This window comes from Pseudomonas sp. B10, assembly GCF_900156235.1.
Lineage (GTDB): Bacteria > Pseudomonadota > Gammaproteobacteria > Pseudomonadales > Pseudomonadaceae > Aquipseudomonas > Aquipseudomonas siliginis.
This window is the reverse complement of sequence record NZ_LT707063.1, coordinates 5,591,774-5,649,444: the sequence shown is the minus strand read 5'-3', so window position 1 is coordinate 5,649,444 and position 57,671 is coordinate 5,591,774. Positions and strand designations below refer to the sequence as shown.

Annotated in this window: 42 protein-coding genes and 5 tRNA genes (1 of these 47 cut by a window edge); 16 read left to right on the top strand and 31 right to left on the bottom strand. The window is 60.9% G+C overall.

Annotated features, from left to right (window positions below; all coding sequences use genetic code 11):
- From asd to leuC, 5 genes are all read right to left on the bottom strand, one after another.
- Positions 1-1,009: the 5' portion of an aspartate-semialdehyde dehydrogenase gene (asd, locus tag BXA01_RS25540; RefSeq protein ID WP_016773934.1), read on the bottom strand. Its footprint begins 104 nt before the window's first position; the window shows 1,009 of its 1,113 coding nt (coding positions 1-1,009); the start codon lies at positions 1,007-1,009; the stop codon falls past the left edge of the window.
- A gap of 66 nt (positions 1,010-1,075) precedes the next feature.
- A complete protein-coding gene (gene leuB, locus BXA01_RS25535; RefSeq protein WP_016773933.1) occupies positions 1,076-2,158 on the bottom strand; it encodes a 3-isopropylmalate dehydrogenase in 1,083 nt (360 codons plus the stop codon).
- Between the two features lie 55 nt (positions 2,159-2,213).
- Positions 2,214-2,981, bottom strand: a complete 768-nt coding sequence (locus BXA01_RS25530) for a class I SAM-dependent methyltransferase (protein ID WP_076567128.1) — start codon at positions 2,979-2,981, stop codon at positions 2,214-2,216.
- A gap of 132 nt (positions 2,982-3,113) precedes the next feature.
- Complete coding sequence (leuD, locus tag BXA01_RS25525) at positions 3,114-3,758, bottom strand: 3-isopropylmalate dehydratase small subunit (RefSeq protein WP_024012386.1); 645 nt, start codon at positions 3,756-3,758, stop codon at positions 3,114-3,116.
- A gap of 2 nt (positions 3,759-3,760) precedes the next feature.
- Complete coding sequence (gene leuC, locus BXA01_RS25520; protein WP_076567099.1) at positions 3,761-5,191, bottom strand: 3-isopropylmalate dehydratase large subunit; 1,431 nt, start codon at positions 5,189-5,191, stop codon at positions 3,761-3,763.
- Positions 5,192-5,330: 139 nt separating this feature from the next.
- Here leuC and BXA01_RS25515 point away from each other — a divergent pair, with 139 nt between their 5' ends.
- The 3 genes from BXA01_RS25515 to BXA01_RS25505 all read left to right on the top strand — a co-directional run bounded on the left by BXA01_RS25515 (position 5,331) and on the right by BXA01_RS25505 (position 11,349).
- The gene (locus tag BXA01_RS25515; protein WP_024012384.1) at positions 5,331-6,221 is read left to right on the top strand and encodes a LysR family transcriptional regulator; all 891 of its coding nucleotides are present in this window, start codon (positions 5,331-5,333) and stop codon (positions 6,219-6,221) included.
- A gap of 63 nt (positions 6,222-6,284) precedes the next feature.
- A complete protein-coding gene (locus BXA01_RS25510; RefSeq protein WP_024012383.1) occupies positions 6,285-9,563 on the top strand; it encodes a PAS domain S-box protein in 3,279 nt (1,092 codons plus the stop codon).
- A gap of 94 nt (positions 9,564-9,657) precedes the next feature.
- Positions 9,658-11,349: a molecular chaperone HscC gene (locus BXA01_RS25505; RefSeq protein WP_076567097.1), complete on the top strand. Its 1,692-nt coding sequence runs from the start codon at positions 9,658-9,660 to the stop codon at positions 11,347-11,349.
- Here BXA01_RS25505 and BXA01_RS25500 read toward each other — a convergent pair.
- The 13 genes from BXA01_RS25500 to uvrB form a co-directional block, all read right to left on the bottom strand.
- Positions 11,346-14,036, bottom strand: coding sequence for a DUF805 domain-containing protein (locus BXA01_RS25500; protein WP_076567094.1), 2,691 nt, complete (start codon positions 14,034-14,036; stop codon positions 11,346-11,348). The genes BXA01_RS25505 and BXA01_RS25500 overlap by 4 nt on opposite strands.
- Complete coding sequence (locus tag BXA01_RS25495; protein ID WP_076567092.1) at positions 14,033-14,728, bottom strand: DUF1266 domain-containing protein; 696 nt, start codon at positions 14,726-14,728, stop codon at positions 14,033-14,035. Before BXA01_RS25495 ends, BXA01_RS25500 begins: the two co-directional genes overlap by 4 nt.
- A 188-nt stretch (positions 14,729-14,916) precedes the next feature.
- Entirely contained in the window at positions 14,917-15,363 is a 447-nt protein-coding gene (locus tag BXA01_RS25490) for an Hsp20 family protein (RefSeq protein WP_076567090.1), read from the bottom strand.
- 119 nt (positions 15,364-15,482) lie between these two features.
- On the bottom strand, positions 15,483-16,442 hold the full coding sequence (locus tag BXA01_RS25485; RefSeq protein ID WP_016773924.1) for a tRNA dihydrouridine synthase: 960 nt from the start codon (positions 16,440-16,442) through the stop codon (positions 15,483-15,485).
- 175 nt (positions 16,443-16,617) lie between these two features.
- Positions 16,618-17,061 (bottom strand): acyl-CoA thioesterase, encoded by a 444-nt coding sequence (locus tag BXA01_RS25480; RefSeq protein ID WP_076567088.1) that lies wholly within the window; start codon positions 17,059-17,061, stop codon positions 16,618-16,620.
- A gap of 46 nt (positions 17,062-17,107) precedes the next feature.
- A complete protein-coding gene (locus BXA01_RS25475) occupies positions 17,108-17,941 on the bottom strand; it encodes an alpha/beta fold hydrolase (RefSeq protein ID WP_016773922.1) in 834 nt (277 codons plus the stop codon).
- 30 nt (positions 17,942-17,971) lie between these two features.
- Positions 17,972-18,511, bottom strand: a complete 540-nt coding sequence (locus tag BXA01_RS25470) for a TetR/AcrR family transcriptional regulator (RefSeq protein ID WP_016773921.1) — start codon at positions 18,509-18,511, stop codon at positions 17,972-17,974.
- 181 nt (positions 18,512-18,692) lie between these two features.
- Positions 18,693-18,768: transfer RNA gene (locus tag BXA01_RS25465), tRNA-Glu, on the bottom strand.
- A gap of 80 nt (positions 18,769-18,848) precedes the next feature.
- Positions 18,849-18,924, bottom strand: a tRNA-Ala gene (locus BXA01_RS25460).
- Between the two features lie 53 nt (positions 18,925-18,977).
- Positions 18,978-19,053, bottom strand: a tRNA-Glu gene (locus BXA01_RS25455).
- Positions 19,054-19,132: 79 nt separating this feature from the next.
- Positions 19,133-19,208: transfer RNA gene (locus tag BXA01_RS25450), tRNA-Ala, on the bottom strand.
- A gap of 188 nt (positions 19,209-19,396) precedes the next feature.
- The gene (gltX, locus tag BXA01_RS25445) at positions 19,397-20,878 is read right to left on the bottom strand and encodes a glutamate--tRNA ligase (RefSeq protein WP_076567085.1); all 1,482 of its coding nucleotides are present in this window, start codon (positions 20,876-20,878) and stop codon (positions 19,397-19,399) included.
- 276 nt (positions 20,879-21,154) lie between these two features.
- Positions 21,155-23,170 carry an excinuclease ABC subunit UvrB gene (uvrB, locus tag BXA01_RS25440; RefSeq protein ID WP_016773919.1) on the bottom strand — a complete coding sequence of 672 codons (2,016 nt, stop codon included), beginning with the start codon at positions 23,168-23,170 and terminating at the stop codon, positions 21,155-21,157.
- Positions 23,171-23,507: 337 nt separating this feature from the next.
- On the opposite strand from uvrB, the gene BXA01_RS25435 reads away from it, so the two are divergent.
- Together BXA01_RS25435 and BXA01_RS25430 are read left to right on the top strand one after the other, a co-directional pair.
- A complete protein-coding gene (locus BXA01_RS25435; protein ID WP_016773918.1) occupies positions 23,508-24,704 on the top strand; it encodes an amino acid aminotransferase in 1,197 nt (398 codons plus the stop codon).
- 232 nt (positions 24,705-24,936) lie between these two features.
- Complete coding sequence (locus BXA01_RS25430; protein WP_016773917.1) at positions 24,937-25,137, top strand: hypothetical protein; 201 nt, start codon at positions 24,937-24,939, stop codon at positions 25,135-25,137.
- Here the strand turns inward: BXA01_RS25430 and BXA01_RS25425 are convergent.
- Positions 25,134-25,364, bottom strand: a complete 231-nt coding sequence (locus BXA01_RS25425) for a hypothetical protein (RefSeq protein ID WP_024012377.1) — start codon at positions 25,362-25,364, stop codon at positions 25,134-25,136. The two genes, BXA01_RS25430 and BXA01_RS25425, sit on opposite strands and share 4 nt — an antisense overlap.
- Before the next feature lie 219 nt (positions 25,365-25,583).
- On the opposite strand from BXA01_RS25425, the gene BXA01_RS25420 reads away from it, so the two are divergent.
- A tRNA-Asn gene (locus tag BXA01_RS25420) sits at positions 25,584-25,659 on the top strand.
- A 113-nt stretch (positions 25,660-25,772) separates the two neighbouring features.
- Here the strand turns inward: BXA01_RS25420 and BXA01_RS25415 are convergent.
- Positions 25,773-27,296: a nucleobase:cation symporter-2 family protein gene (locus BXA01_RS25415; protein WP_076567082.1), complete on the bottom strand. Its 1,524-nt coding sequence runs from the start codon at positions 27,294-27,296 to the stop codon at positions 25,773-25,775.
- A 252-nt stretch (positions 27,297-27,548) separates the two neighbouring features.
- Between BXA01_RS25415 and BXA01_RS25410 the strand changes: the two genes are divergently transcribed.
- Positions 27,549-27,833: a BrnT family toxin gene (locus BXA01_RS25410; protein ID WP_076567079.1), complete on the top strand. Its 285-nt coding sequence runs from the start codon at positions 27,549-27,551 to the stop codon at positions 27,831-27,833.
- A 3-nt stretch (positions 27,834-27,836) separates the two neighbouring features.
- On the top strand, positions 27,837-28,172 hold the full coding sequence (locus BXA01_RS25405) for a BrnA antitoxin family protein (protein ID WP_076567077.1): 336 nt from the start codon (positions 27,837-27,839) through the stop codon (positions 28,170-28,172).
- Here BXA01_RS25405 and BXA01_RS25400 read toward each other — a convergent pair.
- From BXA01_RS25400 to BXA01_RS25350, 10 genes are all read right to left on the bottom strand, one after another.
- Positions 28,169-29,002 carry an arylamine N-acetyltransferase family protein gene (locus tag BXA01_RS25400; RefSeq protein WP_076567074.1) on the bottom strand — a complete coding sequence of 278 codons (834 nt, stop codon included), beginning with the start codon at positions 29,000-29,002 and terminating at the stop codon, positions 28,169-28,171. The genes BXA01_RS25405 and BXA01_RS25400 overlap by 4 nt on opposite strands.
- A 100-nt stretch (positions 29,003-29,102) precedes the next feature.
- Positions 29,103-29,897 (bottom strand): exodeoxyribonuclease III, encoded by a 795-nt coding sequence (gene xth, locus BXA01_RS25395; RefSeq protein WP_076567072.1) that lies wholly within the window; start codon positions 29,895-29,897, stop codon positions 29,103-29,105.
- Positions 29,898-29,980: 83 nt separating this feature from the next.
- Positions 29,981-31,423 carry a mechanosensitive ion channel family protein gene (locus BXA01_RS25390; RefSeq protein ID WP_076567070.1) on the bottom strand — a complete coding sequence of 481 codons (1,443 nt, stop codon included), beginning with the start codon at positions 31,421-31,423 and terminating at the stop codon, positions 29,981-29,983.
- Between the two features lie 325 nt (positions 31,424-31,748).
- Positions 31,749-32,615 (bottom strand): pirin family protein, encoded by an 867-nt coding sequence (locus BXA01_RS25385; protein ID WP_076567068.1) that lies wholly within the window; start codon positions 32,613-32,615, stop codon positions 31,749-31,751.
- Between the two features lie 158 nt (positions 32,616-32,773).
- The gene (locus BXA01_RS25380; RefSeq protein ID WP_076567065.1) at positions 32,774-35,980 is read right to left on the bottom strand and encodes a transporter substrate-binding domain-containing protein; all 3,207 of its coding nucleotides are present in this window, start codon (positions 35,978-35,980) and stop codon (positions 32,774-32,776) included.
- Between the two features lie 10 nt (positions 35,981-35,990).
- The gene (locus BXA01_RS25375; protein ID WP_076567062.1) at positions 35,991-36,623 is read right to left on the bottom strand and encodes a response regulator transcription factor; all 633 of its coding nucleotides are present in this window, start codon (positions 36,621-36,623) and stop codon (positions 35,991-35,993) included.
- A 125-nt stretch (positions 36,624-36,748) separates the two neighbouring features.
- Positions 36,749-37,183, bottom strand: coding sequence for a chemotaxis protein CheY (locus tag BXA01_RS25370; RefSeq protein WP_076567060.1), 435 nt, complete (start codon positions 37,181-37,183; stop codon positions 36,749-36,751).
- Between the two features lie 230 nt (positions 37,184-37,413).
- Positions 37,414-40,113: a magnesium-translocating P-type ATPase gene (mgtA, locus tag BXA01_RS25365; RefSeq protein WP_076567058.1), complete on the bottom strand. Its 2,700-nt coding sequence runs from the start codon at positions 40,111-40,113 to the stop codon at positions 37,414-37,416.
- Positions 40,114-40,788: 675 nt separating this feature from the next.
- A complete protein-coding gene (locus BXA01_RS25355) occupies positions 40,789-42,126 on the bottom strand; it encodes a lysine N(6)-hydroxylase/L-ornithine N(5)-oxygenase family protein (RefSeq protein WP_076567052.1) in 1,338 nt (445 codons plus the stop codon).
- 133 nt (positions 42,127-42,259) lie between these two features.
- On the bottom strand, positions 42,260-42,742 hold the full coding sequence (locus BXA01_RS25350) for a sigma-70 family RNA polymerase sigma factor (RefSeq protein ID WP_016773904.1): 483 nt from the start codon (positions 42,740-42,742) through the stop codon (positions 42,260-42,262).
- A gap of 280 nt (positions 42,743-43,022) precedes the next feature.
- Between BXA01_RS25350 and BXA01_RS25345 the strand changes: the two genes are divergently transcribed.
- From BXA01_RS25345 to BXA01_RS25335, 3 genes are read left to right on the top strand one after another with little or no spacing between them, the layout of a single operon-like run.
- Positions 43,023-44,186 (top strand): efflux RND transporter periplasmic adaptor subunit, encoded by a 1,164-nt coding sequence (locus BXA01_RS25345; protein ID WP_076567049.1) that lies wholly within the window; start codon positions 43,023-43,025, stop codon positions 44,184-44,186.
- Positions 44,187-46,157, top strand: coding sequence for a MacB family efflux pump subunit (locus BXA01_RS25340; RefSeq protein WP_076567047.1), 1,971 nt, complete (start codon positions 44,187-44,189; stop codon positions 46,155-46,157).
- A 7-nt stretch (positions 46,158-46,164) separates the two neighbouring features.
- On the top strand, positions 46,165-47,559 hold the full coding sequence (locus BXA01_RS25335) for an efflux transporter outer membrane subunit (protein WP_076567044.1): 1,395 nt from the start codon (positions 46,165-46,167) through the stop codon (positions 47,557-47,559).
- A gap of 163 nt (positions 47,560-47,722) precedes the next feature.
- On the opposite strand, the gene pvdP is transcribed toward BXA01_RS25335, so the two are convergent.
- On the bottom strand, positions 47,723-49,348 hold the full coding sequence (gene pvdP, locus BXA01_RS25330; protein ID WP_076567041.1) for a pyoverdine maturation tyrosinase PvdP: 1,626 nt from the start codon (positions 49,346-49,348) through the stop codon (positions 47,723-47,725).
- A 207-nt stretch (positions 49,349-49,555) separates the two neighbouring features.
- On the opposite strand from pvdP, the gene pvdM reads away from it, so the two are divergent.
- From pvdM to BXA01_RS25305, 5 genes are all read left to right on the top strand, one after another.
- Positions 49,556-50,920 carry a pyoverdine-tailoring dipeptidase-like protein PvdM gene (gene pvdM / locus BXA01_RS25325; protein ID WP_076567038.1) on the top strand — a complete coding sequence of 455 codons (1,365 nt, stop codon included), beginning with the start codon at positions 49,556-49,558 and terminating at the stop codon, positions 50,918-50,920.
- Positions 50,917-52,203: a pyoverdine-tailoring periplasmic protein PvdN gene (gene pvdN, locus BXA01_RS25320; protein WP_076567036.1), complete on the top strand. Its 1,287-nt coding sequence runs from the start codon at positions 50,917-50,919 to the stop codon at positions 52,201-52,203. The genes pvdM and pvdN overlap by 4 nt, the downstream gene beginning before the upstream one ends.
- Before the next feature lie 36 nt (positions 52,204-52,239).
- Entirely contained in the window at positions 52,240-53,127 is an 888-nt protein-coding gene (gene pvdO, locus BXA01_RS25315; RefSeq protein WP_076567034.1) for a dihydropyoverdine dehydrogenase, read from the top strand.
- A gap of 109 nt (positions 53,128-53,236) precedes the next feature.
- Complete coding sequence (locus BXA01_RS25310; RefSeq protein ID WP_024012358.1) at positions 53,237-54,886, top strand: cyclic peptide export ABC transporter; 1,650 nt, start codon at positions 53,237-53,239, stop codon at positions 54,884-54,886.
- Between the two features lie 115 nt (positions 54,887-55,001).
- Entirely contained in the window at positions 55,002-57,485 is a 2,484-nt protein-coding gene (locus BXA01_RS25305; RefSeq protein ID WP_172834019.1) for a TonB-dependent siderophore receptor, read from the top strand.
- Positions 57,486-57,671 lie beyond the last annotated feature (186 nt).

Genomic DNA, 57,671 nt, shown 5'->3' with positions numbered 1-57,671 from the left:
TCAGCTTGCGCAGACGACCGACCGGTACATTCAGGGTGCCGGTGACCTTGGTCGGGCTCAGCTCCTGCATGCTGATCTCGCGGTTGTTCGGCACCAGCTTGACCCAAGGGTTGTGCTGGCTGATCAGCCCTTCGATATCGGCGATCGGTACGTCTTTGTTCAGCTTGATGGTCAGCGCCTGGCTGTGGCAGCGCATAGCGCCGATGCGCACGCAGATGCCGTCGACCGGGATCGGGCTCTTGAAACGACCGAGGATCTTGTTGGTCTCGGCCTGGGCCTTCCACTCTTCGCGGCTCTGGCCGTTCGGCAGCTCCTTGTCGATCCATGGGATCAGGCTGCCGGCCAGCGGTACACCGAAGTTTTCGGTCGGGTACGCGTCGCTGCGCATGGCTTCGGCCACGCGACGGTCGATGTCGAGGATCGCGCTGGCCGGATCGGCCAGTTGATCGGCGACAGCGGCGTGGGTCGCGCCCATCTGCTTGATCAGTTCACGCATGTTCTGCGCGCCGGCACCGGAGGCCGCCTGATAGGTCATGGCGCTCATCCACTCGACCAGACCGGCCTCGAACAGACCGCCCAGACCCATCAGCATCAGGCTGACGGTGCAGTTGCCGCCGATGTAGTTCTTGGTGCCCGCGTCCAGTTGCTGGTCGATGACCTTGCGGTTGACCGGGTCGAGAATGATCACCGCGTCATCGTTCATGCGCAGGCTCGACGCCGCGTCGATCCAGTAACCCTGCCAGCCCGCTTCACGCAACTTGGGGAATACTTCGCTGGTGTAGTCGCCGCCCTGGCAGGTCAGGATCACGTCGAGGGTCTTCAGCTCGTCAATGCTGTAAGCGTCCTTGAGCGGAGCAATGTCCTTGCCCACGGACGGGCCTTGGCCACCGACATTGGACGTGGTGAAAAACACCGGCTCGATAAGATCGAAATCCTGCTCTTCCAGCATCCGCTGCATGAGCACGGAACCGACCATCCCGCGCCAACCGATCAGACCTACACGTTTCATCGCAACTACACCTTCTTGAAAAGTGGGCCGCTGCTTTGTATTGAATTTCGCAGCGGGCCCGAGAGATTACAGATTCCGCAGCGCGGCGACTACTGCGTCGCCCATTTCCTGCGTACCGACTTTGGTACAACCGGCCGAGTGGATGTCGCCGGTGCGCAAGCCCTGATCGAGCACGACACTGACGGCTTTTTCGATGGCATCGGCAGCGTCGTGCAGATTGAAGCTGTAACGCAGCATCATCGATACCGACAGGATCGTCGCCAGCGGGTTGGCAATGCCTTTACCGGCAATGTCCGGGGCCGAACCGTGGCACGGCTCGTACATGCCCTTGTTGTTGGAATCCAGCGAAGCCGACGGCAGCATGCCGATCGAACCGGTGAGCATCGACGCTTCATCGGAGAGGATGTCGCCGAACATGTTGTCGGTGACGATCACGTCGAACTGCTTGGGCGCGCGCACCAACTGCATGGCGGCGTTATCGACGTACATGTGGCTCAGCTCGACTTCCGGGTAATCCTTGGCCACCTGCTCGACCACTTCGCGCCACAACTGGCTGGATGCCAGGACGTTGGCCTTGTCCACCGAGCAGAGCTTCTTGCCACGAACCATGGCCATGTCGAAACCGACACGGGCGATGCGGCGGATTTCGCTTTCGCTGTACGGCAGGGTGTCGTAGGACTGACGCTCGCCGTTGTCCAGCGTACGGGTGCCGCGCGGCGCGCCGAAGTAAATGCCGCCGGTCAGCTCACGGACGATGAGGATGTCCAGGCCGGCAACGATTTCCGGCTTCAGGCTCGACGCGTCGGCCAGTTGCGGATAGAGGATCGCCGGGCGCAGGTTGCCGAACAGGCCCAGTTGCGCGCGGATTTTCAGCAGGCCGCGCTCAGGGCGGATGTCACGCTCGATGGTGTCCCATTTCGGGCCACCGACAGCGCCCAGCAGCACAGCGTCGGCAGCGCGGGCGCGATCAAGGGTCTCGTCGGCCAGCGGCACGCCATGCTTGTCGATGGCCGCGCCACCGATCACGTCGTGGCTCAGCTCGAAGCCCAGGCTGTACTTGTCATTGGCCAATTCCAGCACCTTGACCGCTTCGGCCATGATTTCCGGACCAATACCGTCACCCGGGAGAATCAGAATCTGCTTGCTCATGCTTTCCTCGTGTCTTCAAGCGGTGCGCCACTGAACGGCGCGCCGGGAAAAATTCCTATCGCTCGGCCATCAGTACGATGACATCGGTACTGAACGAGCCGTCGGCATCTATCTCAAAATACTCACGCACTTCGTTGCCCATCGACTGCTGCAACTGGCGGATCGCCGCGCGCATCACGTCAGGTGTGCGCATGCGCTCGACCCAACTGCTGTACTCCAGACGCAGGCGCTGACGGGTGGTACTGCGCACGTGCAGACCGGCTTCGCTGACCTGGCGCAGCCACTCGGCGGCGGAGTAGTCGCGGACATGGCTGGTGTCGCGCAACACCTCAACGCTTTGCAGGTAAGTGTCGAACAACGCACTGCCCGGTGACAACACATCAACGAACGCTGCCACCCCGCCCGGCTTCAGCACCCGACGCACTTCGCGCAAGGCCAGACCGAGGTCGCTCCAGTGATGCGCCGAATAGCGGCTGAACACAAAATCGAACTCGCCATCGGCGAACGGCAAGCGCTCGGCAGCACCGTTGACGGTAATGATGTTGCTCAAGCCGCGATCAACGGCAGCGCCGGCAACCACATCAAGCATTTGCTGCGACAAGTCGTATGCCACCACTTCCCTGACCAGCGGTGCGGCATGAAAGCTGACGTGACCGGCGCCACAACCCAGATCCAGCACCCGCGCACTGCCCTGCCCGGCCAGCTCAGCCTGCAGCAGTGCGAATTCGGTGCCCTGGGCATGAACCGCGCTGCTCAGGTAAGCGGCGGCCTGATCGCCGAATTGCTTCTGGACGACCTGGGTGTGCTGGGCGGTGCTGGTCATGGTCACATCCTGGTATCTATGTTGTTTGCGCTGCCATCTTCGCGAGCAGGCTCGCTCCCACAGGGGAATGCATTCCAAGGTGGGAGCGAGCCTGCTCGCGAAGAGGCCCGCCCTGACTACATCAATCTCGAATCACGCGTCGCGAAACAACCACGGCTGGCTAACTCGATGCTTGGCCTCGAACGTCGCAATAGCATCGCCGTCCTGCAAGGTCAGGCCGATATCGTCCAGACCATTGAGCAGGCAGTGCTTGCGGAACGCATCGATCTCGAAGCTGTACACCTTGCCATCCGGGCGGGTCACAGTCTGCGCCTGCAAGTCGATCTGCAATTGATAACCCGGCTCGGCTTCAACCTGCTTAAACAGTTCATCAACTTCTGCATCGCTGAGGATGATCGGCAGCAGGCCGTTCTTGAAACTGTTGTTGAAGAAGATGTCGGCGTAACTCGGCGCGATGATGCTGCGGAAACCGTACTCTTCCAGCGCCCACGGCGCGTGTTCGCGGCTCGAGCCGCAGCCGAAGTTCTCGCGGGCGAGCAATACGCTGGCACCCTGATAACGCTCGGCGTTGAGGACGAAATCCTTGTTCAGCGGGCGCTTGGAGTTGTCCTGATACGGCTGGCCCACATCCAGATAACGCCACTCGTCGAACAGGTTCGGACCGAAACCGGTGCGCTTGATCGACTTCAAGAACTGCTTGGGAATGATCTGATCGGTGTCGACATTGGCACGATCCAGAGGCGCGACAAGACCAGTGTGCTGAGTAAATGCCTTCATCTTTACTGTGCTCCTTGGATCAATTCACGAACGTCGATGAAACGGCCGTTCACTGCTGCTGCCGCAGCCATGGCCGGGCTGACCAGGTGGGTACGGCCACCGGCGCCCTGACGGCCTTCGAAGTTACGGTTGGAAGTCGAGGCGCAATGCTCGCCGGACTCCAAACGGTCCGGGTTCATCGCCAGGCACATCGAGCAGCCTGGCTCGCGCCATTCGAAACCGGCCTCGAGGAAAATCTTGTCCAGCCCTTCGGCTTCAGCCTGCGCCTTGACCAGACCCGAGCCCGGCACGACGATCGCCTGCTTGATGGTGGAGGCGACCTTGCGGCCCTTGGCGATCACCGCAGCGGCGCGCAAGTCTTCAATGCGCGAGTTGGTGCAGGAACCGATGAACACGCGATCAAGCTGAATGTCGGTGATCGCCTGATTGGCGGTCAAACCCATGTATTTCAAGGCGCGGACGATCGAGTCGCGCTTGACCAGATCCATTTCCTTGGCCGGGTCCGGGACGTTCTGATCCACGGCCAAAACCATTTCCGGGGACGTGCCCCAGCTGACTTGCGGCTTGATCTGCGCGGCGTCGAGCTCGACCACGGTGTCGAATTTGGCATCGGCATCGGAAACCAGGTCTTTCCAGGCTTCGACGGCCATGTCCCACTGCTCGCTTTTCGGCGCGAATGGACGACCTTTGACGTAGTCGATGGTCTTCTGATCCGCCGCCACCAGGCCGACGCGGGCGCCGGCTTCGATGGACATGTTGCAGATGGTCATGCGGCCTTCAACGGACAGATCGCGGATCGCGCTGCCGGCAAATTCGATGGCGTGGCCGTTACCGCCGGCGGTGCCGATCTTGCCGATCACCGCAAGGACGATGTCCTTGGCGGTCACGCCGAACGGCAATTGGCCTTCGACGCGCACCAGCATGTTTTTCATTTTCTTGGCCACCAGGCACTGCGTGGCGAGGACGTGCTCGACCTCGGAGGTGCCGATGCCGTGGGCCAACGCACCGAATGCGCCGTGGGTCGAGGTGTGCGAGTCACCGCAGACCACGGTCATGCCCGGCAAGGTCGCGCCCTGCTCCGGACTGATCACGTGAACGATGCCCTGACGCACGTCGTTCATCTTGAATTCGACGATGCCGTATTCATCGCAGTTGTCATCGAGAGTCTGCACCTGCAAACGCGAGACCTGATCGGCAATGGCTTCGATGCCGCCCTTGCGCTCCGGGGTGGTCGGTACGTTGTGGTCCGGGGTCGCGATGTTGGCATCGATGCGCCAAGGCTTGCGCCCGGCCAGACGCAAGCCTTCGAAAGCTTGCGGCGAAGTCACTTCGTGGATGATGTGACGATCGATATAGATCAGCGCCGAGCCATCGTCGCGCTGCTTGACCAAATGCGAATCCCAGAGCTTGTCGTAGAGCGTTTTGCCGGCCATCAGACGGTTCCTCATCAGCTTGTTTCTATGCCTTGGGCTTATCAATAACCCTTTGGCTTGTGAGGCCGATCCTATGGGGTTAGATTAAATAACTCAAATTCATATTTTTTATGCTTTGGATAACCAACTGGAATGCGACATGGACTTGGCTAACCTCAACGCTTTTATTGCCATCGCCGAGACCGGCAGTTTCTCCGGCGCCGGCGAACGCCTTCATCTGACCCAACCGGCGATCAGCAAGCGCATCGCCGGTCTTGAGCAGCAATTGAAGGTGCGCCTGTTCGACCGACTGGGCCGCGAAGTCGGCCTGACCGAGGCCGGTCGTGCCCTGCTGCCACGGGCTTATCAGATTCTCAACGTGCTCGACGACACCCGCCGCGCCCTGACCAACCTGACCGGCGAGGTCAGCGGCCGCCTGACCCTGGCCACCAGTCACCACATCGGCCTGCACCGCTTGCCGCCTCTATTAAGGGAGTTCACCCGCCGCTACCCACAGGTTGCGCTGGATATTCAGTTCCTTGATTCGGAAGTGGCCTACGAGGAAATTCTCCACGGCCGCGCAGAACTGGCGGTCATCACCCTGGCGCCAGAGCCGCACACCCTGGTCAAAGCCACGCCGGTGTGGGACGACCCGCTGGATTTTGTCGTCGCCCCGGAGCATTCGCTGATCAACAACGGCGCCGTCAGTCTGGCGGACATCGCCGGCCATCCGGCGGTTTTCCCAGGCGGCAACACGTTTACCCACCACATCGTCCAGCGTTTGTTCGAAGCTCAGGGCCTGACGCCGAACATCGCCATGAGCACCAACTACCTGGAAACCATCAAGATGATGGTCTCCATTGGCCTGGCCTGGAGCGTGCTGCCGCGCACCATGCTCGACGAACAAGTGGCAAGCATCGCATTGCCGGGCATACAGCTCACTCGCCAGCTAGGCTATATCTTGCACACCGAACGGACGCTATCGAATGCAGCACGCGCCTTCATGGCCCTGCTGGATGCACAAATCGATCGGCCAGGGATCCCGGCCTGACTTGTGCTACTCCTATAGAGCCGCTCCTGTGCCTAACGCCACTCAGCTCAAGGCCCGCTGACAATGCCGAAATCTGTTGACCGAACTCCGCCGATGCCGCGAATCCAGGCCGTTGATCCGCGCCATTCCGAGCAGAGCTGGGAAAGCGCGCCGCAATTGCTCGCCGCGCTCAACGGCGCGCGGCTCGGTGCCTGGTATTGGGACATCGAGCGCGGGCAGATCAGCTGGTCGCGGGGCACGCAGGCATTGTTCGGTTTCGATCCACGGCAGCCATTACCCGCCGACCTGGAATACCTCGACCTGTTGCCGCCGGAAGACCGCGCGAAAACCGTGCGCGCTTTCCACGCGGTGATCGCCGGCGCCCCGCTGGAGCAGGCGATGCATCACCGTATTCGCTGGCCCGACGGCAGCCTGCACTGGCTGGAGATCAGCGGCAGCCTGCTGCCAGACAAGAACGGCCGGCCCCGAATGATCGGGGTGATTCGCGAAATCACCCACCAACGCCAGCGCGAGCAGGCCTTGAGCAGCTCGGAGAAACGTTTCGCTACACTTTTCCACCTATGCCCCAACATGGTTCTGCTGACCCGTCAGGATGACGGTCTGATCAGCGAGGCCAACCAGTATTTCGAAAGCCTGTTCGGCTGGCCGGTGCAAAGCGCGATCGGCCGCACCACCCTGGAACTGGGCTTGTGGGTGCACCCCGAGCAACGCGCCGAACTGGTGAAGAAAACCAAAGCCAAGGGCGAGCTGATCAGCATGGAAGTGCAGTTTCGCGCCAGCAATGGCCAGGTGCACGACGGCATCCTCAGTGCACAGAAGGTCGAGCTCGAGGGCCAGCCCTATCTGCTCAGCACGTTCCTCGACACCACTGAACGCAAAGCCGCCGAACTGGCCTTGAAGGACAGCCAGGAGCGCCTCGACCTGGCACTGGACTCGGCGCAACTCGGCACCTGGGACTGGCACATCCCCAGCGGCATGCTCTACGGATCGGCGCGCGCTGCGCAATTGCACGGGCTGGAGCCGATTCCATTCCATGAATCATTCGAGGAGTTTTTCGAAGGCGTGCCGGGCGAGGAACGCGACAGCATGCGCGATGCCTACCGCAGCCTGCGCGAAGGTCCGGCCGGCAATTATCAACTGACTTATCGCGTGCAACTGCCCGACGGCAGCTCGCGCTATCTGGAAAGCCGCGCGCGTCTCTATCGCGACGACAACGGCGCACCGCTGCGCATGGCCGGCACGTTGCTGGACATCACCGATCAGGTCGAGCGCGAGCAGCGGCTGGTCGCCTCGGAAGAGAAATTCGCCACGCTGTTTCAGGTCAGCCCCGATCCGATCTGCGTCACGCGCCAGGAAACCGGGGAGTTCATCGAAATCAATTCCAGCTTCAGCCAGACCTTTGGCTGGAGCGCCGCCGATGTGATTGGCCACACCGCCGAAGAAATCGGCCTGTGGGACGCCTCGGCAAAGAGCCTGCAACGCATCGAACGAGTGATCCGCGAACAAGGCCTGAGCAACGTGGCCATTCTCGTCCAGCACAAGGACGGCCAGTCGCTGACCTGCGTGATTTCCAGCCGGCAGATCAGCGTCGGCGATCAGCCGTGCATCGTCACCACCCTGCGCGACATTACTCAGCAACAACGCTCGGAAGCAGCGCTGAAGGCTAGCGAAGAAAAGTTCGCCAAGGCGTTTCACTCAAGTCCAGACGCGATCACCATCACCGAACGCGACACCGGGCGTTATCTGGAGGTCAACGACGGCTTCTGTCGCCTCACCGGCTACCGCGCCGACGAAGTGGTGGGCAAAACCGTTTATCAGGTGGGGATCTGGGCCGAAGAGAAACAGCGCTCGACCTTACTCGCCGAGTTGCAGATCAAGGGCCGCGTGCATCATCAGGAAATGCTCGGGCGCAACAAGCGCGGCGAGTTGCTCACCGTTGAGGTCTCGGTCGAGCCGATCACCCTCAATGAAACCGCGTGCCTGCTGCTGACCGCGCGTGACGTCAGCCTGTTGAAGAACGCCGAAGCGCAGATTCGTCACCTGGCCTATCACGACCCGCTGACCAACCTGCCTAACCGCGCCCTGCTGATGGATCGCCTGAGTCAGCAGATCGCCCTGCTCAAGCGCCATAATCTGCGCGGCGCCTTGCTGTTTCTCGACCTTGATCACTTCAAGCACATCAACGACTCCCTCGGCCACCCGGTCGGCGACACCGTGCTGAAAATCATCACCGCGCGGCTCGAAGCCAGCGTGCGCATGGAAGACACGGTGGCGCGCCTCGGTGGCGATGAGTTTGTGGTGTTGCTCAGCGGCCTCGAAGGTTCGCGCAGTGAAGTCAGCGAGCAAGTGCGCGCGCTGGCCGACACCATTCGCGAATTGCTTTCGGAGCCGATGTTCCTCGATGGCCAGCGCCTGCAAGTGACGCCGAGCATTGGCGTGGCGCTGATTCCCGATCACGGCTCGACCCCGACCGACCTGCTCAAACGCGCCGACATCGCCCTGTACCGGGCCAAGGATTCCGGGCGCAACACCACGCAGATGTATCACAACACCATGCAGAAAGCGGCCAGCGAACGCCTGCGTATGGAGACCGACCTGCGCCTGGCGCTGTCGCGCGGCGAGTTCAACGTGCACTTTCAGCCACAGGTCGATGCCCGCGACAACCGCATCATCGGCGCCGAAGCCTTGGTGCGCTGGAACCATCCCGAACTGGGTGCGCAGTCGCCCACCGAGTTCATCAAGGTACTGGAAGATAGCGGCCTGATTCTCGAAGTCGGCACGTGGATCCTTGATGAAGCCTGCAACGCCTTCAAACAACTGATCGCGTTGAAACTGGTCGACCCGCTGAACTTCAGCCTGTGCGTGAACATCAGCCCGAGACAGTTCCGCCAGAACGATTTCGTCGAACGCATCGAACACAGCATGACCAGCCACGGCCTGCCCTGCTCGCTGCTGAAACTGGAAATCACCGAAGGCATCGTCATCCAGAACCTGGAAGACACCATCAGCAAAATGCGCCGCCTGAAAAAGCTCGGCGTGAGCTTCGCCATGGACGATTTCGGCACCGGTTATTCGTCGCTGACTTATTTGAAGCGTCTGCCGGTAGACACCCTGAAGATCGACCAGTCGTTCATCCGCGATGCAACCACTGACTCCAATGTTGCCGAGATCATTCGCGCAATTGTCGCGATGGCCCGCAGCTTGGAATTGGAAGTGATTGCCGAGGGCGTGGAGACGCCCGCGCAACTGGCGTTTTTGCAGGGGCTGGAGTGCCATTTGTATCAGGGCTATCTGCACAGCCGACCGGTGGGGTTGGAGGATCTGAAAAAACTGCTGCCCTGAATCGGCGGTCGCACAGACTGGCAACAGAGCAACAATTGCCACGCTTTGCCTCAGCCTGTAGGGTCGCGTTTTTTGCGCCGCTTCGAGATCAACCATGCAGGATGCATCCCTTCCCCGCCCGGCCCTGCTGGGCATCGACCTTGGCACCACCAACAGCCTGATCGCCGTCTGGCGTGAAGGCCGCGCCGAACTGATCCGCAACGCCCTCGGCGATGTGCTGACACCGTCGGTGGTCAGCCTTGATGAAGACGACACGATTCTGGTCGGCAAAGCCGCCCGCGCCCGCCTGACCACGCACCCGGAACGCACTGCCGCCGCGTTCAAGCGCTTCATGGGCAGCGACAGGCAAATCCAGCTCGGCTCTCGCCAGTTCAGCCCGGAAGAGTTGTCGGCGCTGGTACTTGGCTCACTCAAGCAAGACGCGGAAGCCTTTCTCGGCCAGGCGGTCACAGAAGCGGTCATTTCCGTACCGGCATATTTCAGTGACGAGCAGCGCAAGCGCACCTTGTTCGCCGCCGAACTGGCCGGGCTGTCCGTGACGCGCCTGATCAATGAGCCGACCGCTGCCGCCATGGCGTACGGCCTGCACGAACAGAAGTTCGAACGCACGCTGATATTCGATCTCGGCGGCGGCACGTTCGACGTCACCGTGCTCGAATACGCATTGCCGCTGATCGAAGTGCACGCCTCCACTGGCGACAACTTTCTTGGCGGCGAAGACTTCACCGCCGCCCTGTTGCAGGCCTGCCTGAAACACTGGCAGCTCACACCCTCAACGATCGATGCACAAGCCATGGCCAGCCTCGGTGATGCGCTCGAACAGCTGAAATGCAAACTCGGCGAAGGCGCGCAGCACTTGAGCTGGCGGTATGCCGAGCAGACATTCGAATGGGAACTGGATGAAGCCGCTGCAGTGAAAATATGGGAGCCGTTGCTGGCCCGCTTGCGCGCGCCAATCGAACAGGCTCTGCGCGATGCTCGACTGAAACCGCGCGACCTCGACAGCCTGGTGCTGGTCGGTGGCGCCACGCGCATGCCGGCGGTGCAGCAGATGGTCGCCACATTGTTTGGGCGCTTGCCTTATCGGCATCTTGATCCGGACACCATCGTGGCGCTGGGGGCGGCGACGCAGGCGGCATGCAAGGCGCGGGACGGTGCGGTCGAGGAATTGATTCTGACCGATGTCTGTCCGTATACGCTGGGGATTTCGACCAATCGTGGCGAAGGCGTCAGTGGCGCGTTCTCGCCGATCATCGAGCGCAACACGGTGATTCCAACGTCACGGGTGCAGCGTTACTCGACGACGTTTGCGCAACAGACTGAAATCCGTGTCGCGGTGTATCAAGGGGAACGCCCGTGGGTACGCGACAATATTTTCATCGATTCTTTCGACATCCAGTTCACCCCTAGTGAGCAGCTGCAGAGCCTCGATGTGCGTTTCAGTTATGACATCAACGGCCTGCTGGAAGTAGACGTCACGCTTCTGGAAACCGGCGAACGTTACGGCCACAGCATCGACCGCAGCCCGACCGGACTGGATGAACAGGCGCGCAGAGACAGCCATGCCCGGCTCGCGACGCTCAAAGTCCACCCCCGCGACGCCCTGCCCAACCGCACCCTGCTCGCACGCCTGGAGCGAGCATGGATGCAAACTCTGGGCGACGAGCGTGCGCGCATTGCCGAGTGGATGGACACCTTCAACACCGTGCTTGCCGGCCAGCAAGCCAGCGAAATCGCCAGCCACCGCTCAGCGCTGAATGATGCGCTGGATCAGATGCGTCTTTAACCGTTCAGTTGCCGTAAAGCAGCCTGCAACCCGCCGGACAACATATCTGCCCCACTGTCCGGCGGCACGCCATAGCGGTTAGGCAGTTTGTCTCCCGGAAAGCCGAACAAAACCAGCGGCAGGAATGGCAGAAACGGCGACAATCCAAGAAATATCAGCAGTGTCGGTATGCCCCGGCCCATATCGTGCAACCGCCGTAGAACTGCCGCGAACAACAGCAGCACGCCAAGCAAAAAGATGACCATCCCGCCAATCGTCGTGCCCGTTATCAGCCCGGCTATTGGGGTTACCACTACGCATCCCAGGACCTGAGCGATAAAAGCCTTGCGCCCCAGCCGTGATCCGAGGCGCCAGAAAGCTTTCGCTGGTACTGGCTGGACATCACTGTTGGCTAACAGCAACCGCTCCGACCACGACAGCAACGCGCACAGTGCCAAGCGCAAACCGACGCTGTTCTGCACGTCATCCTTACCCTGCTGCAGTTGCCGCAATACTCGCGTTTTCGGCACACCGGCAGCGCCGTAGCGAATCAAGCTTTTGAGCGCATCCAGCGCCTCATAGGCCAATAGTTTGTCGACACCGAAATCCGTCAACACCTTGCGCGGTGGCCACACCGGTTCGCCCTTGATCAGACCGTCGCGAAAGCCTTCGAACCAGTCATCCTCGCAACTGAGCGCTTCAATCGACTGCAACAACGCCCGGTGCTGCTCGGCGCTCAGGCTTGGATCGTGGTAGAGCACGCCCCAGAACATCAACAAGCCCAGCAGGTCATCGCCGCACGCCGCACGGTCACTTTCGACGCAGGTGTAAAGCAGGGTATTGGCGGGCAGCCTGGCGCTGTCGAGAGCCTGCTCGACACTGAACAACTGTTGCACCAGCAAACCGTGCACAGGATCGTCACCCTGCAGCCAGCCGAGCAAACCGGCGCCATTGCCCTGCTCACGCAGCAAGCGCCGCAATAGCGGCTGCAGTCGGCTCAAAGGATGCGCAGGATTGAACGGCAAACGCTCCAGACACTGCGCATCAATCAATTGCAACCAGCGCTCGGGTTGTTCCAGCAATGCCAGCAAAAATACGGTTTGAGCGTGCCAATCCCAGATGGCCGCTCCCAAACCGATCGGCGGCAAACCTGTCGCGCGCCGACTCAACTGGAGCATGAGATCAAGCTCCGAGAGGTCATTGCCGTCTTTGACCGCACTCAGCTCGAACGCGTCGGCAATGCGTGCAAGCGCCGTGTCGCTATAGGGCCGCAAGCGCCGCAACCACAGACGACAAACCTTGTGCAGCGCACCTTCGGACAACGCGAGCGGCAATTGCGGTGAAAGTGTTTGCGAGTCAGTGAAAGCGCTCATGGCCTGCGCAACAGGCGCCTTGGCCAGCCAATGCAGATGTTGCCTGGCCTGATACTTCAGGCCGCTCAAAACCAGGCATTCCAGCGCGTCCACCGGCGGCGGTTCGTCGACAATCTGCTGCAACAAGGCCGAATCACCACGATGCAGCGCCCAAGCGTGCCGGTACAGACACAGCAAACGGCTGTCGTGGTTTTCGCCGATCAACTGCGCGAGCAATGGCAGCTCGTCGCCCGCCATGCGCCAATCAACAAAGCTCTGCGCCAGCGCATCAAGTTTGAGCCGTCCGACACCCAACCAACGGGTCAACGTCTCGGGCCGTTGTGACGGACTGCCATACACCTGGCACTCAGCACCCAGTTCGTCCGGCCAAACGGCGCAGTCCTCCAGACGATCGAACGCCTGAATCAGCAACGGCAGAAAGGTCGGCTGACGCTTGGCACACAGCTCCAGCAAGCGACTCTCTGCCGCGGGATGGCGATGTTCGCTCCAGAGCCGAATCCAGTATGGAAACGCTTGATCGTCGTGCCCCAACAGACTGTACTGACACGCCAGCAGGTACAGCCAGTCGACGTTATCCGGCGCGGCATCGTGCTGTTCGGCACAGCATTGCAGGAACGTCGGCGCGCCCATCCCCGCTTGGGTGAACTGCACCAGCAACCGCTTGAGGTACGCGGCATCGTTGGGTAACGGCAAGCACGTGTGCCGACTGGCGAACTCGGCGAACTCGTGAAGAGGACGCTGAGTAAAGATGAAATCGAGGCTACGGGCATACCACAGCGACTCGGTCTGTGCCGGCTCTGACCAGGCGCTCATCAGATCCGTGTCGAACGGGTCGGGCGCCTTGATGCGCTGCAAAAAGCTTTCTACCGCTTGCGCATCGTCGAATGCCAGATCGAGCAATTGCTGGTCCCAGGCCATGCGTTGCGCCAACAGATTCGCACAACGGTAGGACAACGGACCGGCGCCGGACAGTCGGTGGTACAAGCCCCAGTTGAGGTCATCGAAAACCTCCAGTGACAACTCATCCAGCGTCCGGACGAATGCCTGCCACGCCCCGTGATTGAAGCGTCGCGCGGGATCATCCAGCAGCGCACAGAAATCCAGGAAAGCTTGAGGCGCCCGAACGACATTGGCTTGTGCAGCGTCGATCTCGTCTTCAGCCTCTGCCTCCTCTTCACGGGCCAGACGCAGGGCACTCTCGTAGGCCATGCGTAGCGCTTGAAAACCTTCCGGATCGGTTTCCGGATGATGCGCCGGCAAACGGGCGCGATAGGCGCTGCGAATCAGGGTTTCGTCAGTAGTCGGCTCAATGCCCAGTCGAATCCAGCAACTCATGACCAGTCGAACTCCCCAAGCGATGCCGGACGAGACGGCGGATCAATGTCCATGTGCCAAGGCAGATCAGCGAGAAAGTGTGGAATGTTTTGCGCAAGGCCTCGGGCAATCCTGGTGTTGAAAGCGCTGGTGCCCTCACGACTCATCTCGACCGCCAGTTCATCATCGCTTTTGCTCATGCAGCACCAAAAGGTTCGTCCCACCAGAAAGCCGTTGAAATAAGCCATCCAGCTGCCGTAATGAAACTGCGCCCGCAACGCCAGACGACTGTGCAACCAGTTGCTCTCGGCCAGATCGATCCATTGATTACGCACGGCGCAGCGCAACAGAAAGCCCATCCGGCCGTAATCCCAGGACAAGATGCCGCCGGGACCACAGCTGCCGAAGGTACGGCTGGCAAATTCATGCAGGACGCGCTCGCGCGGGTTCAGCTCATTGAGCAAGGACTGCCATTCACTCGGCAGGCATCGCTGCCACGCCAGATAGGCCGCACTGAGGTGTTTGGCATGGCCGTCGTCGGTCATCCATCCGAGCATGTCGAACAACTGTTGCCGATCATCGATACCCCAACTTTCCTTGAGGTTGATGTAACGATCGTTGCAGAACGCCGGGTCGTCATACCCGGCGCCGGTGTTGAGCGCGGCCATTGGTGCGGACAACGCGCACAGCCAGCGCTGTTGAATCTCGTCCATGAAAAAAGGCTCCAGGCCGACCGCTGGGAAATGGGGGTCGGCAAAACTGCGCAGATTGTAAAGAGCCCCGACAACAGCGGCAAACCCTGCATCGCTTTGACTGCGCGCACAAAAAAGGCCCCGACGTATCGGGGCCTTTCGTTCAGCGGCTTATCGCCGATTCGGGCGATTGTGTGTCAGCACATGAATCAATGCTGCAACGCCGGCTGCTGCGCTCCAATGATCGGGATGCGCTTGGCTTTCGCTTCTTCCGGGATCACACGGAGCAGGTCGATGCTCAGCAGGCCGTTGCGCAGCGCAGCGTCCTTGATCTCGATGTGATCGGCCAGGCGGAACGACAGCTTGAAGGCTCGCTGGGCGATGCCTTGATGCAAGAACGTGACGCTTTCGTCAGTGTCACGCTTGCCGCCACTGATGGTCAGCACACCCTTCTCGACTTGCAGGTCCAGGTCTTCTTCCTGGAAACCGGCGGCCGCAACGACGATACGGTATTGGTCATCACCGTGTTTTTCGACGTTGTAGGGTGGGTAGCTGCTGCCTGGCTCGTTGCGCAGGGCGGTTTCGAACAGGTCGTTGAAACGGTCGAAACCTACCGAGGAACGGAACAGTGGTGCGAGAGAAAATGCAGTACTCATGATTCAAATCTCCTGAAAACAATCAGCAAGGTTTTGTGTCTCAGCGACCCGAATTCGGCATCGCGTAACCCTTAGATAGGGACCGCTGTTTTGATTTCAAGAGAATATTTTGAGATTTTTTATGCGGCTTCGACGAGCGGCAATCCGAGCAGACGCGAGACTTGATCCGGCTCGGTTTCACGGCGCAGAACGGTGAAAAGCTCGGCGGCTTCCGGGTAGTTGCGCGTCAGCATGGCCAGCCATTGCTTGAGGCGACCGGGCGATTGGCGCGCGGTCATCTGCGCCTTGGCCTGCAGCCAGAAGTCCTGAATCAGCGGCATCAGCTCGGCCCAGGTCATCTCGACGACCTCTTCACCAGCGCGAGCGGCGGCGATCTGCCGGGCAAGATCCGGGCGGGAGACCAGCCCCCGACCGAGCATGATGTCTTCGACACCACTGATTTCGCGACAACGGCGCCAGTCTTCGACGCTCCAGATATCGCCGTTGGCGAACACCGGCACCTTGACCACATCCTGCACACGCGGGATCCACTCCCAATGCGCCGGCGGTTTGTAGCCGTCCATTTTCGTCCGCGCATGTACGACGATGTGCTCTGCCCCGCCTTCGGCCAGCGCCGTGGCGCAGACCAGCGAGCCGTCAGGACTGTCGAAACCCAGGCGCATTTTCGCGGTGACCGGGATGTGCGCCGGTACGGCGCGACGGACATGCTCGACGATCTGGTTGAGCAGCTCCGGCTCCTTCAGCAGCACGGCGCCGCCACGGGATTTGTTGACGGTCTTGGCCGGGCAGCCGAAGTTGAGGTCGATCACTTCAGAACCGAGTTCGCAGGCAAGCGCAGCGTTTTCCGCCAGGCACACCGGATCGGAACCGAGCAATTGCACGCGCAGCGGCACACCGGACGCGGTGCGAGCACCGTTGAGCAGCTCGGGGCCGAACTTGTGGAAGTACGCCGGGGTGAGCAACTGGTCGTTGACCCGAATGAATTCGGTCACGCACCAGTCGATGCCGCCAACGCGGGTCAGCACGTCGCGCAGGATGTCGTCGACCAACCCTTCCATGGGCGCCAGAGCAATTTGCATGGGGAAACACTACTTGAAGAAAAAACGTGCGGCAGTTTACTGGATATCGCACAAATCCGCAGAACAACACATATCTCTGTGGGAGCGAGCCTGCTCGCGAAGGCGGTCTGTCAGTTGATGCATGCGTGACTGACCTGACGCTTTCGCGAGCAGGCTCGCTCCCACAGGGTGAGATTTATATTGCCTCTGCAATCTGGATCGCCGGGCCATAGCCGTCGATAAATTCAGCCGGCATACGCTTGGGCTTGCCGGTCGACAGTTCGATGCAGACAAACGTGGTCTGTGCGCGCAACAGCGTGGCGTTGTCGCTGGGGCGTTTGAGCTGGAAATGCCGGGTCATTTTCAGGCGCTGATCCCAGTCGACGATCCAGGTCGCCAGTTGCAGTTCATCGCCTTCGTAGGCCGCGGCCAGGTAATCGATTTCGTGACGGACAACTGCCATCGCCCGATCCAGCCGCCGGTATTCGACCAGATCCAGGCCGAGGCGCTGCGAATGGCGCCAGGCGCAGCGCTCGAGCCAGGTCACGTAAACGGCGTTGTTGGCGTGCCCGAGCCCGTCGATGTCTTCGGCGCCTACTTGCAGATCAATGGTAAACGGCGTTGCCCGATCCCAGCCCATGCCCCACTCCCGGTCAAAGTATTCAACCGGGGCAGTGTAACGGAGCTCAGGCTGATTGGCGCGCCTGAAGGCTGCGACCGGCAAGCAGTGATAACACACCATCAATCACTCGAGGGTCGGCCAGCACGCGTTGATGGCCGCCGCTTTCCAGGCGCAGCAGGCGGCTGTCGAACCAGGCTTCGTGAATCAATTGCGATTCTTTTACCGAGACGAAGTTGTCGTCCTCGGCGTGCACGATCAGGCCGGGCATATCAAGTTGATAGTGGGCCACGTCCAGCGTTGCGGCGCGCATGCCGACGTCCTGCTCGACCTGACGAATGAACGCCGAACGCGCGCGCGGCGGCATGCCCACCATTCGCGCGAAACCGCGCAGCACGCCGAGAATCCGCGACGGTGCGGCGATGCTGACCAGAGTTTCGGTGCGCAGACCCAATTGCACGGCGAGCATCGCGCTGGCGCCGCCCATGGAATGCCCGATAACCGCTTGCAGCGGCGGCAATTCGGCAGCGGCTTCGAGCATGGCGCGGGCGAACAGCACTACATTGGCTTCTCGCCCAGGGGAGCGACCGTGGGCCGGGCCATCGAGCGCGACGACGGTATAACCGGCATCGACCAGAGCATTGATCAGCGAGGCGAATTGCGTTGGCCGCCCTTCCCAACCATGCATCAGCAACACCGTAGGGCCTTGACCCCAGCGCAGCGCCGACAGGCCGAAGCGCAACGTGATGCGTTCGGAGCTGGCCAATAGCGGCAGCTCCCAATCGCGCAGCGGTAGCGCGCGGGGCGTCATGAACGCCAGACGCATTTTGCTTGCCACCAGTTTCGGTGCAAACCAGCCCAAGGTACCGTTAACGCCACGAACCCACTTCAACGCGTTCATCGCACTCTCCTCAGGCTTGTTGCCTTCAGGTCAACGCACCGCCGACTTGGCGGCGCGCAGCAATCGATCGGATAACTCTCCCGGACCCAGCGCTCTGGCCAAGGCCAGACCACCAACCATCAACGCGACATCGGCCAAAGCCTTGTCGGTGTCTTCAGGGCTGGCCGCCAGCTGCGCGACCATCAATTCCAAATGCTCGTTCAGCGCTATGCGGAACGACTCCGGCAAACGCCCCAGCTCGCCAATCGAGGCCGGAATCGGGCATGCGGCTTCGCTGGAATCACGGTGTTTGCGTGACAGGTAGAACGCAGCCACCAAAGCGCGACGCTCTTCGCCGGTCAGATCGGCGTCCATGTCGGCAATCAGGTCGCGACGGCGGCCCAGCAGTTGCTTGAACGCTTCGAGCATCATCGCGTCCTTGCTTTCGAAGTGTGCGTAGAAGCCGCCGACGGTCAGGCCGGCTGCGCCCATCACTTCGCCCACGCTCGGGTCAGCCGGGCCGCGCTGAATCAGTGCGGCGCTGGCAGCCTTGAGGATGCGTTCGCGGGTTTGAGCTTTTTTATCGTTCATCGTTGCCTCCGAATATTACGACTAGAATATTATTCGCATAATAATATTCCGCAAGTCATGAATATGACCGCTGGTCTGAAGCACAGTGTAAGGAAAAAGGAGAGTTGGCCAAACGCCGGACAAACAAAAGGGCCATTCAATAATTGAATGACCCTTATAAATCCCGCAGAGCGGGTAATCGTGGCGTCCCCTAGGGGACTCGAACCCCTGTTACCGCCGTGAAAGGGCGGTGTCCTAGGCCACTAGACGAAGGGGACACAAACCCTTCTATACAACTGATCAGTGCTGAGAGCTGATCGATTCAAGGCCGGTGTGGCCAGACCTTGAACTGTAAAATTGGTGGAGCTAAGCGGGATCGAACCGCTGACCTCCTGCATGCCATGCAGGCGCTCTCCCAGCTGAGCTATAGCCCCGGATTTTTCGCCTCGCGGCGGAGTGATCTCTTGCAACATCACTTCTGTAAAACTGGCGTCCCCTAGGGGACTCGAACCCCTGTTACCGCCGTGAAAGGGCGGTGTCCTAGGCCACTAGACGAAGGGGACGCAAACCCTTCTATACAACTGATCAACGCTGAGTGCTGATCGCTTCAAGGCCGGTGTGGCCAGACCTCGAAGTGTAAATTGGTGGAGCTAGACGGGATCGAACCGTCGACCTCTTGCATGCCATGCAAGCGCTCTCCCAGCTGAGCTATAGCCCCTCATCGCTGAGGACGGGGCGAATCTTAAGGGCGTATCGAAAGCCTGTCAAACTTATTTTTGAAAAATTTCAAAATTTTTTGCCGGGATAACAATCACTTACCGCCCTCCCCCGTAAATTCGGGAGAAACGCCGAAGGCAGGATCAAAAGATCGCAGCCTTCGGCAGTCCTGCAGAGAAGCAAAAGCAATCAGGCGATGGCGCCCAAGAGCTTTTCCCACTCCTTGTTTTCTTTCTTCGACACGCCGCCCAGCAGGTCAATCGCCTGGCGCAAGCGGAAACGGGTGAGATCCGGGCCGAGGATTTCCATCGCATCGAGCACCGACACCGAACTCGCCTGCCCGGTGATCGCAGCAAACATCAGCGGCATCGCGTCGCGCAATTTCAACTCGAGGGATTCGACCACCGCCTGAATCGTCGCGGTGATGCTGTGCTTCTCCCACTGCCGCAGGCTTTCCAGTTTCCACAGGATCAATTGCATCAACTGGCGAACCTGATCGCCGGAGAGCTTTTTCGACTCAAACAGCTTGGCATCCGGATTCACGCCGCCGGCAAAGAAGAACCCCGCCAGCGGTGCGACCTGGCTGAACGTTTCAACACGGCCCTGAACGTGCGGCGCGATTTTCATCATATAGTCGGAATTGAACGCCCACTTCTGCACGCGGGCGGCAAACTCTTCCACCGGCAGATCGCGCAGCCACTGGCCGTTGAGCCACGACAGCTTCTCGATATCGAAGATCGGCCCGCCGAGGGAAACGCGCTTGAGGTCGAAGTTGTCGACCATTTCCTGCAGCGAGAACTTCTCGCGCTCGTCCGGCATCGACCAGCCCATGCGGCCGAGGTAGTTGAGCATCGCTTCCGGCATGAAGCCCATGCGCTCGTAGAAGGTCACCGAGGTCGGGTTCTTGCGCTTGGACAGCTTGCTCTTGTCCGGGTTGCGCAGCAGCGGCATGTAGCACAGTTCCGGCTGTTCCCAGCCGAAGTATTCGTACAGCAAAATCAGTTTCGGTGCCGATGGCAGCCATTCTTCGCCACGCAGCACGTGGGTGATGCCCATCAGGTGATCGTCGACCACGTTGGCGAGGAAGTACGTCGGCAGGCCGTCGGTCTTCATCAGCACTTGCATGTCCATGCGATCCCACGGGATCTCGACGTCGCCACGCAACATGTCCGGCACCACGCAGACGCCTTCGCTCGGCACCTTCATGCGGATCACGTGCGGTTCGCCAGCGGCCAAGCGCGCCGCGACTTCTTCCTTCGACAGCAGCAGTGCGCGGCCGTCGTAACGTGGAGTTTCGCCGCGAGCCATTTGCTCGGCGCGCATCTGATCGAGTTCTTCAGCAGTGCAGAAGCACGGGAACGCATGGCCCATGTCGACCAGTTGCTGGCAGTACTTCTGATAGATGTCGCCGCGCTCGCTCTGCCGATACGGGCCGTGCGGGCCGCCGACGTCCGGGCCTTCGCTCCAGTCGATGCCGAGCCAGCGCAGGGCGTCGAAGATCTGCTGTTCGGACTCGCGGGTCGAACGCAACTGATCGGTGTCTTCGATGCGCAGGATGAACTCACCGCCGTGCTGCTTGGCAAAGCAGTAGTTGAACAATGCGATGTAAGCGGTACCTACGTGGGGGTCCCCGGTAGGCGATGGCGCGATGCGAGTGCGGACGGTGGTCATGGCTTGTCTCGAAAAATGAAGAGCAGAACAATCAAGCGGCGAATGGTAACAGGCGACACCCGCCCCGCTCCAGCGGGCAGGGTATTTAAGCCAGATGCCCTAAGCCCTTCGGATGGTGTGAAGGCCATTCGCGAGCAGGCTCGCTCCCACAGGGATACACAATGATCGTTCCCACGCTCTGCGTGGGAAAGCATCCTGTGACGCTCTGCGTCACGCGAGCGATGGGACGCAGAGCGTCCCGGGCGGCATTCCCACGCAGAGCGTGGGAACGATCCCTTATACCGTAAGCAATCGTTCGCGCAGTTTGGCAATCTCGTCGCGCATCTGCGCCGCCGCTTCAAACTCCAGATCCCGCGCCAATTGGTACATCTTCTCTTCCAGCGCGCGGATGCGTTTGGTGATTTCGCTTGGCGAGCGCAGTTCGGCTTCGTACTTGGCGTTCTCTTCGGCGGCCTTGGCCATGCCTTTGCGCTTCTTGCTGCGCGAACCGGGCACGGTGGCGCCTTCCATGATGTCGGCGACGTCCTTGATCACACCTTTCGGGGTGATGCCGTTCTCAAGGTTGAAGGCGATCTGCTTCTCGCGACGGCGCTCGGTCTCGCCAATCGCCCGCTCCATCGAACCGGTCATGCGATCGGCGTAGAGAATCGCCCGGCCATTGAGGTTACGCGCCGCGCGGCCGATGGTCTGGATCAGCGAGCGCTCGGAACGCAGGAAGCCTTCCTTGTCGGCATCGAGAATCGCCACCAGCGACACTTCCGGCATGTCGAGGCCTTCACGCAGCAGGTTGATCCCGACCAGCACATCGAACACGCCGAGGCGCAAATCGCGGATGATCTCGACGCGCTCGACGGTATCGATGTCCGAGTGCAGATAACGCACGCGCACGCCGTGGTCGGCGAGGTAATCGGTCAGGTCTTCGGCCATGCGCTTGGTCAGCGTGGTGACCAGCACACGTTCTTCGATCGCCACGCGCTTGGTGATTTCCGAGAGCAAGTCATCGACCTGAGTCAGTGCCGGCCGCACTTCAACCTGCGGGTCGACCAGGCCGGTCGGCCGCACCACCTGCTCAACCACCCGCCCGGCGTGCTCGGCTTCGTAATTGCCGGGCGTTGCCGAAACGAAAATGGTCTGCGGGCTGACCCCTTCCCACTCGTCAAAACGCATGGGCCGGTTGTCCAACGCCGAAGGCAAGCGGAAGCCGTACTCAACGAGGGTTTCCTTGCGCGAACGGTCGCCCTTATACATCGCGCCGACCTGCGGCACGCTGACGTGGGATTCGTCGATCACCAGCAAGGCGTCGGCAGGCAGATAGTCGTAAAGCGTGGGTGGCGCCGCGCCGGATGGACGCCCGGAAAGGTAGCGCGAGTAGTTTTCGATGCCGTTGCAGTAACCCAGTTCGAGAATCATCTCGAGGTCGAAACGGGTGCGCTGCTCCAGGCGCTGGGCCTCCACCAGTTTGTTGTTACTGCGCAGGTATTCGAGGCGCTCCTGCAATTCGACCTTGATGCCTTCGATGGCGTCGAGCAGGGTTTCCCGAGGCGTCACGTAGTGGCTCTTCGGATAGAAAGTGAAGCGCGGCATCTTGCGGATGACTTCGCCGGTCAGCGGGTCGAAGGCGGAAATGCTCTCGACCTCGTCGTCGAAAAGCTCGATGCGGATCGCTTCCAGATCGGATTCCGCCGGGAAGATATCGATCACATCACCGCGCACGCGGAACGTCGCCCGGGCAAAATCCATGTCGTTGCGGGTGTATTGCAGGTCAGCCAGGCGCCGCAGAAGCGCGCGCTGATCGAGCTTGTCGCCGCGATCCACGTGCAAGACCATTTTCAGATAGGTTTCCGGGCTGCCCAGACCATAGATGCACGACACCGTGGTGACGATGATCGCGTCCTTGCGCTCCAGCAACGCTTTCGTCGCGGACAGTCGCATCTGCTCGATGTGGTCGTTGATCGACGCGTCCTTCTCGATGAAGGTGTCGGACGACGGCACATACGCTTCGGGCTGGTAGTAGTCGTAGTAGGAAACGAAGTATTCAACGGCGTTGTTGGGGAAGAACGCCTTGAACTCCCCGTACAACTGCGCGGCCAGGGTCTTGTTCGGCGCCAGTACGAGCGTCGGCCGCTGGACCTGGGAGATGACGTTGGCAATGCTGAAGGTCTTGCCCGAACCGGTCACACCGAGCAGTGTCTGGTGCGCCAGCCCGGCGTCAATGCCCTCAACCAACTGGCGAATGGCTTCCGGCTGATCGCCGGCAGGCTCGAAGCGGGTGACTAGCTGGAATTCCGACATACACACCTCTGGAATCGCGGCGTTCCGCGTCAGGCGGAGCACCACGAGGACGACCGCAAACGACCGATGTCGCGCAAGAAAAAACCTGGATTGTGCTGAATGTGGTGGCGATTGCCTGACCTTTCAAGGCAAACGTCCTACATCCGGTAAAGAGTCTGACAAAGTCAATCGACTAACGGTCAAGAAATAATCGGAAAAACTTACCCTAAAAGCCGATTCGCCTGTCGCCATTGCGCGGTGATGGCCTCTATACTAGCTCCCCGTTTGTGCACCGCTCTAGTGCATTCGGCTGGAGCGCGACACGTCCCTCCACTCTCCATTCAGAGCCGCCGTAATAATGAGCCTGTTCTCCGCTGTCGAAATGGCACCCCGCGATCCAATCCTGGGCCTCAACGAAGCATTCAACGCCGATACCCGGACCACCAAGGTCAACCTGGGCGTGGGCGTGTACTGCAACGAAGAGGGGCGAATTCCACTGCTGCGCGCGGTGATCGAAGCCGAGACGATTCGCGTCGCGCAACACGCTTCGCGCGGTTACCTGCCGATCGATGGCATCGCTGCCTACGACCAGGCCGTGCAGAAACTGCTGTTCGGCAACGACTCGCCGCTGATCAGCGCCGGTCGCGTCATCACCACTCAGGCCGTCGGCGGGACCGGCGCACTGAAAATCGGTGCCGACTTCCTCAAGCAACTGCTGCCGAACGCCGTCGTGGCGATCAGCGACCCGAGCTGGGAAAACCACCGCGCGCTGTTCGAAACCGCCGGTTTCCCGGTGCAGAACTACCGTTACTACGACGCTGCCACCCATGACGTGAACCGTGCCGGCATGCTCGACGACCTCAACGCCCTGCCGAACGGCTCGATCGTTGTCCTGCATGCTTGCTGCCACAACCCGACCGGCGTCGACCTGACCCCGGCGGACTGGAACAAGGTGCTCGAAGTGGTCAAGGCCAAAGGTCACGTGCCGTTCCTCGACATGGCTTACCAGGGTTTCGGCGACGGCATCGATGAAGACGCCGCCGCTGTGCGCCTGTTCGCCGAATCCGGCCTGACCTTTTTCGTCTCGAGCTCGTTCTCCAAGTCGTTCTCGCTGTACGGCGAACGCGTTGGCGCACTGTCGATCATCAGCGAATCGAAAGAAGAAAGCGCGCGCGTGCTGTCGCAGGTCAAGCGCGTGATCCGCACCAACTACTCCAACCCGCCGACTCACGGCGCCAGCATCGTTGCTGCGGTGCTGAACAGCCCGGAACTGCGCGCGCAGTGGGAAGCCGAGCTGGCCGAGATGCGTCTGCGTATTCGCGGCATGCGCGAGCAGATGGTTGCCCTGCTGGCGGAAAAAGCGCCGGGCCGCGATTTCAGCTTCGTCGGTCGTCAGCGCGGCATGTTCTCCTACTCCGGCCTGACCACTGAACAAGTGCATCGCCTGCGCAACGAGTTCGGCATCTACGCCCTGGACACCGGCCGCATCTGCGTGGCTGCCTTGAACCAGAGCAACATCAAGGCTGTGACGGACGCGATCGTTCAGGTCATCTGATTTCGGCGAGTGATGAAAAAACGGGAAGCCTTGAACGGCTTCCCGTTTTTATTTGTCTCAGAAAACGCCTTGCAACCTCTAGACTGGACTGCACACAAATCCAACCTGTGGGAGCGAGCCTGCTCGCGAATGCGGTCGGCCAGTCGATGCTATGTCAGCTGACAAGACGCTTTCGCGAGCAGGCTCGCTCCCACAGGACATGAGCCGAACCCGGAACCTTGCGAGAACCCACATGAAAAACGACAACCTGCGCGCCGACCGTGACGACCTGGATGATTTCATCCCGCGCGCTCCGGCCAAGCGTGAAAAGAGCCTGGTGCTGCAAGTCGCCACCGGGGTATTCCTCGGTGGCCTGGCCCTGTGGCTGGTGCAACTGGCGGCGACAGCGGCCTATGCCAAGCTGATGCTCGGCACGATTACCTTCGGCAGTTAAGCCAGTTCAGCCGAGCGTTGAGTGGCAGCATCGTCGTAAATCACATACAGCGATTCGGCGACCTGGCTTTTGATGGCCTTGCTGCTTTCGAGACCGAGAACGAAACCTTCGGCCTTGCCGCCGGCGCGGTTCAGTTCTTCGGCGGTACTGGCGCCGGTGATTGCATCGAAAAGTTTTTCGGCGTGCGGGCCGATCCCTTTGGGCAGGCTGATCTGTGCAGTGCTCATGCGAGCACCTCGGTGTTGCGGGTGATTTGAGTCATGGCGCGTACCTTTGCGGCGAATGGCCGGTAGCGCGTGTGACCACTTCCGGGCTGCCATGGTAGACCTCTGCGGCCTTTCTGGTAACCGCCAATCGCTGACAAAATGCCGTCCGTCCCGACGAATCGCAAAAGTTGCCTAGCGATGCTTGACTTCTCTTTTTGAATCAGTAACATACGAACCAATTCCGCAATAGCTCAGTTGGTAGAGCAAGTGACTGTTAATCACTGGGTCCCTGGTTCGAGTCCAGGTTGTGGAGCCAAATAGCAAAGCCCCTGAATCGCAAGGTTCAGGGGCTTTTTTGTGGGCGCATTAAAAATACCAAAAGGCCGATCTGTTTGGGCAGATCGGCCTTTTCCGTTTCAGACGTAGCGGTCAGACATGTTCGCTGCTTTTCACCTGCACCTTCGGCGCGCCGTGGCCATGGTCGAGGTCATCCGGCTCGATCACCGGCACTTCCTTGCCATCGCAGTCATGCAGCTTGCCGTCGCTGAAGTAATCGCCTTCACGCAGCGCGGCGAGATCGCGATAACGCAGGGTGCGCTCTTCCGCGGCGGCGAACACCGACTGTTGATCCGAGTTGCCGGTCGTGAAGTGGTTGAACGCCAGGTTGAGCAGGATCGCCATGATTGCCGACGAACTGATGCCCGAATGGAAAATCGTCGCGAACCAGCTCGGGAAGTGGTCGTAGAAGTTCGGCGCTGCGATCGGGATCATGCCGAAACCGATCGAAGTGGCAACGATGATCAGGTTGACGTTGTTGCGGTAGTCCACCTTCGACAACGTGCGGATGCCGCTCGCAGCCACAGTACCGAACAGCACGATCCCGGCGCCGCCGAGTACCGAAGTCGGCACGGCGGCAATCACCCGCCCCATGAACGGCAGCAGGCCGAGCACCACCAGGAACAAGCCACCGGTGGCGACCACGAATCGGCTCTTTATACCGGTCACCGCCACCAGCCCGACGTTTTGCGCGAAAGCACTTTGCGTAAACGAACCGAAGATCGGCGCGAACATGCTCGACAGCATGTCGGCACGCAGGCCGTTGCCCAAGCGTTTGGAATCGACCTTGGTGTCAATGATCTCGCCCACGGCGAGAATGTCCGCCGAGGTTTCCACGAGCGTCACCATGACCACAATGCACATCGACAGAATCGCGGCGAAATGGAAGGTCGGCATGCCGAAGTGGAACGGTGTCGGGAAGCCGAACATGGGGCCGGTGGTGACACTGGAGAAATCCGCCATGCCAAGGAACACCGCCAGCACCGTGCCGATGACCATGGCCAGCAGAATCGACAGCCGAGAAATGGTCGCGCTGCCAACCTTGCTCAGCAGCAACACCAGCACCAGCGTGACCGCCGCCAGACCGATGTTCTGCATGCTGCCGAAGTCCGGCGCGTGGCTGTTGCCGCCCATCGCCCAGCGTGCGGCCACCGGCATCAGCGTCAGGCCGATGGTGGTGATCACAATGCCGGTGACCAGCGGCGGAAAGAACTTGGTGATGCGTGAGAACACCGGCGTGATCAGCAAGCCGATCAACGAGGCGGCAATCACCGCGCCCAGCACCGACTGGAAACCGCCCTCCCCGCCACTGCTGACGATCGCGACCATGGTCGCCACGCCGGAGAACGATACGCCCTGGACCAGCGGCAGCTGACAGCCAAAAAACGGCAGACCCAGGGTTTGCAGCAACGTCGCCAGCCCCCCCGCAAACAATGAAGCAGCAATCAACAGACCAATGTCCGCCGGCGACAGACCGGCCGCCTGGCCAATGATCAGTGGCACCGCAACGATACCGCCGTACATGGTCAGAACATGTTGCAGGCCGTAAGCCATATTCGCGCCGACCCCGAGGTTTTCGTCCTCGGGCCGTTGGTGTGAAACATGGGGCGTTTTCATGGTGGGGGGTTCCCTGGTTTTTGTTATGCGCACACTGTATTCAATACTTAGGACAAATGTCCATAGAGTTGTATACAACTTGTCAGTCACATAATGGTTAGGTAGCCATCCAACCTTCTAGCCTGCGCTTTTTGCCCTAACAAATCCGGCAACACATCCCCGCTGCGCTCGCGCCAGTGCCCACTAGGCTGAAGTGTTCACGGCGACCGACGGTGTAGTCGCGCTCTTTTTTATACATATAAAGTATGCATAATGAAGTTATTCGAGATTCAGTACGACAAAAGCAAAAACGCAGCCAACAAACTCAAGCACAAAGGCATCAGCCTCGCCGAAGCCGAACCGGTTTTCCATGACGAACGCGCACTGACACTTGAGGACAACGACCATGACGAACAACGCTGGATCACCCTCGGCCTCGATGCCAAAGGTCGTGTGCTTGCCGTTGCTTACAGCTATCGCGAAGCCAATGTTGTTCGAATCATTTCCGCACGTCTCGCCACACCCAGCGAACGGCGCGCGTATTTTCAGGAGGCTTGAACGATGAAAGACGAATATGACTTTTCCGCAGGTAAACGCGGCGCAGTAGCGCCGAGCAAGGGCAAGACCCGCATCACTATCATGCTTGATGACGCGGTGATCGAAGCGGCGCGTACCGCCGCGGAAACCGAGGGCTTTGGCTACCAGACTGTGATCAACAACACCCTGCGCCATGCTCTGCTTGATGGCCCACGCCAGCAGGAAAGCGCTGACGATTCAGGTCTGACGGGGCAATTCAAGAAAGGCATCACCGCCACCGATCTCAAGAGTCTCGAGCGAAAGCTGTCAGCGGCCATCGGCGAAATCCGTCGCGTATTGGAGCCTGATGTAAAGCCTTAGATGGAGGCTGGCGCGATGACCCGAGCCAGCGCTTGTCGTACACGCGGTGAATCAGGCACCTGAAGATCGAACTCGCGCCGCAGCAATTTCATCAGCTCGTCGACGTCTGCCACCTCGCGCCGCTCACTGTCCGCGCCCATGTGATGAATGGCAAAACTGCCGTTGTTCAGGGTTTTGCGCCAGCCAGCGCCGGTACGCGCGACCATCAGGCGCTGCGAAAAGGGTGACTCGGGATGGGTGGAGACGTACCAGTTGCCAACGGTGTAATCGATGTCCTCCTGGCGTTGCAGATCAAACAGGTACATCGGCCGCCATTCGCCTGCGACTTTGGCGCGCAGCAGGTAGCCATCAGCTTGCTTGTCGATACGGTAGGGTTCGTGTGGGGTGGGTTGCTCATCTTCACTGTCGAGCAACAGCGGCGCGGTGGGCACCATGCCGCCAAAGCCGACGTCGGTGATGTAACGCACTTCGTCGATGGTCACCAGACTCAAACGATGGGTGCGCGCCGTCCAGCTGCCTTCCGGTTGATTCATCACCACGCGCCCGCTGATCGCCCGCGCGTCGAAGCCCAATTCAAGCAGCAGCGCATAAAACAAATGATTGAGCTCATAGCAGTAGCCGCCCCGCCCCTGCTGCAATACCTTGTCTTCGATGGAGACCAAGTCGATCAACACCGGCTCTGCACTGATCGTTGCCAGATTTTCGAAAACAAACCGAGCGGTGTGGCGGGACTGCAACTGGCGCAACGTATCCAGCGTCGGTGCCGGCGGCGCATCGAAACCCAAACGTTGCAGGTACAGATTGGTACTGGTCAGCCGTGGCGCACTCATTGCTCGATCCTTATGCATGGGCCGCAGAACACTGCGTGGATGTTGCCCTGTATACGGGATCAGGCACGGCTTTCGACAATTGATTTCGCCAATCGCCCGTTCAGCGCTTTTTCCGCGAAGCGATGCGAATCCACGTCGGCGCATGGTCACTGGCGTGCGGTTCGTTGCGTACCCAGGCGTCGACGCCGGCGTCGTGCAGATACGGGCTCAATGCCGGGTTGAGCAGCAAATGGTCGATGCGCAGGCCGGAATTGGTTTGCCAATGGTTACGGAAATAATCCCAGAAGGTGTAGAGGCGTTCTTCGGGATACACGTGGCGCAGGGAATCGGTCCAGCCCTGATCCAGCAGCCGCTGGTAGCACTCGCGGCTTTCGGGTTGCAACAAAGCATCCTTGAGCCAGGATCGGGTGTTGTAGATGTCCATGTCGGTGGGCACGACATTGAAGTCACCGGCCAGGACCACCGGGTGATCGCTGCTTTGCAGGTCTTTGGCGTAATTGATCAGACGCTCGAACCAGGCCAGTTTGTAATCGAATTTCGGCCCCGGCTGCGGGTTGCCATTGGGCAGATACAGGCAACCGACCAGCACACCGTGCACCGCCGCTTCGATATAGCGGCTGTGGGTGTCATCGGCATCGCCGGGCAAACCGCGTCGACTCTCCAACGGCTGCGCATCACGCGCCAGAATCGCCACGCCATTCCATGACGCCTGGCCCTGCCAGATTGCGCCGTAACCGGCGGCCTCCAGTTCGGCGACGGGAAATGCGCTGTCGACTGATTTGAGCTCTTGCAGGCAGACGATGTCCGGTTGCTCGCGCTTGAGCCATTCCAGCAGATTCGGCAGCCGCGCGCGCATGCCGTTGACGTTGAAGGTGGCGATTCGCAGGTTTTTCATCGTCTGCAACTCCTGCCCGGTGGGATTGCAAATTGTGACCCTGAGAACGCCGCGCAGGTTGCATCCAATAACGGTGGGCTAGTTCAGACCCGATTGCGCAGCCATTGCAGAAAGCCTCTTTTCGGCGCGACCACGGGCGTTTCCTCGGTCAGCGACTGCGCCTTGTGCAGACGGAAATCGAGCAATGCCTGCATCGCATCGTGGATGTCATGGCGCGCGTCCAGGCACGGTTTCAGGTAGGACTTCTCGATGCGATACAGGGCGCAGAAAGTCTTCGCGGAAAAATCCGCCGGCAAGGCGGTGTCGGAAAGAATCCCGGCCTCGCCGATCACCTCACCCGGCCCCATGCGCCCGGATTCCAGGGGTGCGCCATGGCGCTTGAGCGTCACCGAAACCACGCCGGATTCAATGATGAACAAATGATCGCTGACCTCCCCGCCCGCGAGAATCGTTTCGCCGGCGCGGAAAGTTTGCAGGGTCATGTTCTGGCTGAAGGTGTCTTTTTCTTCTTCACGCAGAGTCGAGAAGATCGGTGAGCTTTCCAGCAGCGCCCGTGGCCGCGACAACTGCGGTGCGGCGCTGGTCTCGTTGCTCGACAGCAGATTGACGCCGGAGGCCTGCAAATGCCGGTAAGCGAGGTCGAACAACTGATTGCGCACCACGCGCTTCTCGCCCATCGAGGCGACAAATCCACTGATTTCGTACTCCGCGCCGCCGCTGGCAGAACTCTTCAACGACACGCTGGGCGCCGGTGTGTCGAGCAATTGCCGGCAGCCTTGCATCGCCCGCTCCAACGCCTCGATCACTGAGCTGGGCCGGGCATGGGGGCTGACGGGCACGCTGACGGAAACGCCGAACATATTGCTCGGTCGGCTGAAGTTGATGATTTTGGCTTTCGCCGCCAGCGAGTTGGGAATCACGGCCATGCTGCCCTGGCTGGTTTGCAGACGCGTGGCGCGCCAGTCGATGTCGGTGACGCGGCCCTCGGTGCCGTCGATGGAGATCCAGTCATCAAGTTGATAGGGCTTGGTGGTGTTGAGGACGATGCCGGAGAACACGTCGCTCAAGGTGCTCTGCAAGGCCAGACCGACGATGATCGCCAACGCGCCGGACGTCGCCAGCACGCCTTTGACCGGCAGATCGAGCACGTACGCCAGCGCCGCAATGATCGCGATGAGGAAAATCACCGCGCCGAGCAAGTCCTGCAACAGCCGGCCGGTATGGCCGACCCGCTGCATCATCACCGCGCCGATCAACACCGTCAGGGTCCGCGCACCAAACAGCCACCAGCCGATCTGTAACCCGGTCGCCGCCAGATGCAGCGGCACGTTGTCGGCCCACGGCGCCGGCTCCATCGGGTTGAGACCTTCGTTGAACAGCACAATGCTGAACAGGGCGAAAATCAGCACCCGCACCAACAGCTTCCATTCGCTGCCGCGAGAGCTGATCAGCCGCCACAGGCCAAGATCGAGCAGGATCAGGATCAACGCGCTAGACAACGGGTGTTCGGTCAGCAGAGACAGCATCAAACAACTCCGACAAAGGCCAATCGCGAGAAGATCGCACAGATTGGCACAGTGTAGGAGCAATTGATTTCGGCGGATGAGCACCGGCTTACAAACACTGCAAAACCCTGAGCTGACGAAGGCTGCGATCTTGAGGCTGTGGGACGCGGAGCGTCCCCGGCTGCATTCCCACGCAGAGCGTGGGAACGATCAGACGCTGAACAACCTGTGGGAGCGAGCCTGCTCGCGAAGGCGTCCTGTCAGTCACTACCTCTTGGACTGAAACAGAGCATTCGCGAGCAGGCTCGCTCCCACAGGGAGTTTCAGTTACCAGTAAAGCTTCGGTTCAGGCGTGCATCTGGCCAAAGCGCCCGGACTGGAAGTCGGCGAAGGCCTGGTGGATTTCCTGCTCAGTATTCATCACAAACGGGCCGTGGCCAACGATCGGTTCGTCGATCGGCTCGCCGCTGAGCAGTAATACCACCGCGTCTTCGCTGGCCTGGAGAGTGAGTCGATCACCGTCGCGTTCGAACAGCGCCAACTGCCCTACCCCAACCGACTCCGCACCGTTGACTTGCACTGAGCCTTTCAGCACCACCAGTGCGGTATTGCGTCCTTCGTGCAGATCAAGCGTCAGCAACTTGCCAGCATTGAGGCGCAGATCCCAGACGTCGATCGGCGTGAAGGTGCGCGAAGGTCCGGTGTGCCCGTCGAATTCACCGGCGATCAGACGCAGACTGCCGGCGTCGTCCTTGAGCGCGACGCTCGGAATGTCGCGGTCGAGAATGGTCTGGTAACCCGGCGCGGCCATTTTGTCCTTGGCCGGCAGGTTGACCCACAGCTGGACCATTTCCAGCTTGCCGCCGGTTCTGGCGAAGTTCTCCGAATGAAACTCTTCATGGAGGATGCCGGACGCTGCGGTCATCCACTGCACGTCGCCCGGGCCGATGGTGCCGCCGCTGCCGGTGGAGTCGCGGTGTTGCACTTCGCCGTCGTAAACGATGGTCACGGTTTCGAAACCACGGTGCGGGTGCTGGCCGACGCCACGCTGTTCAGTGGTCGGGGTGAATTCGGCGGGACCAGCGTGATCGAGCAGCAGAAACGGGCTGATGTGCTTGCCCAGGTTGTCGTAAGAGAAAAGTGTGCGCACCGGGAAACCATCGCCGACCCAATGGCCGCGCGGGCTGGTGTAAATGCCGATGATGTTTTTCATGGGGTCTCCAATGGGTAAATGCATTGGATTAAGCCTAAAGGCATATCGAATATTCGACTAGAGGGTGCATATCGGCCTGAGTGTTCCATAGGCAGAACAATTGATTTGGTGATGCGCTATTCGCGAGCAGGCTCGCTCCCACAGGAGACTGCGTTGGCTCAGAGACAGCGCGCGAGGCCGTGCATGGCGTCGCGCAGCTTGCCGATGGCACGCTCGATAAACGCGTTATCACCGTCTCGGCACGCCGTGTCCAGATCTGCACACGCCGCAACAACCCGCGCAGCCCCAACCATTTGCGCGCCGCCCCTGATGCGATGGGCCAGCTCACGCAGGCCGTTGCGGTCGCCGACGTGGATATGATCCAGAGCCTGGAGATCATCACGCAGGCTGTTGCCGACTTCCTTGCGCAAACGCTCGATCAACGAGTGATCGGTCCCGGCCATCTGCTCCAGGGCACTCAGGTCAATCTCGACCGACTCGGCGCCAGGCGGTTCATCTTCGTGATGCTCGCAACGGCGGGCGCCGTTCATGGCTTCAGCCAGATCGTGCAAGCGAATCGGTTTGAACAGGCAGCCGTCCATGCCGGCATCCAGACAACGCAGGCGCTCTTCGATCTGCGCGTTGGCCGTAAAACCGAGGATCAGACAGGGCCTGCGGCCGCTGGCGGCTTCTTCGTTGCGAATCGCCTGCGCCAGCTCATAGCCATTGCGGCGCGGCATGTTGCAGTCGGTGATCACCACATCGAAGGCCTGGGTTCGCCAGCGGTCCAGCCCCTGTTCTCCGTCGCCCACGTCTACCGTGCGATGCCCCAATTCACTCAGTTGCCAGCACATCAGCAAGCGATTGACCGGGTGATCGTCGACCACCAACACGCTTAATACACAGGTCGCGGCTGCCGCCTCGGGCGTTGCCAGTGTGGTCGTCACCAACGTCAACAGCGGCAACTGGATATTGATTTTTACTCGCGTGCCTTGCCCGAGATCACTATCGAGACCCAGCGTGCCGCCCATCATTTCGCAGAGGTTACGGCTGATCACCAACCCCAGGCCGGAACCGCTGCGCGCCGCTTGAAGGCTATTGGTCGCTTGAACGAACGGGCTGAACAGGCGCTTTTGATCTTCAGCACTTATACCGATGCCGCTGTCTTCGATCAGCACTTGCACACTCACTTGCTCGTGCGATATCGCAACGATCTGCAGTCGCAGGCAGACGTCACCTGACTGGGTAAATTTGATCGCATTGCTCAACAGGTTCGACAGCACCTGTTTGAAGCGCGTCGGATCGATCAGCACATCAACGTCGGCGCGCGGATCAAGCTCGATGCGCCACAACAAGCGTTTCTGCCGCGCCAGCCCTTCGAACACTCGGCATACCGATAACACCGTCTCGCGTAAATTGGCCCGCTCGGGCGAGAGGGACAAATGCCCCGACTCGATACGAGCGATATCGAGAATATCGCCAATCAACGCCAATAATTGCTGGCCGGCATTCGACGCCACCTGAATGGCGAGTCGATCGGTCACGCCCTCCTCTGCGCGCTTGAGGGCCAGTTCGAGCATGCCGATCAGGGCGTTCATCGGCGTGCGGATCTCGTGGCTCATGGTCGCCAGAAAAGTACTCTTGGCCCTACTGGCTTCGTCCGCCGCGTCCTTGGCCTGTTGCAGTTGCAGCAACCATTGCTGACGCTGGTGGATCTGCCGGCGCTGCCAGCCAATCCACAGCAGTGCCAACAGAAGCAAGGCAGCTGCGCTGGCGAAACCCAGCAGAATCTCCTGACGGTGGCGCAGCCAGTAGCTGTTCTCGACCACTACATCGTGGCTCCAGCGCTCGACCAGTTCATCCATTTGCTGCGGCGCAATGCTCAGTAACGCCTTGTTCAGGATCGAGTGCAGCAATGCCGATTGCGGTGCTGTGGCCAATGCGATGCGCGCCGGCTGATCGCCAACGGTGCCGGTAATTCGCAGGCGATCGCGGTACTGCCGGGCAATCAGAAAACGCGCCACCAGCAACGAGCTCACCGTTACGTCGACCTGTCCTCGGGCAATCAGCGCCATGCCTTCGGCAGGGCTTTTGACTTCGACCAGACGTAGTCCGGGCACGCGTTGCAGCAGGTATTCGCGCAACGGGTGGCCGCGATAGATGGCCAGGCGTTTGCCCGCCAGGTCGTCGAGTGGCAATGGATGTTGGCCGTTCGCCGCACTGACCAGCACGAACGGATTGTTCAGATAGGCGCGGGTGAATTGCAGCTGCGCTTCCCGCTCGGTGCTCGGCGTCACTACCGGCAGGACATCAAGTTCACCCGCCTGGAGCTGCTCGAACTGATCGTTCAACGAGGTGCCACGCACGATCTCGAAATTCAGCCCGCTGCGCTGGGCGATGAGGCTCAACAACTGCGCTGCCAGGCCGTTGAAGCGTCCCTCGGCATCGAAAAACGCCAACGGTGCGAAGTCTTCGACCGCGCCCACTCGCACCACCGGGTGCTGATCAAGCCACTGCTGTTCAGCGGCGCTGAGCTGTACCCGCGACTGCTCGGCCATCTCGGCAAGGCCGACACTCCAGCGCTGTTCGATCAGATGCCGACGCTCCATGGGTACCGCCAGCAAGGCCTTGTCGACGATGCGTTTGAGCACCACATCGCTGCGCAATAACGCAAAGGCGAACGGATTGGCATCAAGCCCCGACGGCCCGGCCAATTGCAGGTCGTTGCGATAGTTGGTGTTGATCAGATAATTGGCGCTGATGAAGTCGCCCAGGTACACGTCGTCGGCACCGAAGGCGACCGCGCCGAGTGCATCCATGGCCGAAGCATAAAGCTGCACGTGGGCGCCGGGGTAGAACGCCTGAACATGGGCCAGTGGCAGGTAATCCTCGACCATGGCGATGCGTTTGGCCGTCAGGTCGGCGGGCAGCTTCTCGTCGTGGCGCGTGACCAGCATAGGCTGATCTTCAGCATACGGCCGCGACAGAACAAAGGCCGGATCCGCCGCTTCGAAACTGTTCGAGGTGCCCAAGAGATCAACGTCGGCGCGCTTGAGTGCGGCCATCAGTGCCGGCCGATCGGCAAAACGCCGCACTTCGATCCTGATGCCGAGCAGTTGCGCCAGCAGATCGGCGTAATCGGCGGTCAGCCCTTCCAGCTCATGCTGTTGGCGGGTTATTTCGAAGGGCGGGTAATCCGGGCCGGAGATGCCCATGCGCAAGACTGGATGCTCACGCAGCCACTGGCGTTCCCTATCATCGAGGCGGACCTGGATACCCCCCGGTTCGAGGCGCGCCAGCACCTCCAGCGTCTGCGGCTGATCATTCGCCCAGACCAAGGCCACAAGCCCCAGCCAAATCCCCAAAACCCGCAGTCCCTGCGTCATGTCGAGGTACTCAGATCAAGTGATTGCGCTTGGCGAACTCACGCAGGAGCACCAGCGAACCCAGGCCAAGTTTCGCCATCATGCGGGTCTTGTAGGTGCTGACGGTCTTGTGACTCAGGTGCATCTCCTGGGCGATGGCTTTGTTTGGTTTGCCCAACGCCAGGTTCACGAAAATGCACAACTCTCGATCGGACAGCTGAGCGATCAGCTCCTGTTCAGTGCGTTGCACCGCGTTGTACAGACCGCTGGTATTGGGCAACGCAGAGAAATAGGTGTGGCCGGACATCAGCGCCTTGATAGCATCGTGCAGCAGCGTCAGATGATTGCTCTTGGTCACGTAACCCCGCGCGCCCGCGCGCAGACAGCGCTCCTGGTAATGCGTGGGCTCATGCATGCTGAACACCAGGATCCGGCAGCGTGCCGTCGGCGCTTTGATCTGGATTCGCGCCAGCACTTCCAGCCCGTCCATGGACCCCAACCCGAGATCGAGCACGACCAGGTGCGGATCATGCGCGCAAATCAACGGCACGACTTCATTGCCATTGGACGCTTCATGAATCTGCGTGAAGCCTTGAGCCTGTAGGACAATGCGAATGGCCGCGCGCACGACTGGGTGATCATCGACGATCAGCGCTGACTTCATTGGTACTCCTGCAAAATCGAAGACACCGCAACAGTCTGTCCCGGAGTCGGTGGCCGCGCCGGCACTGTTACATGGATGAGCAAGAGAATCACCTGTCAGGTCTGACAGTTGTGCAGAGTGGTTTTTTATGCATTGGCATGGCGCAACGACGCGTGAGAGTCGGGCGGTGCCTGGCGTTCGTCGCAAGCTTCGACTCTCGCCATCACCTGCCCGATGAGCTGTGAATTGGGCAATGGCGTCGGGCTGATCTGCGCGTTTTCCTGAGCAAACGCCGCAACCGCCAGCAAGGGCGCCGACGGTTCGTTGTAGATCAGAGCGTGGCGAACCTGTGGGTGATCGAGCAGAAAGCCCGACAGATCGAGGGAGCCTGCCGCCAGCTCGGCATTGATCACCAATACATCGAACGGCTCGCAGCCGTAGTCGACCAGGGTCAACAGTTCGCCGAGATTCTGCACCGGGGCGACGCGGTAGTAGCCGAGCGAGTTGAACAGGCGCTCGATTTTCATGCGATGAAAATGCTGCGGGTCGGCGATCAGGATGCGCAACGCTTTGTTGCTCATGGTCATTCTCCCGGTGAGGTTTGGGGAGGGCAAGACTACGCAAGCGTCGGGGATAGCTCTGTAGGACTTTTCCTAAAAATCCGCTCATTCATCCGGCGGCCCTGACGCATCAATATCCCCTGTGGGAGCGAGCCTGCTCGCGAAGGCGGTATACCTGTCAGAAATTTATTGACTGACACGGCGCCTTCGCGAGCAGGCTCGCTCCCACAGGGGAGAGCATTCCATGGCTGCTATTGCCAGCCGAATCGACGGATGTAGAAGCCCTTCACTGCCTGGGTCAGGGCCATGTACGCCAGCAGAATCATTGGCAGAAACACGAAATACAGCGACGGCAATGCCTGCAACTTGAAGTAATGCGCCAGCGGGCCCATGGGCAGGAAGATGCCGACTGCCATGATAATCGCCGTCATCACCATCAGCGGCATGGCTGCACGGCTTTGCAGGAACGGAATCTTCGGCGTACGGATCATGTGCACGATCAGCGTCTGGGTCAGCAACCCGACCACGAACCAGCCGGACTGGAACAGTGTCTGGTGATCCGGGGTATTGGCGTCGAACAGATACCACATCAAGGCGAATGTCGTGATGTCGAAGATCGAACTGATCGGGCCGAAAAACAGCATGAAGCGCCCGACGTCAGCCGGCTGCCAGCGCTGCGGCTGTTTCAGCATCGCTTCGTCGACGTTATCGAACGGAATGGCGATCTGCGAAATATCGTAGAGCAGGTTCTGCACCAACAGGTGCATCGGCAGCATCGGCAGGAACGGGATGAACGCGCTGGCGACCAGCACCGAGAACACATTGCCGAAGTTGGAACTGGCAGTCATCTTGATGTACTTGAGCATGTTGGCGAAGGTACGCCGCCCTTCGAGCACGCCCTCCTCCAGCACCATCAGGCTTTTTTCCAACAGGATGATGTCCGCCGCTTCCTTGGCGATGTCCACCGCGCTGTCCACGGAAATGCCGATGTCGGCGCTGCGCAGCGCCGGCGCGTCGTTGATACCGTCGCCCATGAACCCGACCACATGGCCGTTGCCCTTGAGAATGCCGACGATGCGCTCTTTGTGCGCCGGCGTGAGTCTGGCGAAAACGTTGGTCGTCTCGACCGCCACCGCAAGCTCGGCGTCGCTCATGCGCTCGATGTCATTGCCCAGCAGCAAACCCTGTTGGGCGAGGCCGACCTCGCGGCAGATTTTTGCTGTGACCAGTTCGTTGTCACCGGTCAACACCTTCACCGCCACGCCATGCTCGGCCAAGGCCTTGAGCGCTGGCGCGGTGCTTTCCTTCGGCGGATCGAGGAACGCCACGTAACCGATCAGCGTCAGTTCCTGTTCATCAGCCAGGCTGTAAATCTCGCGGCCTGCTGGCATTGAGCGAGCCGCGACCGCCACCACGCGCAGACCTTCAGCGTTGAGGGCGCCGGTGACCTGGCGAATCCGCGCCAGCAATTCATCGCTCAAAGCCTCATCAACTTCGCCGTGACGCACCCGGCTGCACACCGCCAGCACTTCTTCCACCGCGCCTTTGCAGATCAATTGATGGGGCTGACCGCGGCGCTCCACGACCACCGACATGCGCCGGCGATTGAAGTCGAACGGGATTTCATCGACCTTGCGAAACGCACTGCCGACTTTCAATTCGCGATGGATTTCCACGTGTTCCAGCACCGCCACATCCAGCAGGTTTTTCAGGCCGGTCTGGTAGTAGCTGTTGAGGTAGGCAAGTTCCAGCACAGCGTCAGAATCCTCACCCCAGACGTCGACATTACGCGCCAGAAAGATCTTGTCCTGAGTCAGGGTGCCGGTCTTGTCGGTGCACAGCACGTCCATGGCGCCGAAGTTCTGGATCGCGTCGAGGCGTTTGACGATGACTTTTTTGCGCGACAGGAACACGGCGCCTTTGGCCAGGGTCGAGGTGACGATCATCGGCAGCATTTCCGGAGTCAGGCCGACGGCAATCGACAGCGCGAAGAGCAGCGCTTCGGTCCAGTCGCCCTTGGTGAAACCGTTGATGAACAGCACCAGTGGCGCCATGACGAACATAAAGCGGATCAGCAGCCAGCTGACCTTGTTGACGCCCTGCTGGAACGAGGTCACCGCCCGGTCCGTCGCGCCGACCCTTTGCGCCAGCGCACCGAAGTAGGTGCTGTTGCCGGTGGTGAGAATCAGCGCAATCGCGCTGCCGGAGACGACGTTGGTGCCCATGAACAGAATGTTGTCCAGCTCCAGCGGGTTACGCGTGTCGCGATCGGTGTGCCGAGTGAATTTCTCCACCGGCATCGATTCACCGGTCATCGCTGCCTGGCTGACGAACAGGTCCTTGGCGCTGAGCACGCGGCAATCGGCGGGAATCATGTCGCCGGCCGAGAGCACGATGAGATCGCCGGGCACCAGTTGCTTGATCGGCAGCTCCCGGCGTGGGCCATCCCGGCGCAGCACAGTGGCGGTGTTGCTGACCATGGCTTTCAGCGCATCAGCGGCCTGATTGGATTTGCTCTCCTGCCAGAAGCGCAGCAGCGTCGACAGCACCACCATGGAAAAAATCACCACGGCGGCCTTGAGGTCTTCGGTCAGCCAGGAGATCACCGCGAGCAAAGTCAGCAGCAGGTTGAACGGATTTTTGTAGCAGTGCCACAGATGAGTCCACCACGGCAGCGGCTGCTCGTGTTCGACTTCGTTAAGGCCGTGTTGCGCGCGCAGAGTATCGGCCTCGACCTCGGTGAGCCCCTCGCCGTGCGTGCCCAACGACGACAGCAACGCGGCGCTGTCGGCATGGGCGGCAGCCACCAGCGTATTGGCCAGCGTCGGCGGCACTTCACGGTTGACCTTGGTGTCGTTGATCGAATCCAGCAACGCGAGGCGACGGAAGTGCCGGGCGATGTGACGGCTGCGCAGAAAGCCTGCGAAAAATTCCTTGAGCGTGAGTTTCATGGCTGTGTCCCCTGTGGTCAGCCGGGAAACCGTCGAGCAGGTACCGCCGCGCCCTGGCACCGGGAAAACCGGCGCGGCAAGGCGTGGCGCGCCCGTCGGGAATGACAGGCGTGTCGATAGGCGGCGCTGACGATTGAGGTCGTCAGCACGCTTGGTTCAGCGTCGATGAGAAGGACGTCGAGACACGACCCAAAACCGGCCGTGCACGGGATGCCGCTGCTCGCTGTTACGGCGAGACAACGGCAGGGAAAGACTGCGCGTTATCTTGCCGAGAATCTGCCGGTGATCGAGACCGGCCGACAACTGTCACTCGAACAAGTACCCACTGTGGGTCTCCGCAATTGATGAAAACGCGCGCAGCTTACGCCCGCAGCTAAACGGCTGGAAGAGGTGTTTTCGGGGAATATGGGGGGTGTTCAGGAAGGGTTCAGAATTTCCCCGCGATCGTTCCTACGCTCAGCGTAGGAACGCCTCATCGGACGCTCCGCGTTCGGCTTCTGAAAGGGACGCGGAGCGTCCCGGGGTGCATTCCCACGCAGAGCGTGGGAACGATCATATGTGGGGCTTTCCATGGCCCCTTCGCGAGCAGGCTCGCTCCCACATTCTGGCCTGCGTTCACAGAACCATTGTGGGAGCGAGCCTGCTCGCGAAGGCGATATGTCAGGCAATGCAGATTCAGCTGGCAGTCGCCAACAACAGCTCCGCCACGGAACGGCTGTGCCCGCGCTGTTTGCCATGCTCGTATAGCGAGCCAGCGATTTCATCGGCGCGAATCGGCAGCACCGACAGCAGCGTATCGCTCAGGCCATGGCTGGCCTGGCAGAAGCCCTGCATATATATGCCGGCCTTGCAGCGCTCGTCGGTGATCAGTTTGTAGTTGCGATCGACTTCGAATTCGCCGAGATATTCCTCCAGCGGCGCGAGCAATTTGCGGTGCATCTGGCGCTCGTAACCGGTGGCCAGCACCACGGCGTCATAGATTCGCACCGTGACTTCGCCGGTGGCGTTATTGCGCACGGCCAATTCGATACCGTTTGCCGTGGCATTGGCGCTCTCGACGGTGGTCAGGGTGCGGAACGCATGGCGGGCAATTCCGGAAACCTTCTGCCGGTAGAAGATGCCGTAGATGCGTTCGATCAGGTCGATGTCTACCACCGAATAGTTGGTGTTGTGGTACTCGTTGACCAGACGCTCGCGCTCGACGCTGTTCTGCTGGAACACCAGATCAGTGAATTCCGGCGAGAACACCTCGTTGACGAACGGGCTGTCATCCGCAGGCTTCAACGCCGAACCACGCAGGATCATGTCGACCTGCACCGACGGGAACGAATCATTCAGGTCGATAAAGGCTTCCGCCGCGCTCTGCCCGCCTCCGATGATGGCGATGCTCATCGGTTGATTGTTCACGCACGGCTGCCTGGCCATTTGCGACAGGTATTGCGAATGGTGGAATACCCGGTGATCGCCCTTCAGTGCTTTGAACGCCTCCGGAATACGCGGTGTACCGCCAGCGCTGACCACCACCGAACGTGTGGTACGCACGAATTGCTGGCCGTCGCTGCCCCGGGAAATCACCCGCAATGCCTCGACCTGCTGGTTGTGCAAAACCGGTTCGATGAACTGCACTTCTTCGCCATAACGGCTCTGCTCGGTGAACTGCCCGGCCACCCAGCGCAGGTAGTCGTTGTACTCCATGCGGCATGGATAAAAAGTGCCGAGGTTGATGAAGTCGACCAGACGCCCGTGGTGCTTGAGGTAATTGACGAACGAGTACGGGCTGGTCGGATTGCGCAGGGTCACCAGGTCCTTGAGGAAGGAAATCTGCAACTCGCTCTGCGTCGACAAGGTGTTGCCGTGCCAGCTGTAAGTGGCCTGCTTGTCGAGGAACAGCACATCCAGTTCGCCCTGGATCCGGCCGCGCTCCTGCAGAGCGATGGCCAGTGCCAGGTTCGAAGGGCCGAAACCGACGCCGATCAGGTCGTGAACGATGGGCGATGCAATTGCCTGTGTCATTTCCAGTGTCCTCTGGATGAACCCCTCAACGCGGGGAAATAAAGCCTGGGTGGCCTGACCGGCCTGAGTCAGGTCAGCAGGTCGTCTGTTGAGTAGGAACGAGGACGATGAAAGGAAATTTAACCGGCGCGGCTCACTGGCCGTCCCATTGCTGGATGCGCAAGCGGCAATGCTTCATGGCGTTGACGATGTGTTTTTCCACCAGCGCCCGGGAGATGCCGAGGGTCTGGGCGATTTCCGGATGGGACATTCCTTCGATCTTGCGCAGCAGAAAACTGTCGCGGCACAGCGGCGGCAGCTCGGCCAACGCGCGCTGGAGCATTTCCAGGCGCTGGCCGTGATCGAGGGTGCCGTGGGGGGACGGAGTGAAATAGCGCTCTTCGTTGTCGAGCACGTCCAGCGATTCGACCTGACGCAGCGCGTTGCGACGGTGATCGTCGATGACCAGGTTCAATGCGGTGCGATAGAGGAAGGCCCGGGGTTGTTCGATCGGTACCTCGCTGGAGCGTTCCAGCACGCGTACATAGGCGTCATGCACCACATCCTCGGCGACCTGACGGTTGCCCAGTCTGGCGTTGAGGAAACACACCAGCTCACGATAGTAGTTTTCCAACATGACTCCCGACCGCATCGATGCCGTTTCTGTCCTTGAGCGCACTGATCAGACCTGCGGATCACGCAGTAGCAAGATAGTGGCAACTTGAGGTGCGTAATTTATAGTAATTCTCATATAGATTTAAAGAGTTGATTCCATATCCCGGACAAATAGTCGTGGCCCGGCGTCCGGTAACTCGATGTGTCTGCGGCTAAATTCCGTCGCCCATGCCTCGTTTACAGGACAGCCCCTGTGTCTGTCGTGCCTTGCGACGGGCCGCAACCACTGGCCGGAACCCTGCATGAATCGTCCCCGCCCCGCCCGTCGCGCGCTGTTTGTCGCCCTCTGTCTGATTCCCGTGATCGCCCTAGCTGCCTGGCAAGTCTTGCCACCCGGTCGCGACGCCGTTGCCACTGTGCAGGTCAGCCGCGGCGATATCGAAAACAGCGTGACGGCGCTCGGCACCTTGCAGCCGCGCCGCTACGTGGATGTCGGCGCACAGGCTTCGGGGCAGATTCAGAAGATTCACGTCGAGGCCGGCGATACGGTCAAGGAAGGCCAGTTGCTGGTGGAAATCGACCCGTCGACACAGAAAGCCAAGCTTGATGCCGGGCGCTTTTCCATCGAAAACCTCAAGGCGCAGCTGCAGGAGCAACGCGCCCAGCACGATCTGGCGCAGCAGAAATACCAGCGCCAGCAGAAACTCGCCGCCGGTGGCGCCACCCGCGAAGAAGACGTGCAGACCGCGCGCGCCGAGGTTCGCGCAACCCAGGCGCGCATCGACATGTTCCAGGCGCAGATCCGCCAGGCCCAGGCCAGCCTGCGCAGTGACGAAGCGGAACTCGGTTACACGCGCATCTATGCGCCGATGAGCGGCACCGTGGTCGCCGTCGGTGCGCGCGAAGGCCAGACCCTCAACGCGCAGCAACAGACCCCGCTGATCCTGCGCATCGCCCGGCTGTCGCCGATGACGGTGTGGGCCGAAGTTTCGGAGGCCGACATTGGCCACGTCAAACCGGGCATGACCGCCTACTTCACCACCCTCAGCGGTGGCACTCGGCGCTGGAGCAGCAGCGTGCGGCAGATCCTGCCGGTGCCGCCCCGTCCGCTTGAACAGAATCAAGGCGGCAGTCCTACCAACGGCCGCAGCGGCAGCGAACGCGTGGTTCTTTATACCGTGCTGCTCGACGTCGACAACGCCGATCACAGCCTGATGACCGACATGACCGCCCAGGTGTTCTTTGTCGCGCAACAGGCGCAAGACACCCTGACCGTGCCGACTGCCGCCCTGCAACCGGGCTCGCGTCCGCAGTGGCAGCGAGCGCAGATCGTCGCTGCCAACGGTGATATTCAGGCGCGCGAAGTACGCACCGGCATCAGCGATCGCCTGCGCACCCAAGTGCTGGAAGGTCTGGCCGAGGGCGAGCATGTTCTCAGCGCGCCGGCCACTGGTCATGGAGGCTGAATGCACACGCCCCTGATCGACCTGCGGCAGATCCGCAAAGCCTACGGCGGTGGTGACAGCCCGCGGGTGGAAGTGCTGCGCGGGATCGATCTGTCGATCCATGCCGGCGAGTTCGTCGCCATCGTCGGCGCCTCCGGTTCTGGCAAATCGACGCTGATGAACATTCTCGGTTGCCTCGACCGTCCCACCAGCGGCGAGTATCTGTTCGCCGGGGAAAATGTCGCGCAGCTAGACAGCGATGAACTGGCCTGGCTGCGCCGCGAAGCCTTCGGGTTTGTCTTTCAGGGCTATCACCTGATCCCGTCCGGCTCGGCGCAGGAAAACGTCGAGATGCCAGCGATCTATGCCGGCACCCCGGCCGCCGAGCGGCATGCCCGAGCTCACGCACTGCTGCAACGTCTCGGCCTCGGCACTCGCACTGGCAATCGTCCGCATCAGCTTTCCGGCGGCCAGCAACAGCGGGTGTCGATCGCCCGTGCGCTGATGAACGGCGGCCATATCATCCTCGCCGACGAGCCGACTGGCGCCCTCGACAGCCACAGCGGCGCCGAGGTCATGACCCTGCTCGACGAACTCGCCGATCAAGGCCATGTGGTGATCCTCATCACCCACGACCGCGAAGTGGCGCAACGGGCCAAACGCATCATCGAAATCCGTGACGGCCTGATCATCAGTGACAGCGCCGAGCACGCCTGCGCGCCGCCTGTGGCCAATCCCGGCGCGTTGCAAGCGGTCGACCTGCGCCAGCGCCTGAGCAACGGCAGCAGCCAGACCGGCGCCTGGAAAGGTGAACTGCTCGACGCTGTACAAGCGGCGTGGCGAGTGATGTGGATCAACCGCTTTCGCACCGCGCTGACCCTGCTGGGCATCGTCATTGGTGTGGCCTCGGTAGTGGTCATGCTCGCCGTCGGCGAAGGCAGCAAGCGTCAGGTCATGGCGCAAATGGGCGCGTTCGGTTCCAACATCATTTACCTCAGCGGCTCGGCGCCGAACCCGCGTACGCCGGAGGGCATCATTACCCTCGACGATGTCGCCGAACTGTCCGCCCTGCCCCAGGTGGAACGGATCATGCCGGTCAACGGCTCAACCGCCGGGGTGCGCTTTGGCAACGCCGACCACAGCAGCTACGTCGGCGGCAATGACACCAACTTTCCGCAGATTTTCAACTGGCCGGTGATTCAGGGCAGTTACTTCACCCAGGCCGACGAGGATAGCGCCGCCGCTGTCGCGGTGATCGGCACCAAGGTCCGCGACAAGTTGCTCAAGGAGGTCGCCGACCCCATCGGCCAATACATCCTCATCGAAAACGTGCCGTTCCAGATCCTCGGCGTGCTTGCGGAAAAAGGCGCCAGCTCCGGCGACTCCGATAGCGACAACCGCATCGCCGTGCCCTATTCGGCGGCGAGCACGCGCCTGTTCGGCAGCCGCAATCCGCAGTACGTGGTGATTGCCGCCAAGGACGCGCGCAAGGTCAAGGACGCCGAACAGGCGATCGAACAGGCGATGTTGCGTCGACACCACGGCAAGAAGGATTTCGAGCTGACCAACAATGCCGCGATGATCCAGGCCGAAGCGCGCACGCAAGGCACGCTGTCGCTGATGCTGGGGGCGATTGCGGCGATTTCCCTGCTGGTCGGCGGTATCGGCGTGATGAACATCATGCTCATGACCGTGCGCGAACGTACCCGCGAGATCGGTATTCGCATGGCCACCGGCGCACGTCAGCGCGACATCCTGCGGCAGTTTCTCACCGAGGCGGTGATGCTCTCGGTGGTCGGCGGAATCGCCGGGATCGGCCTGGCGCTGTTGGTCGGCGGCGTGTTGTTGCTCAGTGGCGTGGCGATCGCCTTTCAAGGGCTGGCGGTGATCGGTGCGTTTGCCTGTGCGCTGGTCACCGGCGTCATCTTCGGCTTTATGCCGGCCCGCAAAGCTGCCCGGCTTGACCCGGTCACGGCCCTTACCAGTGAATGATCGACCTATGAAAGTGCGACTGACGTTCCTTGCCGCCAGCCTGTTGCTGGCGGCCTGCAGCAGCCCGGCGCCGCGCCTGGACAGCGGCGTGCAGCCACCGAGCGCGTGGCAGTCCGCCGACATCCCCGGCGCGCTGCAGAGCAATCGGCAATGGTGGACGCAATTCGGCAGCCCTGAACTGGAGCGGCTGGTGGAACAGGCGCGGCTGGGCAGCTACGACCTCGCCGCCGCCGTTGCTCGGGTCAGACAGGCCGAGGCCAGCGCAACCATCGCCGGCGCCCCGCTGCTGCCCGAGCTCAAGGCCGGGCTGAATGCCAATCGGCAGAAACTGATCCACGGCAAGGGCTACAGCCAATTGGATGTCAGCCCGGAGAATCGCTCGCTGGATTATTACGACGCCGAGCTCAGCGCCAGTTACGAAATCGATTTCTGGGGCGGAAATCGAGCAGCGCGTGACAGTGCCGTGTTCGGTGTGCAGGCCAGCGAGTTCGACCGCGCCACCGTCGAGCTGACCTTGCTCAGCGGCGTCGCCAACAGTTACACCCAGGCCCTGGCCTTGCGTGAGCAGGCGCGCATTGCCGAACTCAATCTGAAAAATGCGCAGAATGTGCTGCAGCTGGTGCAGACCCGTTTTGACGCCGGCAGCGCCACTGCGCTGGAACTGGCCCAGCAGAAAAGCCTGGTGGCCGAACAACAGCGTCGCCTGCCGCTGGTGCAACAACAGGCCCGCGAAGCACTGATCAGCCTCGCCGCCCTGCTCGGCCGACCGGTACAAACGTTACCATTGCCCACGCAATCCTTCGCCCAACTGCACTGGCCCGACATCGCCAGCGGCGTGCCGAGCGACTTGCTCAGTCGGCGTCCGGACATTGCCAGCGCCGAGGCCAAGCTTGCGGCAGCCCAGGCTGATGTCACCGTCGCCCGCGCCGCGATGCTGCCGAAAATCACCCTGACCGCCAGCCTCGGCAGCGGCGCCGATCTGGCCGCCGATTTGCTGCGCACGACGTTCTACAACCTGTCCTCGGGGCTGACCGCGCCGATCTTCAACAACGGCCGCCTCAGCGCCGAACGCGACAAGGCCAAGGCCCGACAGGATGAACTGCTGGAGACCTATCGCGGGGCAATCATCAACGGCTTCGCCGACGTCGAAAAAGCCCTCAGCAGCATTCGTGGCCTCGATGAACAACGGCAATGGCAAAGCGAAGAACTGAACCAGGCACAAACCGCCTTCGACATCGCCCAGAGTCGCTACCAGGCCGGCGCCGAAGACCTGCTCACCGTCCTGCAAACCCAGCGCACGCTTTATGCCGCGCAGGACATGAACGTACAACTGCGCCTGTCGCGATTGCAGGCGAGCATTGCCTTGTACAAAGCGTTGGGGGGTGGTTGGGGGGTGATCTGACAGAGGTGCGTCGAATGGACTGACGCCTTCGCTGGCAAGCCAGCTCCCACAGGGATTAGGGTAAATCTGCTGTTGATTCGTATCTTTGAGATAGCTATCGCGAGCATGCTCGCTCCTACAAGGGATTGCGACCAATTCAGAGAGAGTGTGGGTTTGAACCAATCTAGAGCTGTCGGCCCTTGACCTTCAGATGCCGCGCATACCAGGGGCGCTGTGGTACTTTGCGGAACAGTTCTGTCATGTTGTCTTCGTCGCCAAAAGTGATGCGCAGTGCCAGTTTCATGGTCTCCGGGTCCATCTCCACTGAGCGTCCGACTTGCAGGCCGGGCACGGTGCTGCAGCCGTGGGTGTCGGGGCCGAGCCAGGGGTCGGCGACTTCCACCCAGCGTCCCGGTGCAAACCACGGCACGCCGTTGACTTCCAAACGACTCACTTCGCCCGGATGAAAACGTTCATGGGCGCGGAACCAGTCTTCCAGGCGATCATCAATCCAGCCATGGAAACGCCAGAAAACCGGATTCACATGGGAGGAAAACGGATCACCGAGAAAGTCGTTTTCCGGCGCATACCAGCGCGCAGCGAAGTCCGCCTGATCGCGCGCCATCGGCACCGGAATGTCATTGGACGGATCACGCGCCACCGAGGCCCAGCGCATGTGCAGCCAGTCGTGCAGGCCTAGTTCGACTTCGGAACCGAACTGGCCAAGGGTCAATTTCGACAAATAACGCGGGTCACGGTACTGCGATTCCCAGACCAGAAAATTGCTCTGAAAAGTCTCCGCCGCTTTGATGTCGCTGACCCATTTGGTGTACTCGTCATCACCCTCGGCCAGCCAGGTCGGCGGCAGTGAGTTGCCGTCGTGGTTGTCGAAATAACGCGCGAAGCCTTGGCGGTCCCGTTCCAGCTCAGGCTGCGGCTGCGGGAACGCCGGCCACGATGGCAAATCCTGCATCGAGCGGGCGATGCCGAGCATGTGCCGGTGCATAAAGAAAAAATCCACGCCCGAGCCATTGCGATCCTTGCTTGGCCCACGGGCGTCGCGCTCCTTGTCACGCGGCCCGGGCTGCCAGCCGATGCCGCGCAGCGCTTCGCGTTTTTTCTCCGAGAGCTTGTGCCACTTGTCGCGGGTGGCGTGCCAGAGCTGGTGGAACAGGCGATGCTCGGGCGCCACCAGCCAGGCCAACAGTTGCGGATTAAGCCCGGTGCGTTCACGGGCCTCGGGAAAACGCCGCTTGATAGCGATGAACTGATTGTCCAGCTCGGGCAAGGCCAACGGCCGGTCCAGGCGCAGCACTTGCCCGGTGAACGTGGCGCTGCCGGCATTGCCGAACGCCGCCCAGACTTCATCCAGTTTGACTTTGAATTCATACACCGGTGGCGCCAGCGGCGCATCGGTGCGCAGCAGGCGCCAATACATCTCGGCGCCGTTGCCCGGCGCCAGATCGCCAACCACTTGATAACGCACAGGCCCTTCGGCACGCAGATTCGCTCCGGTGTCGAGATAACCGCGCAGGCCGCGCCCACGATGAGCGATGTCGAGAAACAGTTCCAGACCTTGCGCAGGCAGACCATCAAGCCCCGCCGCCGCACCGGTAAAGCGAATGTCCCAGACCCCACGCAAATTGTCCGCCAGCTGTTGCCCGGCGGTGTCCGCCAGATCGACCGTGGCCTCGCCCGGGGTGATCGGAAACTCCTCGCGAGTCAGTTCACGATGTGCATAAAAAGCGGCAGGCAGCGCGGCGCCCGTGAGTGCCATGCCCGCCATGAACCAGCGTCGAGAGATCGTCATTGCCCTACCTGTGTCAGCCATGAAGCAGGCTTTATCCAAGCTAGAACGTTTGCTCGGCGGGGAAATTTACGCCGCCGGCAAAACATCCCTGCGCCGCTGCCGGGCATTTGTAACGCACACCTAAATTAGCCGTGCAGCCACTCGTTCTTCCCAGATAGCAAAGGCCCCTGCGCCTGCACCTCGACGGCGAACCTGAATGAGATGGCAATGACAAAACCGCGTTGGAAAAAGGCTCTATTCATCGGCCTGCCGCTGGCCCTGGCGATCAGTGCCGGCGCAGGATTTCTGGCCTGGGATTACCTGAACAACCCCGGCTACCCGGTGAAGGTGATGAAACAGGCGACCGAGTTGCAGGATCGCCTGCTGTCGTTCGACAGCCACATCACCGTGCCGCTGAGTTTCGGCAGCCACGACCACGAAGCCGACAAGGATGGCTCGGGCCAGTTCGACCTGGTCAAGGCCAATCGTGGGCGCTTGTCTGGCGCGGCGTTGACGGTGTTCGGCTGGCCGGAAATGTGGAACGGCCCGAACGCCCCGCACCGTCCGACCGAGGGTTTTGTCGAAGAGGCGCGCAACCAGCAGGAAGTGCGCTACAAGATCATTTCCGGGATTGTCCGCGACTTTCCCAATCAGGCCGGCATCGCCTACACACCGGATGATTTCCGCCGCCTGCACGGCGAAGGCAAATTTGCGATTTTCATCAGCATGCTCAACGCCTACCCGCTGGGCAACGATCTGAGCAAGCTCGACCTGTGGGCCGGGCGCGGCATGCGCATGTTCGGCTTCAGTTACATCGGCAACAACAGCTGGGCCGACTCGTCGCGGCCGCTGCCGTTTTTCAATGACTCGCCCGACGCCCTCAATGGTCTGTCGGACATCGGTAAACAAGCGGTGCAGCGCTTGAACGATCTGGGCGTGATCATCGACGTGTCGCAGATGTCCACCAAGGCCCTTGAGCAAGTCGCCGAACTGAGCCGCACACCGCTGGTGGCCTCGCACTCGGCGCCCCGGGCGGCGGTGGATATCCCGCGCAACCTCAGCGACAAAGAACTGCAACTGATCAAGAACAGTGGCGGCGTGGTGCAGGTCGTCGCCTTCTCGCAGTACCTGAAACCGTTGACCGAAGGCACACAGGACAAACTCAATGCGCTGCGTGCGCGCTTCGATCTGCCGCCACTGCCTAATCTGGCCATGGCGCTGATGCCGGGCGATCCGATCATCACCGCCTGGTCGGAGCAGAAGCTCGGCCAGTACGCCAGCGGCCTCTACGCGATCCTCGAAGAAGAACCGAAAGCCACCCTCAAGGACTTCGGCGACGCCATCGATTACACGGTGCGCAAGATCGGTATCGACCACGTCGGCATTGCTTCTGACTTCAACGATGGCGGCGGCATCAAGGGCTGGGAAAACGTCGGCGAAATCCGCAACGTCACCGCCGAACTGCTGCAGCGCGGCTACTCCGAAGCGGACATCGCCAAGCTCTGGGGCGGCAACTTCATGCGCGTCTGGGATCAGGTGCAAAAAGCCGCGAAACCGGCGCTGGCGTCACGCCAGGAGGTGGCGCGACCATGACCGATCGTCGCACTTTTCTGAAACAGGCCGGCCTGCTCGCCGCCGCCCTGCCCCTGGGCGCCAGCCTGACTGCACCGGCGGCCGTCGCTGCCGTGCCGAATGCCTCGCGGGACAAATGGGCGCAGTTGCGTCAAATGTTCGATCAGGATCCTCAGGCGATTCACTTCGCCAATTTCCTCGTCACCTCACATCCGAAACCGGTGCGCGAAGCGATCGAACGCCATCGCGCAGCGCTGGATCTGAATCCGGGTCTGGCGATGGATTGGGATCTGGGCGTCACCGAGAAACGCGAAGAAAACGTGCGCCACTGGGCCGGCCAGTATCTGCAAGCCAAACCGGCGCAGATCGCCCTGACCGGCAGCACCACCGAAGGCCTGGCGATGATCTACGGCAGCGTGCAGGTGCGCGCGGATCAGGAAATTCTCACCACGGTTCACGAGCATTATTCGACGCGCAACATCCTCGATTTCCGCAGCCGGCGTGACGGCACGCGCGTGCGCAAACTCAAGCTGTTCGAAACCCCGCAGAGCATTTCTCTGGATCAGGTGCTCGACACGATCAATCGCAATATCCGCCCCGAGACCCGTGTGCTGGGCATGACCTGGGTGCATTCGGGCAGCGGCGTGAAGCTGCCGATCAGCGAGATCTCGCGGCTGGTCGATGAGCACAACCGTCAGCGCGAGGACAAGGATCGGCTGATCTACGTGGTTGATGGCGTGCACGGTTTTGGCGTCGACGACCTGAGTTTCCCGCAGATGAACTGCGACTTTTTCATCGCCGGCACGCACAAGTGGATGTTCGGCCCGCGCGGCACCGGCATCGTCTGCAGCCGTACCGAAGAACTGAAATACGTCAGCCCCAGCGTGCCGACCTTCTCCGAGGCCACGGCTTTCTCGACCATCATGACCCCGGGCGGCTACCACGCCTTCGAGCATCGCTGGGCGCTGGACGAAGCCTTCAAGTTGCACCTGCAACTGGGCAAAGCCGAGGTGCAGACGCGCATTCATCAGCTCAACAGTTACCTCAAGCAACGCTTGCAGGAGCACCGCAACATCGAGTTGGTGACCCCGCTCGACTCGCAGTTCTCCGCCGGTTTCACCTTCTTCCGGATCAGGGGCCAGGACAGCGATGAAGTGGCGGCCTGGCTGATGCAAAACCGGGTGATCTGCGACGCGGTCAGTCGCGACGTCGGGCCGGTGATTCGCACCGCCCCGGGCTTGCTCAACAGCGAAGCCGAAGTGGATCGCTTCATGGACATCCTCGGCAAAAAGCTGCGTGCCTGACCCTCGACTGCCGTTTTCCTTTTAAAGAGACGACCCATGAAAAAGCCTCACGCGTCACTCCTCTCCAAAGCCCTGCCCGCACTGGCGCTAAGCGCCCTCTGCGCTGCGCTGTTGCCCGGCAGCGCGCTGGCGGCGACCGCGCCTGCTGCGGGCAAAGTGTTCAAGGACTGCAAGGACTGCCCGGAAATGGTCGTGCTGCCGACCGGCAGCTACACCATGGGCACGCCGGATGATGAAGTCGGCCGCCAACCCGACGAAGGCCCGCTGCACACCGTGACGTTCAGCAAACCATTCGCTATCAGCCGCTCGCAGGTGCTGGTGGGCGAATGGGACGCCTATGTGCGCGAGACCGGCAACAAGCCCTACGACTTCGATGATCGCCCGGGGCGCCGTTGCACCGCCGGCAAGCCGGAATTCAAACAGACGCCCCGCGACCCGGCCGTGTGCATGAACGTCGCCGAAGCCCAGGGCTACATCGACTGGCTGTCGAAAAAGACCGGCCACGCCTATCGCCTGCAAAGCGAATCGATCCGCGAATACGCCGCCCGTGGCGGCAGCACCGGGCCTTTCCCGTTCCCGTTCGATGAGGGCAAGGATTACCAGATTTCCAGGCACGCCAACACTTACGGCGCGGCCGATGGCTACAACTTCACCTCGCCGGCCGGCACCTTCCCGGCCAATGCGTTTGGCGTGTTCGACGCCCACGGCAACGTCTACGAATGGACCGCCGATTGCTACCACCCGGACTACTCCGGCGTACCCGCCGACGGTCGCCCATGGACCCAGGAAAACTGCGAACGCCAGGTCATGCGCGGCAACGACTGGGGCGAAGCGCCGATCTTCTCGCGCTCGGGCAACCGCAACAGCAGCTGGCCGACCAGCAAGGGCGACTGGCTGGGCTTTCGCGTAGTACGCGACCTCTGACACTGCCCTCGACGAGCGCAGCCACGCCTGCGCTCGGTTAAAGAAACTCCGCGACCATTCGTTTTCCTTAAGTACCGGCACTCCCTCCGCATCGAAGCAGGAATCCTCCATGACCAAGCCTACGCGCGGGGCGATCAACGAATTGTTCGCCCTGCTCAAGCCCTTCCGCCTGATCGTCTCGGCGTCCATCGTGCTCGGCATGCTCGGCGGCCTGAGCGTCACCGTGCTGCTGGCGACCATCAACAACGCCCTGCATTCCGATGACGGCCTGACCCGCACCGTGGTGATGATCTTCGCCGGCCTCTGTGCCCTGGCCCTGCTGACCACGATCCTGTCGGACATCGGCACCAACTACGTCGGCCAGCACATCATCGCCAAACTGCGCAAAGAGCTGGGGGAGAAAGTCCTGTCGGCGCCGATCGACCAGATCGAACGCTATCGCAGCCATCGCCTGATTCCGGTGCTGACCCACGACGTCGACACCATCAGCGACTTCGCCTTCGCCTTCGCGCCGCTGGCGATTTCCATGACCGTGACGCTTGGCTGCCTCGGCTACCTTGCCATGCTGTCGTGGCCGATGTTCCTGATGATGCTGGTGGCCATCGCCATCGGCACCACCATCCAGGCGATTGCGCGGGCCAAGGGCATGCGCGGTTTCTACGCCGCGCGCGATTCCGAAGACGAACTGCAGAAGCACTACAACGCAATTGCCGAAGGCGCCAAGGAACTGCGTATCCACCGGCCGCGTCGCCAGCGCATGTTCGTCGCCGGCATTCAGAAAACCGCCGAGAAAATCTGCGACACCCAGATCAGATCGATCAACACCTTCGTCATCGCCAAGTCGTTTGGCTCGATGCTGTTCTTCGTGGTCATCGGCATGGCCCTGGCCCTGCAATCGCTATGGCCGAGTGCCGACAAAGCGGTGATGAGCGGTTTCGTTCTGGTGCTGCTGTACATGAAGGGGCCGCTGGAACACCTGATCAGCACCCTGCCAATCATCAGCCGCGCACAGATTGCCTTCCGCCGCATCGCCGAGCTGAGTGAACAGTTCTCCTCACCGGAACCGCACCTGTTGCTGCAGGATCAGGGCAGCAAGCCGGCCGCCGTCAACAGCCTGGAACTGCGCAACGTGCGCTACGCCTTCCCGCCCGTGGAAGGCAGCGAGCCGTTCCGCCTCGGCCCGGTGAACCTGCGCATCGAACAGGGCGACATTGTGTTTATCGTCGGTGAGAACGGCTGCGGCAAGACCACGCTGATCAAATTGCTCTTGGGTCTGTACGCGCCGACCGAGGGCGAAATCCGCGTTAACGACAAGCCGATCACTGCGGTCAACCGCGATGATTACCGGCAGAACTTCACCACGATCTTCGCCGACTACTATCTGTTCGATGATCTGATTCAGGGCGATCGTGAAGTGCCGCAGGATGCCACCCGCTACCTCGAACGTCTGGAGATCGCGCACAAGGTCAGCGTGCGCGACGGCGCCTTCAGCACCACCGACCTGTCCACCGGCCAGCGCAAACGCCTGGCACTGGTCAATGCCTGGCTCGAAGAGCGGCCGGTGCTGGTGTTCGATGAATGGGCAGCGGATCAGGATCCGACCTTCCGGCGCATCTTCTATACCGAGCTGCTCCCTGACCTCAAGCGTCTGGGCAAAACCATCATCGTGATTTCCCACGACGACCGTTACTTCGACGTCGCCGACCAACTGGTGCGCATGGAGGCCGGCAAGGTCAGAAGCGAACTGCAAACCGCTTGATCGAGGCAGCCGCGACCGGGCCGGAGAAAAAACTTTTCCGGTTTGCCGCGGCTTCCTCGTCTTAATGAGATGAATAAGAACCATTAACAACTATACCTGCCAAGGTCTTAACCTCATGTCCGCATCCCGTTTCATGCTTCGCCCTCTGACTCGAGCCCTGCTGATGCACGGCGCGACCCGCACACGCCTGGCCGGTAGCGGCCTGGGTCTGGCACTGACCCTCGCGGCAGCGCCGTATGTCCAGGCCCAGGAATGGACCCTGAACATCCCGGCCCAACCGCTGGCCCAGGCCCTGCAAACCCTCGGTCAGCAGACCAGCCTGCAAATCGTCTACAGCCCGGAAAGCCTGCAAGGCCTGCGCTCCAGCGCCCTCAACGGCCGCTATCAGGATGACGAGTCGCTCAAGGCCATGCTCAGCGGCACCGGCATTCGCTATCAGCGTGACGGCAACACCGTCACCGTGCTCGGCCCGGCCACCGGCGGCAGCGCGATGGAACTGGCGCCGACCAACGTCAACGCCAACCGCCTCGGCGCCACCACCGAAGGCAGCAACTCCTACACCACCGGCGGCGTGACCATCGGCAAAGGCGTGCACTCGCTGAAGGAAACGCCGCAGTCGGTCACGGTGATGACCCGCAAGATGCTCGACGACCAGAACCTCAACACCATCGAACAGGTGATGGAGAAGACCCCGGGCATCACCGTCTACGACTCGCCAATGGGCGGCAAGTATTTCTACTCGCGCGGTTTCCGCATGACCGGCCAGTACCAGTACGACGGCGTACCGCTGGACATCGGCAGCAGCTACGTGCAGGCGGACAGCTTCAACAGCGACATGGCCATCTATGACCGCGTGGAAATCCTGCGCGGCGCGGCCGGCATGATGAAGGGCGCGGGCGGCACCGCCGGCGGCGTCAACTTCGTGCGCAAGCGCGGCCAGGAAACCCCGCACACACAGCTGTCTCTGTCGGCCGGAACCTGGGACAACTATCGCGGCCAGGTCGACACCGGCGGCCCGCTGAACGACGCCGGCACTGTCCGTGGCCGCGCCGTGGTAACCCAGCAGACCCGTAAGTATTTCTACGACGTGGCTGAACGCCGCGACCAGATCTACTACGGCGCCCTGGACTTCGACCTCAGCCCCGACACCACCCTCGGTCTGGGCATGGCCTATGAAGACGTCGACGCCACCCCGTGCTGGGGCGGCCTGCCGCGCTACGCCGACGGCTCCGACCTGCACCTGAAACGCTCCACCTGCCTGAACACCTCTTGGAACAACCAGCGCAGCAAACGCGCCACCTACTTCGCCGACGTCAAACACCAGTTCAACGACGACTGGTCGCTGAAAGTCGCCGGTGTGTACTCGCGCAACACCCAGGACATGGAATACTCCTTCCCGAGCGGCACAGTGCCATTGGGCGCCACAGCCACCAATACGCTGATGCTCGGCAGTACCTATGACTACGACCAGCGCGACTACGGTTTCGATGCTTACGTCGACGGCAAATTCGACGCGTTCGGCCAGCAGCACGAACTGATCGTCGGCGCCAACGCCAGCCGTTCGCACAAGGACGACTTCTACGCGGTGGCGGCATTGCCACAGCGTCAGAACGTGTTCAACCCGAACCACAACATCCCGCAGCCGGATGAAAGCTACTACCTGGCCAACGCCTCCCGTGGCGGCCCGGTGGACATGCACATCAAGCAATACGGCGCCTACTCGATCGCCCGCCTGAAACTCGCCGACCCGATGACCCTGGTACTCGGCAGCCGGGTCAGCTGGTACAAATCCGACACCGATTCGGTGCAGTACTTCCGTGGCGAAGGCACCGAGGTCAACACCCAGTCCACCGAAACCGGCCAGGTCACGCCGTTCGCCGGCCTGCTCTACGACCTCAACGACAACCTGACCGCCTACGCCAGCTACACCGACATCTTTACCCCGCAAGGCTCGTACAAAACCATCGACGGCAGCACGCTCAAGCCGCTGATTGGCCAGAGCTACGAATTGGGGATCAAGGGTGAGTGGTACGACGGTCGTCTGAACACCACGTTCAACCTGTTCCGCACCATCCAGAAAGACGCGGCCCAGGATGACCTGCGGTGCGAAGACAGCTCCTGCCAGATCAACTCGGGCAAGGTCCGCGCCCAGGGCTTTGAAGCTGAAGTCAGCGGTGAAGTGATCGACCGCCTGCAATTGCTGGCCGGTTATACCTACACCCAGACCAAAGTGCTGGAAGATGCCGACGCCACTCAGGATGGCGCGGTCTACAACTCTTACGTGCCGCGTCACCTGTTGCGCGTCTGGGGTGATTACGCCCTGAGCGGGCCGCTGGACCGTGTCACCATTGGTGCGGGTGTCAATGCACAGACGGGCACCTACCGCGTTTCGCCTCTGGGCGGGGACAATGTCGACGGCGCGGGTTATGCGGTCTGGAACGGTCGCATTGGTTATCGGATCGATGACACCTGGTCGGTGGCGTTGAACGGCAATAACCTGTTCGACAAGCGTTATTACGCGACCATTGGTACCGAGGGGTTCGGTAACTTTTATGGGGATCCGCGCAATTTTGTGATGTCGGTGAAGGCTGACTTCTGATTTTTTGATTTGAGCTGTGAGAGAGCCCCGCATTGTGAGATGCGGGGCTTTTTGGTTTTTTGGATTGGGGGGCATATCCGTTGCTGCGGTGAAGGCTACTTAGGGTTCCGCCCTTACGGCGGGTCACCTTTTCCAAACGCCGGAATGCCGGCCCAGCGAAAAGTAACCAAAAAGGCTTTGCCCCGG

What these genes read in the sequence shown, in the direction of transcription:
- BXA01_RS25505 (WP_076567097.1), top strand. Translation starts at nt 9,658, where the DNA reads ATGCAGGATGCATCCCTTCCCCGCCCGGCCCTGCTGGGCATCGACCTT.
- pvdO (WP_076567034.1), top strand. Translation starts at nt 52,240, where the DNA reads ATGAAAAAGCCTCACGCGTCACTCCTCTCCAAAGCCCTGCCCGCACTG.
- BXA01_RS25335 (WP_076567044.1), top strand. Translation starts at nt 46,165, where the DNA reads ATGAAAGTGCGACTGACGTTCCTTGCCGCCAGCCTGTTGCTGGCGGCC.
- BXA01_RS25375 (WP_076567062.1), bottom strand. Translation starts at nt 36,623, where the DNA reads ATGAAGTCAGCGCTGATCGTCGATGATCACCCAGTCGTGCGCGCGGCC.
- BXA01_RS25310 (WP_024012358.1), top strand. Translation starts at nt 53,237, where the DNA reads ATGACCAAGCCTACGCGCGGGGCGATCAACGAATTGTTCGCCCTGCTC.
- BXA01_RS25425 (WP_024012377.1), bottom strand. Translation starts at nt 25,364, where the DNA reads ATGAGCACTGCACAGATCAGCCTGCCCAAAGGGATCGGCCCGCACGCC.
- BXA01_RS25515 (WP_024012384.1), top strand. Translation starts at nt 5,331, where the DNA reads ATGGACTTGGCTAACCTCAACGCTTTTATTGCCATCGCCGAGACCGGC.
- xth (WP_076567072.1), bottom strand. Translation starts at nt 29,897, where the DNA reads ATGAAAAACCTGCGAATCGCCACCTTCAACGTCAACGGCATGCGCGCG.
- pvdN (WP_076567036.1), top strand. Translation starts at nt 50,917, where the DNA reads ATGACCGATCGTCGCACTTTTCTGAAACAGGCCGGCCTGCTCGCCGCC.
- mgtA (WP_076567058.1), bottom strand. Translation starts at nt 40,113, where the DNA reads ATGAAACTCACGCTCAAGGAATTTTTCGCAGGCTTTCTGCGCAGCCGT.
- BXA01_RS25435 (WP_016773918.1), top strand. Translation starts at nt 23,508, where the DNA reads ATGAGCCTGTTCTCCGCTGTCGAAATGGCACCCCGCGATCCAATCCTG.
- BXA01_RS25355 (WP_076567052.1), bottom strand. Translation starts at nt 42,126, where the DNA reads ATGACACAGGCAATTGCATCGCCCATCGTTCACGACCTGATCGGCGTC.
- BXA01_RS25415 (WP_076567082.1), bottom strand. Translation starts at nt 27,296, where the DNA reads ATGAAAACGCCCCATGTTTCACACCAACGGCCCGAGGACGAAAACCTC.
- BXA01_RS25405 (WP_076567077.1), top strand. Translation starts at nt 27,837, where the DNA reads ATGAAAGACGAATATGACTTTTCCGCAGGTAAACGCGGCGCAGTAGCG.
- BXA01_RS25470 (WP_016773921.1), bottom strand. Translation starts at nt 18,511, where the DNA reads ATGAACGATAAAAAAGCTCAAACCCGCGAACGCATCCTCAAGGCTGCC.
- BXA01_RS25510 (WP_024012383.1), top strand. Translation starts at nt 6,285, where the DNA reads ATGCCGAAATCTGTTGACCGAACTCCGCCGATGCCGCGAATCCAGGCC.
- leuB (WP_016773933.1), bottom strand. Translation starts at nt 2,158, where the DNA reads ATGAGCAAGCAGATTCTGATTCTCCCGGGTGACGGTATTGGTCCGGAA.
- BXA01_RS25385 (WP_076567068.1), bottom strand. Translation starts at nt 32,615, where the DNA reads ATGAAAAACATCATCGGCATTTACACCAGCCCGCGCGGCCATTGGGTC.
- pvdM (WP_076567038.1), top strand. Translation starts at nt 49,556, where the DNA reads ATGACAAAACCGCGTTGGAAAAAGGCTCTATTCATCGGCCTGCCGCTG.
- pvdP (WP_076567041.1), bottom strand. Translation starts at nt 49,348, where the DNA reads ATGACGATCTCTCGACGCTGGTTCATGGCGGGCATGGCACTCACGGGC.
- BXA01_RS25340 (WP_076567047.1), top strand. Translation starts at nt 44,187, where the DNA reads ATGCACACGCCCCTGATCGACCTGCGGCAGATCCGCAAAGCCTACGGC.
- BXA01_RS25430 (WP_016773917.1), top strand. Translation starts at nt 24,937, where the DNA reads ATGAAAAACGACAACCTGCGCGCCGACCGTGACGACCTGGATGATTTC.
- BXA01_RS25410 (WP_076567079.1), top strand. Translation starts at nt 27,549, where the DNA reads ATGAAGTTATTCGAGATTCAGTACGACAAAAGCAAAAACGCAGCCAAC.
- BXA01_RS25390 (WP_076567070.1), bottom strand. Translation starts at nt 31,423, where the DNA reads ATGCTGTCTCTGCTGACCGAACACCCGTTGTCTAGCGCGTTGATCCTG.
- BXA01_RS25305 (WP_172834019.1), top strand. Translation starts at nt 55,002, where the DNA reads ATGTCCGCATCCCGTTTCATGCTTCGCCCTCTGACTCGAGCCCTGCTG.
- BXA01_RS25400 (WP_076567074.1), bottom strand. Translation starts at nt 29,002, where the DNA reads ATGAGTGCGCCACGGCTGACCAGTACCAATCTGTACCTGCAACGTTTG.
- gltX (WP_076567085.1), bottom strand. Translation starts at nt 20,878, where the DNA reads ATGACCACCGTCCGCACTCGCATCGCGCCATCGCCTACCGGGGACCCC.
- uvrB (WP_016773919.1), bottom strand. Translation starts at nt 23,170, where the DNA reads ATGTCGGAATTCCAGCTAGTCACCCGCTTCGAGCCTGCCGGCGATCAG.
- BXA01_RS25530 (WP_076567128.1), bottom strand. Translation starts at nt 2,981, where the DNA reads ATGACCAGCACCGCCCAGCACACCCAGGTCGTCCAGAAGCAATTCGGC.
- BXA01_RS25380 (WP_076567065.1), bottom strand. Translation starts at nt 35,980, where the DNA reads ATGACGCAGGGACTGCGGGTTTTGGGGATTTGGCTGGGGCTTGTGGCC.
- BXA01_RS25490 (WP_076567090.1), bottom strand. Translation starts at nt 15,363, where the DNA reads ATGAGTACTGCATTTTCTCTCGCACCACTGTTCCGTTCCTCGGTAGGT.
- leuC (WP_076567099.1), bottom strand. Translation starts at nt 5,191, where the DNA reads ATGGCCGGCAAAACGCTCTACGACAAGCTCTGGGATTCGCATTTGGTC.
- BXA01_RS25500 (WP_076567094.1), bottom strand. Translation starts at nt 14,036, where the DNA reads ATGAGTTGCTGGATTCGACTGGGCATTGAGCCGACTACTGACGAAACC.
- BXA01_RS25495 (WP_076567092.1), bottom strand. Translation starts at nt 14,728, where the DNA reads ATGGACGAGATTCAACAGCGCTGGCTGTGCGCGTTGTCCGCACCAATG.
- BXA01_RS25350 (WP_016773904.1), bottom strand. Translation starts at nt 42,742, where the DNA reads ATGTTGGAAAACTACTATCGTGAGCTGGTGTGTTTCCTCAACGCCAGA.
- BXA01_RS25480 (WP_076567088.1), bottom strand. Translation starts at nt 17,061, where the DNA reads ATGGGCTGGGATCGGGCAACGCCGTTTACCATTGATCTGCAAGTAGGC.
- BXA01_RS25475 (WP_016773922.1), bottom strand. Translation starts at nt 17,941, where the DNA reads ATGAACGCGTTGAAGTGGGTTCGTGGCGTTAACGGTACCTTGGGCTGG.
- BXA01_RS25485 (WP_016773924.1), bottom strand. Translation starts at nt 16,442, where the DNA reads ATGCAAATTGCTCTGGCGCCCATGGAAGGGTTGGTCGACGACATCCTG.
- BXA01_RS25345 (WP_076567049.1), top strand. Translation starts at nt 43,023, where the DNA reads ATGAATCGTCCCCGCCCCGCCCGTCGCGCGCTGTTTGTCGCCCTCTGT.
- BXA01_RS25370 (WP_076567060.1), bottom strand. Translation starts at nt 37,183, where the DNA reads ATGAGCAACAAAGCGTTGCGCATCCTGATCGCCGACCCGCAGCATTTT.
- leuD (WP_024012386.1), bottom strand. Translation starts at nt 3,758, where the DNA reads ATGAAGGCATTTACTCAGCACACTGGTCTTGTCGCGCCTCTGGATCGT.